This window comes from Methyloligella sp. GL2 (assembly GCF_013341275.1).
Classification (GTDB): Bacteria; Pseudomonadota; Alphaproteobacteria; order Rhizobiales; family Methyloligellaceae; genus Methyloligella.
Window position 1 is genome coordinate 283,008 of record NZ_CP054476.1, and the last position, 55,771, is coordinate 338,778.

Annotated in this window: 54 protein-coding genes and 1 tRNA gene (1 of these 55 running past the window's edge); 28 read left to right on the top strand and 27 right to left on the bottom strand. The window is 64.5% G+C overall.

The genetic code is table 11. The features are described 5' to 3' along the window. The 5 genes in view from arsH to HT051_RS01340 are tightly spaced (at most 32 nt apart) and all read right to left on the bottom strand, a layout consistent with a single transcriptional unit that may run on beyond the window. Window positions 1–731, bottom strand: the 5' portion of a protein-coding gene (gene arsH, locus HT051_RS01320; RefSeq protein ID WP_174540362.1) for an arsenical resistance protein ArsH. Its footprint begins 13 nt before the window's first position; 731 of the gene's 744 nt are visible here — the first part of the coding sequence; the start codon lies at window positions 729–731; the stop codon falls past the left edge of the window. Next, window positions 706–1,143, bottom strand: a complete 438-nt coding sequence (arsC, locus tag HT051_RS01325) for an arsenate reductase (glutaredoxin) (protein ID WP_174540363.1) — start codon at window positions 1,141–1,143, stop codon at window positions 706–708. The genes arsH and arsC overlap by 26 nt, the downstream gene beginning before the upstream one ends. Continuing rightward, entirely contained in the window at window positions 1,140–2,216 is a 1,077-nt protein-coding gene (arsB, locus tag HT051_RS01330; protein WP_174540364.1) for an ACR3 family arsenite efflux transporter, read from the bottom strand. The genes arsC and arsB overlap by 4 nt, the downstream gene beginning before the upstream one ends. Window positions 2,217–2,248: 32 nt before the next feature. After that, on the bottom strand, window positions 2,249–2,776 hold the full coding sequence (locus tag HT051_RS01335) for an arsenate reductase ArsC (RefSeq protein WP_174540365.1): 528 nt from the start codon (window positions 2,774–2,776) through the stop codon (window positions 2,249–2,251). A gap of 24 nt (window positions 2,777–2,800) precedes the next feature. After that, window positions 2,801–3,139, bottom strand: coding sequence for a helix-turn-helix transcriptional regulator (locus HT051_RS01340; protein ID WP_174540366.1), 339 nt, complete (start codon window positions 3,137–3,139; stop codon window positions 2,801–2,803). Window positions 3,140–3,353: 214 nt separating this feature from the next. On the opposite strand from HT051_RS01340, the gene HT051_RS01345 reads away from it, so the two are divergent. Next, window positions 3,354–3,884 (top strand): Lrp/AsnC family transcriptional regulator, encoded by a 531-nt coding sequence (locus HT051_RS01345; protein WP_174540367.1) that lies wholly within the window; start codon window positions 3,354–3,356, stop codon window positions 3,882–3,884. A 236-nt stretch (window positions 3,885–4,120) separates the two neighbouring features. Then, window positions 4,121–5,536 (top strand): glutamine synthetase family protein, encoded by a 1,416-nt coding sequence (locus HT051_RS01350; RefSeq protein ID WP_174540368.1) that lies wholly within the window; start codon window positions 4,121–4,123, stop codon window positions 5,534–5,536. An 8-nt stretch (window positions 5,537–5,544) separates the two neighbouring features. Here HT051_RS01350 and HT051_RS01355 read toward each other — a convergent pair whose 3' ends face one another. Genes HT051_RS01355 through HT051_RS01365 form a run of 3 tightly spaced genes read right to left on the bottom strand, consistent with a single transcriptional unit; the run spans window position 5,545 to window position 8,779 of the window. Further along, complete coding sequence (locus HT051_RS01355; protein ID WP_174540369.1) at window positions 5,545–6,756, bottom strand: hypothetical protein; 1,212 nt, start codon at window positions 6,754–6,756, stop codon at window positions 5,545–5,547. 55 nt (window positions 6,757–6,811) lie between these two features. Then, a complete protein-coding gene (locus HT051_RS01360) occupies window positions 6,812–7,714 on the bottom strand; it encodes a LysR substrate-binding domain-containing protein (protein WP_174542807.1) in 903 nt (300 codons plus the stop codon). Between the two features lie 9 nt (window positions 7,715–7,723). Next, window positions 7,724–8,779 carry a YeiH family protein gene (locus tag HT051_RS01365; protein WP_174540370.1) on the bottom strand — a complete coding sequence of 352 codons (1,056 nt, stop codon included), beginning with the start codon at window positions 8,777–8,779 and terminating at the stop codon, window positions 7,724–7,726. Between the two features lie 195 nt (window positions 8,780–8,974). Here HT051_RS01365 and HT051_RS01370 point away from each other — a divergent pair, with 195 nt between their 5' ends. Continuing rightward, entirely contained in the window at window positions 8,975–9,598 is a 624-nt protein-coding gene (locus HT051_RS01370) for a cyclopropane-fatty-acyl-phospholipid synthase family protein (protein ID WP_174540371.1), read from the top strand. A gap of 80 nt (window positions 9,599–9,678) precedes the next feature. Continuing rightward, on the top strand, window positions 9,679–10,728 hold the full coding sequence (locus HT051_RS01375; RefSeq protein ID WP_246810134.1) for an aromatic acid exporter family protein: 1,050 nt from the start codon (window positions 9,679–9,681) through the stop codon (window positions 10,726–10,728). 3 nt (window positions 10,729–10,731) lie between these two features. On the opposite strand, the gene HT051_RS01380 is transcribed toward HT051_RS01375, so the two are convergent. From HT051_RS01380 to HT051_RS01420, 9 genes are all read right to left on the bottom strand, one after another. Next, a complete protein-coding gene (locus tag HT051_RS01380) occupies window positions 10,732–11,622 on the bottom strand; it encodes a phytanoyl-CoA dioxygenase family protein (protein ID WP_174540372.1) in 891 nt (296 codons plus the stop codon). A 177-nt stretch (window positions 11,623–11,799) separates the two neighbouring features. Then, entirely contained in the window at window positions 11,800–12,489 is a 690-nt protein-coding gene (locus HT051_RS01385) for a helix-turn-helix domain-containing protein (RefSeq protein WP_174540373.1), read from the bottom strand. Between the two features lie 191 nt (window positions 12,490–12,680). Then, the gene (locus HT051_RS01390; RefSeq protein ID WP_174542809.1) at window positions 12,681–14,105 is read right to left on the bottom strand and encodes a gamma-aminobutyraldehyde dehydrogenase; all 1,425 of its coding nucleotides are present in this window, start codon (window positions 14,103–14,105) and stop codon (window positions 12,681–12,683) included. A gap of 44 nt (window positions 14,106–14,149) precedes the next feature. Next, window positions 14,150–14,965 carry an ABC transporter permease gene (locus HT051_RS01395; RefSeq protein ID WP_174540374.1) on the bottom strand — a complete coding sequence of 272 codons (816 nt, stop codon included), beginning with the start codon at window positions 14,963–14,965 and terminating at the stop codon, window positions 14,150–14,152. Beyond that, complete coding sequence (locus HT051_RS01400; protein ID WP_174540375.1) at window positions 14,955–15,905, bottom strand: ABC transporter permease; 951 nt, start codon at window positions 15,903–15,905, stop codon at window positions 14,955–14,957. Before HT051_RS01400 ends, HT051_RS01395 begins: the two co-directional genes overlap by 11 nt. Next, on the bottom strand, window positions 15,902–16,915 hold the full coding sequence (locus HT051_RS01405; RefSeq protein ID WP_174540376.1) for an ABC transporter ATP-binding protein: 1,014 nt from the start codon (window positions 16,913–16,915) through the stop codon (window positions 15,902–15,904). Before HT051_RS01405 ends, HT051_RS01400 begins: the two co-directional genes overlap by 4 nt. Window positions 16,916–17,057: 142 nt before the next feature. Beyond that, window positions 17,058–18,230, bottom strand: a complete 1,173-nt coding sequence (locus HT051_RS01410) for an ABC transporter substrate-binding protein (protein ID WP_174540377.1) — start codon at window positions 18,228–18,230, stop codon at window positions 17,058–17,060. Between the two features lie 468 nt (window positions 18,231–18,698). Beyond that, entirely contained in the window at window positions 18,699–19,607 is a 909-nt protein-coding gene (locus HT051_RS01415; RefSeq protein ID WP_174540378.1) for a LysR family transcriptional regulator, read from the bottom strand. A 69-nt stretch (window positions 19,608–19,676) separates the two neighbouring features. Then, window positions 19,677–20,633, bottom strand: a complete 957-nt coding sequence (locus HT051_RS01420; RefSeq protein WP_246810135.1) for a LysR family transcriptional regulator — start codon at window positions 20,631–20,633, stop codon at window positions 19,677–19,679. Between the two features lie 117 nt (window positions 20,634–20,750). On the opposite strand from HT051_RS01420, the gene HT051_RS01425 reads away from it, so the two are divergent. From HT051_RS01425 to eutC, 5 genes are all read left to right on the top strand, one after another. Next, complete coding sequence (locus HT051_RS01425) at window positions 20,751–21,461, top strand: SDR family NAD(P)-dependent oxidoreductase (protein WP_174540379.1); 711 nt, start codon at window positions 20,751–20,753, stop codon at window positions 21,459–21,461. A 13-nt stretch (window positions 21,462–21,474) separates the two neighbouring features. Then, complete coding sequence (locus HT051_RS01430; RefSeq protein WP_333502644.1) at window positions 21,475–22,245, top strand: creatininase; 771 nt, start codon at window positions 21,475–21,477, stop codon at window positions 22,243–22,245. Between the two features lie 12 nt (window positions 22,246–22,257). Further along, window positions 22,258–23,532, top strand: coding sequence for an aromatic ring-hydroxylating dioxygenase subunit alpha (locus HT051_RS01435; RefSeq protein ID WP_174540381.1), 1,275 nt, complete (start codon window positions 22,258–22,260; stop codon window positions 23,530–23,532). Window positions 23,533–23,720: 188 nt separating this feature from the next. After that, window positions 23,721–25,055: an ethanolamine ammonia-lyase subunit EutB gene (locus HT051_RS01440; protein WP_305798174.1), complete on the top strand. Its 1,335-nt coding sequence runs from the start codon at window positions 23,721–23,723 to the stop codon at window positions 25,053–25,055. After that, entirely contained in the window at window positions 25,055–25,858 is an 804-nt protein-coding gene (eutC, locus tag HT051_RS01445) for an ethanolamine ammonia-lyase subunit EutC (protein ID WP_246810136.1), read from the top strand. Before HT051_RS01440 ends, eutC begins: the two co-directional genes overlap by 1 nt. Window positions 25,859–26,195: 337 nt before the next feature. Here the strand turns inward: eutC and HT051_RS01450 are convergent, their stop codons facing one another. Next, a complete protein-coding gene (locus HT051_RS01450; RefSeq protein ID WP_174540383.1) occupies window positions 26,196–26,612 on the bottom strand; it encodes a GNAT family N-acetyltransferase in 417 nt (138 codons plus the stop codon). Between the two features lie 236 nt (window positions 26,613–26,848). Here HT051_RS01450 and HT051_RS01455 point away from each other — a divergent pair, with 236 nt between their 5' ends. The 3 genes from HT051_RS01455 to HT051_RS01465 are packed head-to-tail and all read left to right on the top strand — an operon-like array spanning window position 26,849 to window position 29,321. Continuing rightward, window positions 26,849–28,123 carry a molybdopterin-dependent oxidoreductase gene (locus HT051_RS01455; protein ID WP_246810137.1) on the top strand — a complete coding sequence of 425 codons (1,275 nt, stop codon included), beginning with the start codon at window positions 26,849–26,851 and terminating at the stop codon, window positions 28,121–28,123. 11 nt (window positions 28,124–28,134) lie between these two features. Continuing rightward, window positions 28,135–28,515 (top strand): cytochrome c, encoded by a 381-nt coding sequence (locus HT051_RS01460; RefSeq protein WP_174540384.1) that lies wholly within the window; start codon window positions 28,135–28,137, stop codon window positions 28,513–28,515. A gap of 56 nt (window positions 28,516–28,571) precedes the next feature. After that, on the top strand, window positions 28,572–29,321 hold the full coding sequence (locus HT051_RS01465) for a class I SAM-dependent methyltransferase (RefSeq protein ID WP_174540385.1): 750 nt from the start codon (window positions 28,572–28,574) through the stop codon (window positions 29,319–29,321). Between the two features lie 4 nt (window positions 29,322–29,325). Here HT051_RS01465 and dinB read toward each other — a convergent pair whose 3' ends face one another. Beyond that, window positions 29,326–30,444, bottom strand: coding sequence for a DNA polymerase IV (dinB, locus tag HT051_RS01470; protein ID WP_208454408.1), 1,119 nt, complete (start codon window positions 30,442–30,444; stop codon window positions 29,326–29,328). A 64-nt stretch (window positions 30,445–30,508) separates the two neighbouring features. Next, window positions 30,509–31,219, bottom strand: a complete 711-nt coding sequence (locus HT051_RS01475) for a type 1 glutamine amidotransferase domain-containing protein (RefSeq protein WP_174540386.1) — start codon at window positions 31,217–31,219, stop codon at window positions 30,509–30,511. Between the two features lie 157 nt (window positions 31,220–31,376). Here HT051_RS01475 and HT051_RS01480 point away from each other — a divergent pair, with 157 nt between their 5' ends. Both HT051_RS01480 and HT051_RS01485 read left to right on the top strand, forming a co-directional pair. Continuing rightward, complete coding sequence (locus tag HT051_RS01480) at window positions 31,377–32,633, top strand: DUF763 domain-containing protein (protein ID WP_174540387.1); 1,257 nt, start codon at window positions 31,377–31,379, stop codon at window positions 32,631–32,633. A gap of 157 nt (window positions 32,634–32,790) precedes the next feature. Beyond that, window positions 32,791–33,936 carry an alkene reductase gene (locus HT051_RS01485; protein WP_174540388.1) on the top strand — a complete coding sequence of 382 codons (1,146 nt, stop codon included), beginning with the start codon at window positions 32,791–32,793 and terminating at the stop codon, window positions 33,934–33,936. A gap of 71 nt (window positions 33,937–34,007) precedes the next feature. On the opposite strand, the gene HT051_RS01490 is transcribed toward HT051_RS01485, so the two are convergent. Together HT051_RS01490 and HT051_RS01495 are read right to left on the bottom strand one after the other, a co-directional pair. Beyond that, on the bottom strand, window positions 34,008–34,970 hold the full coding sequence (locus tag HT051_RS01490) for a DMT family transporter (protein WP_246810138.1): 963 nt from the start codon (window positions 34,968–34,970) through the stop codon (window positions 34,008–34,010). 118 nt (window positions 34,971–35,088) lie between these two features. Then, complete coding sequence (locus tag HT051_RS01495) at window positions 35,089–35,538, bottom strand: MarR family winged helix-turn-helix transcriptional regulator (RefSeq protein WP_174540389.1); 450 nt, start codon at window positions 35,536–35,538, stop codon at window positions 35,089–35,091. Window positions 35,539–35,668: 130 nt separating this feature from the next. On the opposite strand from HT051_RS01495, the gene HT051_RS01500 reads away from it, so the two are divergent. Together HT051_RS01500 and HT051_RS01505 are read left to right on the top strand one after the other, a co-directional pair. Next, window positions 35,669–36,088: an organic hydroperoxide resistance protein gene (locus HT051_RS01500; RefSeq protein WP_174540390.1), complete on the top strand. Its 420-nt coding sequence runs from the start codon at window positions 35,669–35,671 to the stop codon at window positions 36,086–36,088. 27 nt (window positions 36,089–36,115) lie between these two features. Continuing rightward, on the top strand, window positions 36,116–36,676 hold the full coding sequence (locus HT051_RS01505) for a DUF308 domain-containing protein (protein WP_174540391.1): 561 nt from the start codon (window positions 36,116–36,118) through the stop codon (window positions 36,674–36,676). On the opposite strand, the gene HT051_RS01510 is transcribed toward HT051_RS01505, so the two are convergent. After that, the gene (locus HT051_RS01510) at window positions 36,677–37,738 is read right to left on the bottom strand and encodes an LLM class flavin-dependent oxidoreductase (protein WP_174540392.1); all 1,062 of its coding nucleotides are present in this window, start codon (window positions 37,736–37,738) and stop codon (window positions 36,677–36,679) included. Window positions 37,739–37,905: 167 nt separating this feature from the next. Between HT051_RS01510 and HT051_RS01515 the strand changes: the two genes are divergently transcribed. Next, window positions 37,906–38,910, top strand: a complete 1,005-nt coding sequence (locus tag HT051_RS01515) for an NAD(P)-dependent alcohol dehydrogenase (protein ID WP_174540393.1) — start codon at window positions 37,906–37,908, stop codon at window positions 38,908–38,910. 292 nt (window positions 38,911–39,202) lie between these two features. Further along, window positions 39,203–39,853: a class I SAM-dependent methyltransferase gene (locus HT051_RS01520; protein ID WP_174540394.1), complete on the top strand. Its 651-nt coding sequence runs from the start codon at window positions 39,203–39,205 to the stop codon at window positions 39,851–39,853. Window positions 39,854–40,080: 227 nt separating this feature from the next. Here the strand turns inward: HT051_RS01520 and HT051_RS01525 are convergent, their stop codons facing one another. Together HT051_RS01525 and HT051_RS01530 are read right to left on the bottom strand one after the other, a co-directional pair. Beyond that, window positions 40,081–41,301, bottom strand: a complete 1,221-nt coding sequence (locus tag HT051_RS01525; protein WP_174540395.1) for an AIPR family protein — start codon at window positions 41,299–41,301, stop codon at window positions 40,081–40,083. Window positions 41,302–41,711: 410 nt separating this feature from the next. Further along, window positions 41,712–42,548 carry an oxidoreductase gene (locus HT051_RS01530; RefSeq protein ID WP_174540396.1) on the bottom strand — a complete coding sequence of 279 codons (837 nt, stop codon included), beginning with the start codon at window positions 42,546–42,548 and terminating at the stop codon, window positions 41,712–41,714. A 115-nt stretch (window positions 42,549–42,663) separates the two neighbouring features. Between HT051_RS01530 and HT051_RS01535 the strand changes: the two genes are divergently transcribed. Next, a complete protein-coding gene (locus tag HT051_RS01535; protein ID WP_174540397.1) occupies window positions 42,664–43,335 on the top strand; it encodes a TetR/AcrR family transcriptional regulator in 672 nt (223 codons plus the stop codon). A gap of 90 nt (window positions 43,336–43,425) precedes the next feature. Here HT051_RS01535 and HT051_RS01540 read toward each other — a convergent pair. After that, a tRNA-Gly gene (locus HT051_RS01540) sits at window positions 43,426–43,500 on the bottom strand. A 255-nt stretch (window positions 43,501–43,755) separates the two neighbouring features. Here HT051_RS01540 and trxA point away from each other — a divergent pair. The 3 genes from trxA to HT051_RS01555 are packed head-to-tail and all read left to right on the top strand — an operon-like array spanning window position 43,756 to window position 45,635. Continuing rightward, a complete protein-coding gene (gene trxA / locus HT051_RS01545; protein WP_371740619.1) occupies window positions 43,756–44,670 on the top strand; it encodes a thioredoxin in 915 nt (304 codons plus the stop codon). Window positions 44,671–44,709: 39 nt separating this feature from the next. Beyond that, window positions 44,710–45,384, top strand: coding sequence for an LON peptidase substrate-binding domain-containing protein (locus tag HT051_RS01550; RefSeq protein ID WP_174540399.1), 675 nt, complete (start codon window positions 44,710–44,712; stop codon window positions 45,382–45,384). Window positions 45,385–45,431: 47 nt separating this feature from the next. Next, window positions 45,432–45,635 carry a Trm112 family protein gene (locus tag HT051_RS01555; RefSeq protein ID WP_174540400.1) on the top strand — a complete coding sequence of 68 codons (204 nt, stop codon included), beginning with the start codon at window positions 45,432–45,434 and terminating at the stop codon, window positions 45,633–45,635. A 316-nt stretch (window positions 45,636–45,951) separates the two neighbouring features. On the opposite strand, the gene HT051_RS01560 is transcribed toward HT051_RS01555, so the two are convergent. Continuing rightward, window positions 45,952–47,208 (bottom strand): FAD-dependent monooxygenase, encoded by a 1,257-nt coding sequence (locus tag HT051_RS01560; protein ID WP_246810139.1) that lies wholly within the window; start codon window positions 47,206–47,208, stop codon window positions 45,952–45,954. Window positions 47,209–47,375: 167 nt separating this feature from the next. On the opposite strand from HT051_RS01560, the gene tesB reads away from it, so the two are divergent. From tesB to HT051_RS01590, 6 genes are all read left to right on the top strand, one after another. Beyond that, window positions 47,376–48,254, top strand: coding sequence for an acyl-CoA thioesterase II (gene tesB / locus HT051_RS01565; protein ID WP_174540402.1), 879 nt, complete (start codon window positions 47,376–47,378; stop codon window positions 48,252–48,254). Window positions 48,255–48,494: 240 nt separating this feature from the next. After that, window positions 48,495–48,833, top strand: coding sequence for a P-II family nitrogen regulator (locus tag HT051_RS01570; protein ID WP_174540403.1), 339 nt, complete (start codon window positions 48,495–48,497; stop codon window positions 48,831–48,833). Between the two features lie 17 nt (window positions 48,834–48,850). After that, window positions 48,851–50,179, top strand: a complete 1,329-nt coding sequence (locus tag HT051_RS01575) for an ammonium transporter (RefSeq protein WP_174540404.1) — start codon at window positions 48,851–48,853, stop codon at window positions 50,177–50,179. A gap of 214 nt (window positions 50,180–50,393) precedes the next feature. After that, window positions 50,394–51,599, top strand: a complete 1,206-nt coding sequence (locus HT051_RS01580; RefSeq protein WP_174540405.1) for an aminotransferase class I/II-fold pyridoxal phosphate-dependent enzyme — start codon at window positions 50,394–50,396, stop codon at window positions 51,597–51,599. Window positions 51,600–51,677: 78 nt separating this feature from the next. Next, on the top strand, window positions 51,678–54,224 hold the full coding sequence (locus HT051_RS01585; protein ID WP_208454355.1) for a DNA translocase FtsK: 2,547 nt from the start codon (window positions 51,678–51,680) through the stop codon (window positions 54,222–54,224). 208 nt (window positions 54,225–54,432) lie between these two features. After that, window positions 54,433–55,278, top strand: a complete 846-nt coding sequence (locus tag HT051_RS01590; RefSeq protein WP_174540407.1) for an outer membrane lipoprotein carrier protein LolA — start codon at window positions 54,433–54,435, stop codon at window positions 55,276–55,278. The last annotated feature ends 493 nt before the right edge of the window (window positions 55,279–55,771 follow it).

Below are 55,771 nucleotides of genomic sequence, written 5' to 3' on the forward strand. Positions count from 1 at the left end.
GCGCCGCGGATGGTGTTGAGATTGGTGCGCGCCTCGAGCGCTGCTGCGCTCTCTTTGCGCTCGCTATAGCGGTCGGTGAGATAATCGGCGCAATCGCGGGTCAGCAGGGTGAACTTGACCAGCTCTTCCATCACGTCGACCACGCGATCGTAGAAGGGGGACGGCTTCATGCGGCCTTCCTCGTCAAACTCCTGATAGGCCTTGGCGACGGAGGACTGGTTGGGGATGGTGATCATCCGCATCCAGCGGCCGAGCACGCGCATCTGGTTCACCGCGTTGAAGCTCTGGGAGCCGCCGGAGACCTGCATCACCGCCAAAGTGCGCCCCTGGGTCGGGCGGATCGAGCCGACGGAGAGCGGGACCCAGTCGATCTGGGCTTTCAGCACCGCGCTCATGGCGCCGTGACGCTCCGGGCTGACCCAGACCTGGCCCTCGGACCATTCCGATAAAGAGCGCAGCTCGGCGACCTTGGGGTGATCGGCCTCGGTGGCATCGGGCAGCGGCAGCCCGTCGGGATGGAAGACCTGCGTCTCGGCGCCGAAATGCTGCAGCAGCCGCTCGGCCTCCTGGGCGAGGAAGCGGCTATAGGAGCGTGTCCGCAAAGAGCCGTAGAGCAGCAGGATGCGCGGGGCGTGGGTGGAGCGGGCGCCGGCCAGCGCATCCGCGTCCGGCATGCGCACCGACTCAGGGGCGAGATTGGGCAGATCAGACAAGGCGTTTTCCGGCCGCATCGACAACCGCCTCGCCATCTTCCTTGGCGAAGGCGCCCTTCTGGCCGCCGGGAAGGATATCCAGCACGGTCTCGGACGGGCGGCAAAGCTTGGCGCCGAGCGGGGTGACCACGAAAGGCCGGTTGATCAGGATCGGATGCTCCATCATGGCATCGAGCAGCTGATCGTCGGTCAGCGAAGGATCGCCGAGGCCCAGCTCGTCATAGGGCGTGCCCTTCTGGCGGATCGCCTCGCGCACGGTGAGCCCGGCCTTCTCGATCATGGCGGCAAGCGTGTCCCGGCTCGGCGGCGTCTTCAGATATTCGATCACCTCCGGCTCGATGCCGGCATTGCGGATCAGCCCCAGCACGTTGCGCGAGGTGCCGCATTTCGGGTTGTGATAGATGGTGACCTTGGGTGCTTCGCCGCTCATACAGGCTCCTCCGCTTGGGTGACGGCACGCCGCCGCGCCGCTCCCCGCTCATACCAAGCCTTCGACCGGTTGACGATAGCGACCACGCTCAGCATCACCGGCACTTCGATCAGGACGCCGACCACGGTGGCCAGCGCCGCCCCGGACTGGAAACCGAACAGGCTGATGGCGGCGGCCACGGCCAGCTCGAAAAAGTTGGAGGCGCCGATCAGCGCCGATGGCCCGGCGACGCAATGCTGCTCGCCCGCGGCGCGGTTGAGCAGATAAGCGAGGCCGGAGTTGAAATAGACCTGGATCAGGATCGGCACCGCCAGCATGGCAATGATCAGCGGCTGGGCGATGATCTGCTCGCCCTGAAAGGCGAAAAGCAGGATCAGCGTGGCCAGCAGCGCCAGAAGCGAGATCGGCTGGATCCGGGCGAGAAGCTTCTGCAACGCCGGCTCGCCCCCACCTGGACCGCCTTGGGCAAGTATGCGGTGGCGGATCAGCTGCGCGGCGATCACCGGCACCACGATATAGAGCGTGACGGAAAGCAGCAGCGTCTCCCAGGGCACGGTGATGGCCGAGAGCCCGAGCAGAAGCCCGACGATGGGGGCGAAGGCGAACACCATGATGGTGTCGTTGAGCGCCACCTGGCTGAGGGTGAAATGCGGCTCGCCGCGGGTGAGATTGGACCAGACGAACACCATGGCGGTGCAGGGCGCGGCGGCGAGGATGATCAGCCCGGCGATATAGCTGTCGATCTGATCGGCGGGCAAATAATCGCGAAACACATAGCCGATGAAGAACCAGGCCAGCGCCGCCATGGAGAAGGGCTTTACCGCCCAGTTGACGAACAGCGTCACGCCGATGCCGCGCCAATGCTCGCGCACTTGTGCCAGCGCGCCGAAATCGATCTTCAGCAGCATCGGGATGATCATCAGCCAGATGAGGATCGCGACCGGGAGATTGACGCGCGCGATCTCGGCGGCGCCGATGGCGTGAAACACATCCGGGAAAAGATGGCCGAGGGCGATCCCGGCCAGGATGCAAAGCGCCACCCAGAGGGTGAGCCAGCGTTCGAAGAGGGTCATCTCAGGACTCGTTCGGGTCGGTGCGGCGGCGCTCAGGCGGCGCTGCCGCGTTTCTCGGTGCTGCCTTCGGTCTTGCCGATCTCACGCAGCTTGGTGCCCAAGGCGACGGTATCGAGCTTGCCGATCGGTAAGGCGGTGAAGATGGAGATGCGGTTGCGCAGATAGCGCAGCGCGGTGACGAAGGCGGCTTCCTTCTCCCAGTCCTCGCCTTCGAAGGCGGCGGGATCCTCGATGCCCCAATGGGCGGTCATCGGCTGGCCCGGCCAGAGCGGGCAGACCTCGCCGGCGGCGTTGTCGCAAACGGTGAAGACGAAATCCATCACCGGCGCGCCGGGCTCGCCGAACTCCTCCCAGGGCTTCGGGTGCAGCCCCTCGGTCGGGTAGTTGAAGCTCTGCAGCACCTTGATGGCGAAGGGGTTCACCTCCGGCTTGGGATGCGAGCCGGCGGAAAAGGCACGGAAGCGGCCCATCCCTTCACGGCGCAGAATACTCTCGGCCATGATCGAGCGGGCGGAATTGCCGGTGCAGAGAAACAGCACGTTGTAGACAGGTTCCGTCATCGCAAATGTCCTCCCAAGACTTTTCTATGACGCGCAGCAAGAGGTGAGATCGGCGATGATCGGCGCGCAGATCTCCGCCCGCCCCTTGCAGCAATCCTTCAGCAGATAGGAGACCAGCGCGCGCAGGGCGCCGAGCTTGGCCCGGTAGATGATCTGCCGGCTGTGGCGCTCCGCTTCGATCAGGCCGGCCCGGGACAACACGCCCAAATGGCTGGACATGGTGTTGTGGGGCACGTCCAGCTGGCGGGCGATCTCGCCGGCGGGCAGCCCTTCCGGCTCGTGGGCGACGAGAAGCCGGAAAACCTCCAGCCGCGTGGCCTGTGCTAGAGCGCCAAGTGCGTCGATAGCCTGTTCCGATTCCATATGTCGACTATTGTGGACATATGGACGAGAGTCAAGCGGCCTTTTCGGCAAAGGCTTGGGCTTCATGCGCGGCGGTGCTGTTTTGGCGGTGGGTGTGGGTGGACATCCGAAGCGCGGCGACAAGCCGGCAAGTCTTGCTACACTCCGCTTCGAAGCGCTGCCTATCCGCCGCCTTGCTTGTGGCCCGGCGCGGTCCAGGAGAAACTCGTTCCCGATGTCCAACGACGCAAACTTGCCCGCCGAGACCGAAGCTGAGCGTTCCGCACTTTCGGCGCGGTCCTCGCCGTACGACGCGCTGAACCAGAAGATCGTGCAGCTGTTGCAGGTCGACGGGCGGATGAGCTTCCGCGAGATCGCCGAGCGGCTGGACGTCTCCGAAGGCACGGTACGCAACCGCGTCACCTGGATGAAAGAGGCCGGGGTGATGACCATCGCCGCGGTGGTCGATCCGACGGTGGTGCAGTACAAGGCCGATGCCATGCTCGGCATCAAGGTCGCCCCCGGCGCCACGCCGGCCGAGGTCGCCGAGCGGCTGGGCCGGCATAGCGAGGTGGTCTATGTGCTTTGGGTCAGCGGCCGCTACGATCTTCTGGTCGAGCTGGTGCTGAGTGCCGAGGAGCAGCTGACGCCGTTCCTCACCGAGCATTGCTACGCCCGTCCGGATATCGCCTCGGTCGAGGTGATGACCGGCCTCAAGATGTATAAGAACCAGTTCCTGCTGAAGCGCTTCTTCGACGCGCCCTAAGCGTCGTCCCCAGATATCCCACCGGTTTTCAGCAGATTTTCCATAGGGTTACCCAACGTATTGGCGCGCGTGGCGCGTTTACGCCTTCGCAGGGCAGACCGTCCTATTTCTGCGCATCTCCTGTTTTTTCTGCCTCTATATTACGTTTTACGTATTTTTATATTGTGTATCTGCGTATTCCGCATTTCACTAGCGGAAGCCAAACGCAATCCGCACTCAGTTGGGGGAGATGCATCATGACCGCCTATGCCGAGACATTTGCCGAGGCCCTGCCGTCGGAGGCCCGTGTCGCCGAGGTGCGGCGCGAGCTGGAAGCCGCCGGGGTGCAATACATTTTCTCCTGCTGGATCGATCTGTTCGGCCAACCCAAGACCAAGCCGGTGCCGATCTGCGATTTCGAAGATCTCTGCATGGGCAAGGGGCCGCAATTCGCCACCCATTCGATCTCCTTCGTGCCGGAGCTGACCCCGGCCGATCCGGATCAGGTGATGGTGCCCGATCTCGACGCGATTTATGTCTGCCCGTGGGATCCTTCCGTCGCCATCATCTTCGCCGACCTCTTCTGGGAGGGCGCACCCTATAATGTCTGCTCGCGCCAGGCGCTGAAGCGGGCGATGTTTGAGGCGAAGCAAAAGGGCTATCTCGGCTTTGCCGGGGTGGAGCCGGAATTCATCGTCATGCGTTATGACGAGGACGGCCAACCGGTCAAAGCGATCGACACCGATCCGCAGCACGGGCTTCGCCCGCGGCGCCAGGCGTTCGGCTACGACGTGGAGCATTCGCTCGATTCTATGGCCTTCTTCAAGCCGGTGATCGAGATGCTGAACGGGCTCGGCTGGGAGCTGCACGACGTGGTCGCCGAGGGGGCCTATTCCCAATTCGAGCTGGATTTCGGCTTCACCGATCTTCTCGGCATGGCGGACCGGCTGGTGTTCCTGCGCATCCTGTTAAAGGAGGTGGCGAAGGATCTCGGCATGTTCGTCACCTTCATGCCGAAGCCGACGCAAGGCGATTGGCGCTCCGGCGCGCATATCAATTTCTCGCTGCAGGCTGCCGACAATCCCGGCGTGAACCTGTTCGGCTCCAAGCAAGAGGGCTGGAGCAAACCGGCGCTCTCCGCCGTCGCCGGGCTGATGGCTCACGGCGAAGCGCTGACCGCAATCACCTGCTCGACGGTCAATTCCTATAACGGGCTGGTGCCGCGGGTCGGCGGGTTCGAAGGCGGCACCGTCACCTGGGCGCCGACCAACATCACCTACGGCCATAACAACCGCTCGGCGCAGTTCCGCCTGCCGCAGAACCGCTACTGCATCGAGAACCGCGCCGCCGATATGTGCATGAACCCCTATCTGGCTTTCGCCATGACGCTTGGCGCCGCGCTGGAAGGGGTGACGGGGGAGATGGATCCGGGGCCTGCGACGGACCGCGATCTCTATGCCATGACGCAAGAAGAGTTCGATGCGCTTGGCATCAAGCGGCTGCCGCGCAATCTGATGATGGCGACGGAGGCGCTACGTGCCGATCCGTTAGCCGAAGCCGTACTCGGGCCGGTGATGCTGAACTCCTATCTGGCCTACAAAACGGATGAGTGGGAGCGCTATCACCAAGCGGTCACCGATTGGGAGGTGAACGAGTATCTGCGGCTCTACTAAGCCGCGCCTTACACGCCTGCGGGGATGGCGAAGATGATCACCACCAGAGCCAGAGCTACGGCGAAGCCGAACAGGGCCACAAGCCAATAGTCCTTGCGCCGCCAGGCCGACAGCGCCGCCTGCAAGGATTGCAGCGCGTAATAGGCGACGAACACTTTCGAGGCGTAGGTGATGATCTGATAGATATCGGCGACCCAGGTGATGGCGATGGCGGCGATCGCGGTGATCAGATTGCCGAGCTCGACCTTGACCCGGTGTCCAGTGCTCTCCGACATTAGCCCGCCCGCGCCATTCATATCGGCGACGGCGGCGGAGAATTGCGAGGCGAGCGCCACGATGATGATCATCGGCGCCACCGCCGCACCGAGCGGGGCCAGCATATCGATGATCGCCGTCTCGCCACCTTCCGCCGGCAGGCGCCCGGTGAAATAGGGCGTCACCAGCAGGATGAAGAGGCCATAGATGGCGGTGGAGATCCATTGCGCCCAGCGCATGGTCTTGACCCGAGTCTTGGGATCGTAGCCGCCCGAGAGATAGCGGGAGGTTTCGAAGCCCTGCACCAGGATCACCAGCCCGAGCAGCATCTCCACCTCTTTGAAGCCGCGCGGGTGGGGGGTGAGATGCCAGCCGAAATCGCCGGCGGAAAGCGCGATCACGGTCGCGGCAATCAGCGCGGCGAACAGCCCGCCGATCACCGAAAGCTTCAGCCCGACGGCGCCGAGCTCCAGCCGCTCCAGCGCGTCGAGCCCTCCGCGCAGGCCGATCAGCCCGATGCCGCCGATGACGATGGTGGCGGCGATCTTGATCCAGACCGGGTTGGTGAGGTCGTCGATGCGCAGCGCAAAAGCGGCGAAGAGATTGAGGTAGTAGGTGACGGAAACGAAATAGGCGAGCAGCAGGGCAAGCTCGGAAGCCCGCTCCAGCACCTGCACCGAGGCGCGCGGCTTGTCGGCAAGCTCCGGCTCGACATGGAGGATGTTGTGGCGGATGGCGGCGCCGAACAGATAGCCCGCACCGCACAGGCCGAGCATGGCGACCCAGGCCAGCTCGCCGGCGGCATGGCCGAGAATCGGGCCGGCAACCAGAAACCCGGAACCGATGATAGAGGCCAGCGGGGTGACCGTGGCCTGCCAATTCTGCGATTTCAGAAGCTTCGGATTGAAGAAGATGCCGGTGCACAGCAGGGCGACGAGCACGAGGCAGATATTGGTCGCCGTCATTGAACTCCCCGAAGACTGCGGCTTGGCGCTTTTGAATCAGCTCGCAATTACCGCGTCAACTGCACGGAAGCGGCCGCGCGGCTGCGATCAGCGCATCGAACGCCGCCTCGGCCTTGGTGGTGCTGCGCTCCTTATGGCCAAGCCGATAGAAGCAGCGCTTGGGAAGCGGGAAGGCGAGAGGCACCAGAGACCCGGATTCAAGATTTGCGGCGACGACAAGTTCCGACAGGATTGCCGCAGCCTTGCCCGACTCGATGGCGGCGCGCACGGCCTCGTTGGACGGAAGCTCCAGCACGATATCCAGATCGGCGAGATCCACGCCCTGCTCGGCCAACGCCGCTTCGGTCAGCACGCGGGTGCCGGAGCCGGGCTCGCGGAACACCCAGGGCAGCGCTTTCAGCTGCGCCGCGGTGAGCGGTGCGCCGCCGAGCTGTTCGGCCAGCGCCTTGCTGGCGGCAAGAACGAGCTGATCCTTGCCGACGCATTCGGCGGACAGTGTGGGGTGATCGATCTCCGCTTCGATGAAACCGATATCGGCACTGCGGTCCTGCACCGCGGCGACGACGCTCGCGGTGTTGCCGATGCTCAGGCTCAAACTGATGCCGGGATTTTCTGCACGGTAGCGCTGCATCAGCGGCGGCAGCCAATAGCTGGCGACGGTCTGGCTGGCGGCAAGCTTCAGGCTGCCCCGCTTCAGCCCGGCGAGATCGGCGAGCACCTGCTCGGCCGCCGCGGCCCGGGCCAGCACGCCGCGGGCCTCGACCAGGAATAAGCGCCCCGCCTCGGTGAGCGCGATATTGCGCCCCACGCGATCGAACAGCTTCACCGCATGGCGCGCCTCCAGCGCCGCCACCGCCGCACTCACCGCCGACTGGGTGAGATGCAACTCGGCAGCGGCGCGGGTGACGTGCTCATGCTCGGCGACGGCAACGAAGATGCGGAGCTGCTCCAGGGTCATACGCATGTTCTACATCATCAGCTTCACCAGCAGCAGGCTAAAGCTGGCGATGAAGAGAAACGCACCGGCACCGACAAGCAGCGGACGCAGCCCCTTGGCGCGCAACTTGGCGATATCGGTCTCCAGCCCCATGGCGGCAAGCGCCATGGAGAGCAGCACCGTGGTGGCCGGCACGAGGACGGATTTCGCCTCAGTGGGAATCGGAACCGCGCTGTTGATGGCGATCACGGCGACGAAGCCGAGCACGAACCAAGGCAGCGGCAGCCGCTTTCCTTTGCCGCCCGTCCCGTTGCTGCGATGGCGGGAGGCGACGATGCCGAGGCTGATCACCATGGGCGCCAGCAGCATGACGCGGGAGAGTTTGGCGATGGTGCCGAAATCGCCCGATTGCTGGCCGTCCTGATAGGCGGCGGCGACGACCTGCGCGACCTCGTGGATCGAACTGCCGGCCCAGAGGCCGAATTCGTGGGGCGACAGATGCAACAGACCCGGCAGCAGCGGATAGGTCACCATGGCGATGGAGCCGAACACGGTGACGCAAGCCACGGCATAGGCGACATCCTCGTCCGGCGCCTCGGTAACGGTGTCGGTGGCGATCACCGCCGAAGCGCCGCAGATCGAGGTGCCGGCGGCGATGAGCTGGGTGAGCTTTTCTTCCACCTTCAGCCGGCGTCCGAGCCACAGGGTGAAGGCGAAGGTGGCAAGAAGCGTGAGGACGATCACTAGAAGCCCGCGCCCGCCGACCGCGACGACCTGCGCGGCGGTGAGCTGGAAGCCGAGCAGGATGACGCCGAGGCGGAGCACGCGGCGGAGCGAGAAGGCGACCCCGGGCTTGGCCCAGGCGGGCGTGCCGACGAGGTTATGGGCGGCGATGCCGATGAGGATCGCCAGGATCATCGGGCTCAGCGCCGAGATGCCGGGTATCGCGTGCAGGGCAAAGGCAGCAGCAGCGATGCCGCCTGTGAGCAGCAGGCCGGGGAGGAGACCGGTGAGAGACGGCGCAGCGGCGGTTTCCGCCGTCTGCGTTTCGCGCGTCTCTACAGCTTCGAGTTGGGTCGATGGCATGTCCGGCTCCTTGTCTTGAGCCGAACATGGCGTCACGCTTTCATTCGATCCAACGCATTATATTTTACGCAATGTTCGATTTTTACGAACGATTGTCGCGCGCCATGCGGCGAATGCGCAGCGTGGCATGGACCTCCCGCGGCGCATCCCCATATTGGCTTTCGACAATGCGAGGCGCGAGAGAAGGGAGTTTCGATGGACAATCCATTGCACGCCGCCAAGGATTTCTGGAACGAGCGCTATGCGGCGCCGGGGTATCGCTTCGGCACCGAGCCGGCGCTGTTTCTGCAAGAGCAGGCGAGCTATCTGACGCAAGGCGCCAAGGCGCTGGCGGTCGCCGATGGCGAGGGGCGGAATTCCGTCTTCCTCGCCGAGAAGGGGCTTTCGGTGACGGCGATGGACGCGTCCGATATCGGCGTGGAGAAGGCCAAGGCGCTGGCCAAGGAGCGCGATGTTACGATCGATTTCCGCCTCGCCAATCTCTTCGACTGGCAATGGGAGCCGGAAACTTACGACGTGGTCGCGGCGATCTTCTTCCAATTCGTGCCGCCGCATCGCCGCCCCGCGGTCTTCGCCGGGATCAAGCAGACCCTGAAGCCCGGCGGGATCTTGCTGCTGCACGGCTATACGCCGAAGCAGATCGAATACGGCACGGGCGGCCCGCCGGACCCGGAGAACATGTACACCGAAGAGATGCTGCGGGAGGCCTTCGGCGATATGGAGATCCTGCGGCTTAGCGCCTATGAGCGGGAGATCGAGGAGGGCACCGGGCATAAGGGCATGTCGGCGCTGATCGATCTGGTGGCGCGAAAACGCTAAAGCGGGAAACCTGCCGGCGCCACCTGCCGCCCGGCGGGTGAATCAGCCTATGATCGCCCCTTGAAGGGAGGCGTTCGGCAATGGCTGACAAGACGGCGTTCAAGCGCGACGATCTCAGGGCGATGCTCCACCTGCGCTGGCGGGAAGGGTTTCGCGACGCCACCGCCACGGCGGCGGCCGCGGGGCTGGCCTTCTTCCTGGCGCAAGAGATCTTCGGCCATCCGCGGCCGGTTTTCGCGGCGATTGCCGCCATCATCTGCCTGGCGCCGGGGCTTCCCAATCACGTGCGCCAAGCGGCGGGGCTGATGGCCGGCGTCGCCATCGGCATCGTGGTCGGTGAGATCGCCCTGACAATTCCCGATATCGTACCCCTGGCGCGCATGCTGGGTGCGGCGTTCTTCTCGATCCTGATCGCCTCTTTGTTCGGCGTGCCGCCGGTGGTGCCAATCCAGGCCGGGGTCTCGGCGGTGCTGGTGCTCGCGATCGGCTCCGATACGGCCGGCTTCGTGCGGCTGGCCGATGTCGCCATCGGCGCGTCGGTCGGGCTTCTATTCAGCCAGGTGCTGATGACGCCGGATCCTCTGGTCGGCATCAACACGGCAGCGCAGAAGCTGCTGCGCGATCTGGCCGGCGGTCTTCGCGGCTGTGCCGAAGCGCTGCGGACAGACGACGAGGAGGATGCGAAGGCGGCGCTGCACGAACTGTCGGTGGCCCATGCCGATCTCGTGATGCTCGGCACCGGCATTCAGGCGGCGCGCTCCGATGCCCGCTGGTCGGTGCGCGGGCGGCTTGCCGCGGTCACGGTGCAGGAGCTCGCCGCCCGCTATTCGCGCCATGCGATCCGGCTCTACGCCTCTTCGCTGCTGTTCGCCGAGGCACTGGCCAATGCTTTGCGCAAAGGCGCCGGACCGCCGCCGGAGGCGCTGCGGGAGCGTGTGCTGCAAATCGCCGAACGCTGCGAAGCACTGGCGGAACGCGGCTCGTTCGGCCCGCAAGAGTCTATGCAAGGTCTGCCGCCGCTGACCGGCATCACGCCGGAGGATCCGCTCTGGCGCCCTGCGCTGGCGCGCCTCGCCCTGATGGAGGAGGCGCTGGCCGCGTTCGGCCGCGATCCCCGGGATTCGGTTTAGAGACTACGCGGCGCTTGCCGCCGCCTCTCTGACGAAGGGGCCGCGCGCCACATACTCATCGAGGCCCGGCGTGCGATAGCCGCTGCGATGCCAGGTGATGGGGAAGTGGCTCTCTTCCACCTCGTTGGAGCCGAAGCGCATATAGCGGCCATACATCGGGCCGTTGCCAACGCCGAAATTCTCGGGTGCGAATTTCACATCCGACGAGACCATGTGAATGGCGATGCTCCGCCGCGGCACATCCATGGCGTTGATACGCGAGCCGTGCCACAGCCAGCCATCGTGGAAGGCGCCGCCGCCGGGCGGCACCTCGATCGGCACCAGCTCCATTTCGTAGCCTTGCGACTCGGCCCATTCGCGGGCTTCTTTCAGATCGTCCTCGGGGCCGTGGAATTTCAGGATCGGCTGCGCTTCGCCCCATTTATGGGAGCCGCGGATATACATCAGCGTGCCGCCTTCGGCTGTCGTCTTGTCCAGCGCGATCCAGCAGCTGGCCATGCCGGGCTTGTCGAACCAGGTGGCGTACATGCTGTCCTGGTGGAAACCGATGGGGCGGCCTTCCGGCGGCTTCCACAGCAGGTTGTCGACCATCAGCCGGGCGCCGTCCCAGCCGCCGAGGCGGGCGCAGGCCTCGCCGATGCCGGCATCCATGACGTTGCGCGCGACGGTGAGATCGGCGCGCCAGCCATTGCAGATCTGCTTGGTGTAGGGTTTGCCGCCTTCAGGCAGGTTGACCTCGTCGGGCCGGACTCCGGTTTCGAACTCGCCCTTCTCGAACAGCGGCTCGTAGCGGGAGAGGACGTCTGCCGCCGCCTGCTCGCCAATAATGTCGTCGACGATGAGGAAGCCGTCGCGGCGGTATTGTTCGATCTGATCGTCGGTCAGGCTGAGCATGCGGTCTCTCCTCGGTTTGAGATCCTTAGGCGCGCGGTTCGGGCGGCAAATCTTGCTTTGCATATAGCGCAACATTTTTATTTGATATGCAATACGCCTTGCCTGTCAACCGATCCCGCGCATCCCGCGTTGCACAGCTGCGCGGGGCGCGGGGAGCGCAAGGCGCGCGCCGGCCGCTTAGCTGTCGTAGATGATAGTGCAGAGAAGCGCGATGTCGTCGCTATGCAGCTTCTCCGGCCCGTGCTCGATCTCGGCGGCGAAGGTGAAGGCGTCGCCAGCTTCGAGCCGGTAGATCTCATCGCCATAGCGGTAATCCATGGCGCCGCGCAGCATGTAGATGATCTCGGTGCCCGGATGGCGGAAGCGGGGATAGACATCCGACTCCCGGTCCATGGTGATGTAGAAGCTCTCGTAAGGCCTGCCCGGCCCGCGATTATACGAGATCAGCTTATAGACATGGCCATGGGCGCTGCCGCTGCGGGTCACCTCGGTCTGCTGCTCCGGATGCAGCAGCAAAGCCCGACCGCGGGGCGCGGAGACCTCGGCAAACAGATCGCCGAGAGTCAGCCCGACCGCCTGGGAGAGGCGCTCCAGGCTCTCATAGCTCGCTGCGACATTGCCGGTCTCGATGCGGCTGAGATTGGCGGTGGAAAGCCCCGCCCCGGCGGCAAGCTGGGTCAGCGTGAGGCCATGGGCCTTGCGATGGCGGCGGATCACGTCGCCGATGCGCCGGTTGATCGGCGATTCGGCGGAAAGCTCCTCGGGACGCGAGGGCGCGCCGGGCTCGATCAGCGGCCGCTTCTTGGCCACCGCCGGCTTGGTTCCCGCAGGTTTCGACTTCGCCGCTTTCGATTTGGTCTTTGCCACGAAGCCTCTCCGGAAACCGTTGCATGCCCCGGCGGCAAAGCAGCCGGGATTTGCGCGCAAGATTGGCCGAAGCGGCGATGGGAGACAAGCCGGACGGCTTTGCGCGTGCGTACGGGACTTCCGGGCAAGCCCCAAAAAGAAAACGCCGGCACGAAGGCCGGCGCTTCTCAGATTCGTACCCGAAGCTCCGATCAGTGCGCGATCATCACGTGGCGGACGACGGTGTAGTCCTCCAGCGCGTAGAGCGACATGTCCTTGCCGTAGCCGGATTGCTTCATGCCACCATGAGGCATCTCATTGGTCAGCATGAAGTGGGTGTTGATCCAGGTGCAGCCATATTGCAGCCGCGCCGCGGTCTCCATGGCCTTGCCGACATCCTTGGTCCAAACGGAAGAGGCGAGGCCGTAATCGGAATCGTTGGCCCAAGCGACGGCCTCGTCGACCTCGGAGAAGCGAGTGACGGAGATGACCGGGCCGAACACTTCGCGGCGGACGATCTCGTCGGATTGCAGGGCACCGGCGACCACGGTCGGCTGATAGAAAAAGCCGCCGCCCTCGCCCGGCTTGCCGCCGGCGGTGATCTCGATATGGCTCTGCTCGCCGGCCCGCTCCACGAAGCTTGCCACGCGCTCGCGCTGGCGGGCGGAGATCAGCGGCCCCATCTCGTTGGAGGCATCGTCCTCGGCGCCGAAGACGATGCTGCCGGCGGCGCTGGAGAGATCGGCCACCAGCTTGTCGTAGATTTTCGGCGCGGCATAGACGCGGCAGGCGGCGGTGCAGTCCTGGCCGGCATTGTAATAGCCGAAGATCTTCAGCCCCTCGACCACGGCGTCGAGATCGGCATCGTCGAAGACCACGACCGGCGCCTTGCCGCCGAGCTCCAGATGGGTGCGCTTGACCGATTTCGCCGCTGCCTGCAGCACCTTCTTACCCGTGGCGATATCGCCGGTGAGCGAGACCATGTTGATCTTGGGGTGATTGATCAGGGCGTTGCCGACACTCTCGCCGCGGCCGAGGATCACGTTGACGACGCCTTCGGGCAGAACGTCGGCCATGATCTTGGCCATCTTCAGGGCGGTGAGCGGGGTCTGCTCGGAGGGCTTGAACACCACGGTGTTGCCGCCGCCGATGGCCGGGGCCAGCTTCCAGGCCATCATCATCAGCGGATAGTTCCACGGCGCGATGGAGCCGACGATACCGATGGGATCGCGGCGGATCATCGAGGTGTGGCCTTCGATATATTCGCCGGCCGCATTGCCCGGCATGCAGCGCACCGCGCCGGCGAAGAAGCGGAAGCAATCGACAATGGCCGGGAGCTCGTCCTCCTTCACCATGCCGATGGGCTTGCCACAGTTCAGCGCCTCCAGCGCGGCGAAGCCGTCCGCCTCGGCCTCGAGCTTGTCGGCGATCTTGAGAAGATAGGCGGAGCGCTCGGCCGGCGTGGTGCGCGACCAGCTCTGGAAGGCGGTGTCGGCGGCGGCGACCGCCTTCTCGATCTGGCTGTCGGAGGCTTCCGGCAGATGCAGGATCACCTTGCCGGTCTTGGGGTCAACGATGTCTTCGGGGGTCTCGGTGCCGGCCTCGAAGCTGCCGCCGATCAGCATGTCGGTGTCGATTTTTTCTGGGTTCACGATATCCATTTTGGCTCTCCTTACGCTTGTCACTTCTCGGCGGCGGCCGGGCTGTCGCCGCCGCGGGTCAGGTAGTAGGCGCCGAGGATCGGCAGGAAGGTCACCAGCACCACCACCATGGCGACGACATTGGTGACCGGGCGCTCGCGCGGGCGCACCAGTTCTTCCAGCATCCAGATGGGCAGGGTCTGCTGCTGCCCGGCGGTGAAGGTGGTGACGATGACCTCGTCGAAAGACAGCGCGAAGGCGAGCATGCCGCCGGCAAGCAGCGCGGTGCCGATATTGGGCATGATCACGTGGCGCAGAGTCTGGAAGCCGTCGGCGCCGAGATCCATCGAGGCTTCGATCAGATTGCCGGCGGTGCGGCGGAAGCGGGCGACGGCATTGTTGTAGACGACGACGATGCAGAAGGTCGCGTGGCCAAGCACGATGGTCCAGAACGAAAACGGGATGTCGGCCAGGCTGAAAGCGGAGCGAAGCGCGATACCGGTGATGATGCCGGGCAGCGCGATGGGCAAGATCACCAGCAGCGAAATGGTCTCGCGGCCGAAGAAGCGAGTGCGGGAGACGGCGGCGGCGCAAAGCGTGCCGAGGAGCATGGCGAGCAGGGTCGCCACCGTGGCGACCTGGACGGAAAGCCACAGAGCCTGCCAGACATCGACGCGATTCCACGTGACCTCGAGCCAGCGCAAGGTGAAGCCGGGCGGCGGCCACTGATACGACTTCTCCTCGGTGGTGAAGGCGTAGACGAAAATCAGCAGGATCGGCACATGCATGAAGAGCAGGCCGGCGGCGGCGGCGAGCTTCAGCCCCAGGGGTGCGCGGGCGTTCGGATCAGAGCGCATCGAAAGCCCCCATGCGTTTCGCCATCCAGAGGTAGAACCCCATGATGACCATGGGGACGACGGTGAAGGCGGCGGCGAGCGGGATGTTGCCGGCGGTGCCCTGCTGCATATAGACGGCCTGGCCGATGAACAGGCGCGATGAGCCGACGATCTGCGGGATGATGTAGTCGCCCAGGGTCAGCGAGAAGGTGAAGATCGAGCCGGCGATGGCGCCGGGCAGGGCCAGCGGAAAGATCACCGACCAGAAGGTCTGGCGCGGGGCGGCGCCGAGATCGGCGGAGGCCTCGAGCAGATTGTTCGGCAGCCGCTCCAACGACGCCTGCAGCGGCAGGATCATGTAAGGCAGCCAGACATAGACGAAGACTAGGAAGGTGCCGGTATAGCTGACCGAGAGAGAGTTGCCGCCGATCACCGGCAAAGAGAGATAGGCGTCGAGCAGCCAGTAGAGATGCAGCTTGGCGAGCACCCAGTTGAAGATGCCTTCCTTGGCGAGGATCAGCTTCCAGGCATAGATCTTGACCAGATAGCTGGACCACAGCGGCAGCATCACGCCGAGATAGAACAGCGCCTTCCATTTCCCGCGGGCATAGCGGGCGGCGTAATAGGCGATGGGGAAGGCGATCAGCGCGGAGAACAGCGTCACGCAGGCGGCCATCAGCACGGTGCGGACGATGATGTCGAGATTGGCCGGGGTGGTGAGAAGCTCGCGATAGGTGCGCAGCGTCGGGGTGTAGTCGATCATCCCGGTGTAATGATCGATGGCGAAGAAGCTCTGGGCGAGCAGCGCGAAGAGCGAGCCGAGATAGATGATGCCGAGCCAGAGCAGCGGCGGGGTCAGCAGCAGAAGCAGCAGAAATTTCGGGTGCCGCCAAAACGCATCCGAGGCAGCGCCGGACGGGCCGCCGCGCGGCGGCAGGATGGCAGCGGCGGCGCTGCTCATGCGGCGCCCTCCGGCCCGTCGACCGGCTCGTCCTCCATGAGATGGAGGTCCGACTCGCCCCAGGCGAGGCGTGCGGTCTTGCCCGGTTCGGGCAACTTGGCGTCGGCGGCAAGCAGGGCGGTGATTTGGAAGCCGTCGAAGTCGAACACGGCGCGGCGCTGGGCGCCGAGGAAGCTCGACGAGACGAGGGTGGCGCTATGGCCGCCGCGGGACACAAGACGCACCGCCTCGGGGCGGAGGCTGGCCCAGGCGCGGGTGCCGGTGAGCCTCTCCACCAGGTCCGGCGGCAGCACGTTGGAGGAGCCGACGAAATCGGCGACGAAGCGGGAGCGGGGCGCGCGGTAGATCTCCTCCGGCGTTCCCACCTGCATGATCTTGCCCTCGTTGAACACGGCGATGCGGTCGGCCATGGAGAGCGCTTCGCCCTGATCGTGGGTGACAAAGACGAAGGTGATGGCGAGCCGCTTCTGCAGGCTCTTCAGCTCCTCCTGCATCTGCTCGCGGAGTTTCAGATCGAGGGCACCCAGAGGCTCGTCGAGCAGCAGCACTTTCGGCTCGTTGACAAGCGCGCGGGCGAGGGCGACGCGCTGGCGCTGACCGCCGGAAAGCTTGGCCGGGCTGCGGTCGCCATAGCCGGGAAGCTGCACCAGCTCCAGCAGCTCCTCGGCGCGGGCGAGGCGTTGCTTCTTGGCGACGCCCTTCATCTTCAGCCCGTAGGCGACGTTCTCCAGTACCGAAAGATGCGGGAACAGGGCGTAGTCCTGGAACACGGTGTTGACGTTGCGCCGGTAGGGCGGGATGGCATCGGCCCGTTCGCCGAAGATCTCGATATGGCCTGCAGTCGGCCGCTCGAAGCCGGCGATCAGGCGCAAGGAGGTGGTCTTGCCGGAGCCGGAGGGGCCGAGCAGAGCGAAGAACTCGCCCGGCGCGATCTCCAGGTTCAGCCCATCCACGGCGCGGATGGCGCCGAAATGGCGGCAAACATTCTTGAAGCGAACAGCGGAGGTCATGGTCTGGGTGCGTTTGGACTGAGCAGGATCTTGCGGGGCGCGCTTGGTCCCGTCCGGTTCGAAGCGCGGGGGCCGGGCGCGTTTGCGGCTTGCCGCAGCAGCGCCCGACCCCTTTGCCTGCTCCCTGTCCAGTTCGGCGAGATCAGCGGCCACCGATCACGCCGATATAGTCCGAGACCCAGCGGTAATAGGGGATGCACTCATCCTGGCTGTCGCAATCGGCAACCGGCGTCCGCCAGAACTTGATCTTGTCGAAATCCTCGAAACCGTTGGTCTTGCAGCCCTCGTCGCCGAGAAGCTCGTTGCCCTTACAGGCGGCGGGGACGACCGGCACGGAGCCGAACCAGGCGGCGAGATCGCCCTGCACTTTCGGCTTCAAGGAGTGCTCCATCCACATATAGGCGCAGTTCGGATGCTCGGCATCGGCATGCATCATGGTGGAGTCGGCCCAGCCCGTGGCGCCTTCCTCGGGGATGGTGGAGGCGATCGGCGCATCCTCGCTGGCCAGCAGGTTCACCTGGAAGGGCCAGGAGCTGGAGGCGACCACGCCTTCGTTCTTGAAGTCGTCGATCTGGATAAAGGCATCGTGCCAGTAGCGGCTGACCAGCTTGCGCTGCCCGCGCAGCAGGTCGAGGGCGGCCTTGTATTGCTCCTCGTTCAGCTCGTAGGGGTCCTTGATGCCGAGCTCGGGCTTGTGGGCCATCAGATAGTTGGCGGCGTCGGCGATGTAGATCGGGCCGTCATAGGCCTGGACCCGGCCTTCATTGGTCTTGCCGTCGGGAAGGTCCTGCTTCTCGAAGACGACGTTCCAGCTCTTCGGCGCTTCCTTGAAGACATCGGTGTTGTACATCAGGACGTTGGGGCCCCACTGATAGGGGACGCCGTAATGCACACCGTCGACAGTGTGCCAGGGGGCATCCTTCAGACGGTCGTCGATTGTCTTCCAGCTCGGGATCAGATCGACATTGATGGGCTGGACGCGCTTACCCGCCACCAGGCGGAGGGAGGCGTCGCCCGAGGCGGTGACCAGGTCGAAGCCGCCCTGGTTCATCAACGCGACCATCTCGTCGGAGGTGTTGGCGGTCTTGACGTTGACCTTACAGCCGGTCTCTTCCTCGAAGTCGGTCACCCAGTCGTAATTCTCGTCGGTCTCGCCCCGCTCGATATAGCCGGGCCAGGCGACGATGCTGACTTCACCCTCACCGTCGCCGAGCTTCTGGAGCATTTCGGCGGCGGCAGCGGCGGAGATGGTGGTTTGGCTGACAAAGGCCGATACGGCCAAGATGGCAGTAAAAGTCTTGAATGAACGCTTCATACGCTACGTCTCCCCAGTCCTGGCGCGCCGTAATCTCCAGCGCGGTCTCGTCCTAGCGTTGAGGTTACGCTCCGATTTCGCGTTCGCAAATTCAATTCTCAGAACGGTGATATCGGATTTTCCGATAGCTCGGTTGTGCAACCCGAACCTCACGGCCAGAGCGCGCGAGCATGGCCAACTTCCTCCCCCTAGAAGGGGGAGGGGTGGGGCGGGGGTCCGCCATCCCAATCGATCCCGAAAAGCCGAAGCCGACCCCCCTCTCGCTCCCCCCTTTTAGGGGGGAGGATTCCGCCGTGCCCGGGAAGCGGGGCTGTGTCGGACCAGACCGGCACAGCCTACGCCCTCTCCCCTCGAGGGGAGAGGGTTGGGGTGAGGGGGTATTGAACCAGCCGTATTTTTCACCCCCTCACCCGGATGCTTCGCATCCGACCTCTCCCCACTGGGGGGAGGTGAACATCCATCGCGCCGCTAGCGCTGGCCGAGAGTGCGCTGGGCCTGAGCGACGCCGATGAAGTCGCGGGCGGCGCGGGGGAGCGGCGAGCCCTTGCGCCAGACGATGCCGACCTGAACCACGGGCAGGCGCCCGGAGACATCGCGGCTCTCGATGCGGTCGCCTTCCAGCGACCAGGGGCGATAGACGAGATCGGGCAGCAGGGCGACGCCGGCACCGGTGGCGACCAGGCTGCGCACCGCCTCCACCGAACGGGTGCGGAAGGCGACCTTGGGCTTGGTGCCAAGCGCGCTTAACAGCTTGTCCGTCGCCTCCTCGATCTCCTCCATGTTCAGCATGATCAGCGGCTCGGCGGTCACCTCGGCCAGCTGCACGCTTTCGGCGGTGGCCAGCGGGTGGCCGAGGGGAAGCCAGAGCCGGTAGGGCGAGACCTCCAAAATCTCCGCCTGCAAAGCAAGCCGGTCGCGAAGCGCGGAGATCACGGTGACCGCCACATCGAGCTCGCCGCCGATCAGCAGATGCTCCAGATATTCGCCGCTATCTTCGATGGCGCTCACCTCGACGGCGGGAAAGGCGCGCTGGTAGCGGGCGAGGATATCGGAGAGCACATAGCCGGCGACCAGGGAGGTGACGCCGAGATGCAGACTGCCGCCTTGGGTCTGCTGATCCTCGGAGAAGGCGTGCCGTGCATCGGAGACCTGGCCCAGGATGGTGGTCGAATGGCGCAGGAATTGATGGCCCTTATGAGTGATGGTCAGGCCGCGGGAATGGCGCTCGAACAGGCTGACGCCGAGATCGCGCTCCAGATCCTTGATTGCCTCGGTGATGGCGCTCTGCGAGATGGAGAGCGACTGGGCCGCCTTGGAAATGCTGCCCTTGTCGGCGACGGCGACGAAATATTGAAGCTGGCGGAGCGTGAAGGCCACGAGCGTCCTATCTGAAATCGGCGGCTGCGATCCTAGAGCAGATTTTCGCGTTTTGCGCGTTCGGCTGCATCAGATCGGCGTGCCGCGGGCGGCGAGACGGCGGCGGATCTCGGCGAGGAATATCTGGGTCGGCAAGGTCTGCTGGGCCTCCGGCTTGGTGACCAGATAGAGCAGGTAGTTGGGCAGCATGGCATCGGGCAGGAGCGGCCAGAGCTGGCCTTGCTTCACCCCTTCTTCGGCGATGGTGGTGGGCAGGAAGCCGATGCCGCAGCCGGCGGCGATCATGCGGCGCGCCTCGGCGAGGTTCTCCGCTTCGCCCGCCGGGGCAAGCCCGAGCTGATAGCGGTTGCGGAAATGGCCGACATCCTCCGGCTCGTCGGAGCCGGTGAGGATCACGCGCTCTTTGCTCAAGACTTCCGGATTTTTGACCTTGGCGCCCCAGAGCGGGTGATGGCGGCTGCAATAGAGCTGCTGAAACTCGCGCATCAGGGGCTCGTAGAAGAGATCGGCACGGGGCGCTGCGTCAAAGGCGATGCAGACTTCGGCGGCGTCCTTGACCAGGGCCTGCAGCACGATGCGCCGCGGCGCGATATCGAGGCGCAGGCGAATGCCGGGATGGCGCCGCGCCAGGGAACCGATGGTCTCGTCCAGCTCGCGGGAGGCGACGCCGGAGACGGCGCGGATGGTCAGCAGCCCCTCCACCTCGCCGGATGCGCCGGCGACCGATTGGGGCAGTACCTGGATCTGGCGGAAGAGCTGATCGACGAAGCCGGCGACGATGCGCCCTGCCGGGGTGAGCTCGACGCCTTTCGACGACCTTATGCAGAGCTCGGTCTCCAGATGATCCTCAAGCCGCTTCAAGGCCAGGCTCACGGAAGGCTGCTGCAAATTGAGGCGGCGGGCCGCCGCGCCGATGCCGCCGGCGCGGGCGATCTCGCGGAAGATCTTGAACAGGTTGAGGTCGATGCGCCGAAACAGGGCCGGATCGATCGGCATCGGTTTGGAGCTGTGCGGAGTATCGGACATGCCGCGCGCAGTTTGGACCGGGTCATAAATCTGATCAATGACTCACATTGCCGGTTTGCGGCTTCGCAAGCCCCGACGGATACCCGACGCTTTGGCCCAGAAACCACGGAGGACGATGTGGAAACGGGCCTTAAGGGAAAGCGCGCGCTGGTGACCGGGGCGGCAAGCGGCATTGGCAAAGCCATCGCCAAAGCTTTGGTCGCCGAAGGCGTCGAGGTGGTGGGGCTGGATATCGAGGATGTCTCGCGCTGCGGCTTCGAGGTGATCGGCACCGATATCGCGTCCGTGACCGCTGTGGACCGGGGGATCGAGCAGGCCATCGCCCGGCTCGGCGGGCTCGACATTCTGGTCAATTGCGCCGGGATCGAGATCCCCTCCTCGCTGCGGGATATCGAGATCGCCGATATGGACCGGATGATCGCGGTGAATTTGCGCGGGCCGATCCTGGTGACGCGCGCGGCGCTGCGGCATCTCTCCGACGGCGCCCGGATCGTGAATATCGCTTCTGAGCTCGCCTATCTCGGCCGGGCCGGCTCCTCGGTCTATGCGGCGACCAAGGGCGCGATGCTTTCGCTCAGCCGCTCCTGGGCGCGGGAATTCTCCCCCAACATTCTGGTCAACGCGGTGGCGCCGGGCCCGATCGATACGCCGCTGCTGGATTTCGACAATGCGCCGGCTGAGGTGCAGGCGCTGGACGTCTCCAACCCTCTGGGGCGGATCGGCCGGCCGGAAGAGGTCGCGTCCATAGTGGTGTTCTTGGCCAGCGAGCGCTGCGGCTACGTCACCGGGCAATGCTTCAGCGTCGATGGCGGCGCGGCGATGCATTAGGGGAGCGCAGCCTGTGACCCCCGTCTTTATGGCCGAGCTGAGTTGGCCCGAATTCGAAAACAAGATGGAGGCGGGCGCGCCGGTATTCCTGCCGCTCGGCGCCACCGAGCAGCATGGTCCGCACCTGCCGCTTAGCGTCGATATCGTGCTGCCGACGGCGGTTGCCGAGGCCGTGGCGCGCCAGGCCGGCGGCATCGTCGCCCCGGCGATTCCCTATGGCTACAAATCGCAAGCCCGTTCCGGCGGCGGGCAGTCCTTTCCCGGCACGACGAGCCTTGCCGCCCATACGCTGTCGCTGGTGGTCCGGGACGTGCTCTACGATCTGGGCAGCCATGGCGCCCGCCGCTTCGTGGTGGTGAACGGCCATTGCGAGAATGCCTGGCCGGCGATCGAGGGGATCGACCTCGCCATGCGGGAGCTGCGCCGCGACGGCATCGCCGACGCCAAGACGATGCGGCTGGAATATTGGGATTTCGTGCAGCCGGAGACGCTGGCGAAGATCTTTCCGGACGGGTTTCCGGGCATCGAGCTCGAGCATGCGAGCCTGCTCGAGACCTCGCTGATGCTGCTGCTCCGGCCCGATCTCGTTTCCCCAGAGAAGATGCCCGATGACGGGCCGGCGGAATTTCCGCCCTACGACCTGACCCCGATGCCGGACGGCGGGGTGCCGGAATCGGGCGTGCTCGCCGTGGCGCAGGGCGCCTCGGCCGAGATTGGCGGATGGCTGATGGACGATCACGTGACGCTGATCGCACAAGCCGTGAGACGAGAATTTGGGATTTGATGGAGGGCGATCGTGAGCAACCTGAATGACGCGCCGAGAAGCGACGAAAAGCTGAACTCGCTTGTTGCCGACATTATCGAGACGGCGGCGCTTCCCCTGAAGCGGGCCTCGACCCTGCCGGCGGCGGCCTATACGGACGAGGACTACTTTCAGCTGGAGAAGGAGAAGATCCTGGCCGCCGGCTGGATGTGCATCGCCCATGTCTCGCAGCTGAAGGAGCCGGGCGACTACGTCGCCGTCGATCTTCTGGACGAGCCGATGATGGCGGTGCGGGACCGCGAGGGCGAGATTCGCGTGCTGTCTCGGGTCTGCGCCCACCGCTCCATCGACATTCTGCCCGAGGAAATGGACATCCCGCGCGAGGGGCAGAAGAGCGTCTTCGTCTGCCCCTATCACAGCTGGGCCTACAATCTCGACGGAAGCTTGCGCGGCTGCCCGCAGATGCAGAATGCTGAAGGCTTCGACAAATCCGACTGGCGTCTGGCGACCTTCCGCAGCGAGATCTGGAACGGCTTCGTGTTCGTCAACCTCGACGGCAAGGCCGAGCCGCTCTGCGAGCAATACGCCGATTTCGGCACCGCCATCGCGCCCTGGAATGCACACGAGATGGAAGTCGTCATCGAGCTGGAATGGGAGTGCAACTTCAATTGGAAGGTGATGATCGAGAACTGGATGGAGTCCTATCATCACATCGGCGCCCACAGCCAAACCCTGAACGTCTCCATGCCGGGCCAGTTCACCTGGTCCAGCGCCGAGCAGCCGCATTTCATCCATGCGCATCTGCCCTTCACCGACAAGGTGCGGGCCGAGGTGCAGGATCTGGCGAAAGGCGGCGAGAAAGCCTCCAGCTCTTTCACCCCGGTGGAAGGCTTGAGCGAGCAGCAGCTCACCGAGTGGAGCCTGTTCGTCGGGTTTCCCTGCTTCATGTTTCTGGCCGGTAACGACCGCACCTTCTGGTATCGCCTACTGCCGATCTCGGCGGAGCGCTGCAAGCTGATGACCACGACGCTGGTCTCCAAGAAGGCTCTGGAGGCGCCGGATTTCGCCGAGACGGTGAAGAGCGAGACGGAGATGCTGCGCGAATTCCACACCGAGGACATGCTGATGAATGTGGCCGTGCAGCGGGGGCTTCACTCCTCGAAAGTGGTGCGCGGGCGCTTAAGCCATTTGGAGGAGCCGATCTGGCTGATCCAGCGCCATGTGGCGGCACGGCTGCAGGACGGCTTTCCGCAAAGAGCCGATCGCGCGCCCTATTACGGCCCGTTCGCGGCGACGGCAGCGGAGTAGCGCGCTGCATTTGCCCGTCTGGTGCGGAGGCCGTGTCGTGTGAAGGCAAATGTTGGCCCGGCGGCGATTTGCGGCTTGAGCTTCTTGTGATTCGTGGTTTGCTAGCGGGATGCATGCTTCGGCGCTCGCGCTCGTTACTCCACCAAAGGGAAGCTGAAATGGGCACGCAAGAACCACTGAAAAGCTTGATGGCGAAAGCCTCGCCTGCACGCTCCGGCGACTTCCTCGCTGAGGTCGCCGCTTTGAGCCAGGAAGAGCGGGTGAAAGCGCAGCGCCGCCTCGCCGACACCACCCTGGCGGAGATTCTCAACGAGCCGCTGATCGATCCGGACGAGGACGAGGTCTCGGCGCTGATCTACGAGCAGCACGATGCGGAAGGCTTCGCCCCCATCGCCAACTGGTCGGTGGGCGAATTTCGCGAGTGGCTATTGTCGGAGGCCGCAACGCCGGAAGCCATCGCCGATCTGAAATGGGCACTCACCCCAGAGATGGTCGCCGCCGTCTCCAAGATCATGCGCAATCAGGATCTGATCGCGGTGGCCAAGAAGCGCCCGGTGGTGACGGCGTTCCGCACCACGGTGGGGCTTCCCGGTCATATCTCGGTGCGCATCCAGCCGAACCATCCGACCGACGATCCGAAGGGCGTCGCCGCCTCCATCGTCGACGGGCTGCAATTCGGCTGCGGCGATGCGGTGATCGGCATCAACCCGGCGACCGACAGCCCGGCCGCGATGCGCCGGCTGCTGGAGCTGATCGAGGAGCTGCGGCTTCGTCTCGGCTGCCCGGTGCAGTCCTGCGTGCTGGCCCACGTCACCACCGCCATCGACTGCATGTCGCGCGGCGCGCCGGTCGATCTGGTATTCCAGTCCATCGCTGGCTCGGAGAAGGCGAACAGCTCGTTCGGCATCTCGCTTTCCATGCTGCGCGAAGCGCATGACGCGGCGCGCGGGCTGAAGCGCGGCACGGTCGGCTCCAACGTGATGTATTTCGAGACCGGCCAGGGCGCGGCGCTCTCGGCGGACGCCCATCACGGCATCGATCAGCAGACCATGGAGGTGCGCGCCTATGCCGTAGCGCGGGAATTCGACCCGCTGCTGGTGAACACCGTGGTTGGCTTCATCGGCCCGGAATATCTCTATGACGGCAAGGAGATCATCCGCGCCGGGCTGGAGGACCATTTCTGCGGCAAGCTGCTCGGCGTGCCGATGGGCTGCGACGTCTGCTACACCAATCACGCCGAGGCCGATCAGGACGACATGGACAACCTGCTGACCCTGCTCGGCGTGGCGGGCGTCAACTTCATCATGGGCGTCCCCGGCTCGGACGACATCATGCTGAACTACCAGTCCACCTCCTATCACGATGCCGCCTATATCCGGCAGGTGCTGAACCTGCGCGCGGCGCCCGAGTTCGAGGCTTGGATGGTCGAGGCCGGGCTGTTCGATTCGGACGGCGTGCTGCTGCCGGCAAGCCATGAGCGGGCGGCGCGGCTGCTCGGCCAGGCCAAGCTGGAGGCGGCGTAGTGGCGGACGAGCCGGTCTCGAGCGGCAAGAAACCGGCTGCGCCTGCGGGCCATCCGCTGGCGCCGCTGAAGCGCTTCACCGAGGCCCGCATCGGGCTCGGCCGTTTCGGTGCCGGGCTTCCCACCGCCGCACATCTGGATTTCTCCGAGGCTCATGCGCGGGCGCGCGATGCGGTGCATGCCAGCTGCGATGCCGATGCCATCGAGGCGACGCTGAAAGCCGCCGGCCGCGAGGTAATCCGGGTGAAGAGCCAGGCGGCAGACCGGGCGACGTATCTGCGCCGCCCCGATCTCGGCCGCAAGCTCGATGCCGAGTCAGCGCAAGCGTTGCGCGATATCGGCAATGACGGCGGCGTCGCCATCATCATCTCCGAAGGGCTCTCGGCCTATGCGGTGAATACTTATGGCGCGGAGACGGCGCTTGCGGTGGCGGAGGCCTTAGAGCCGCAAGGCATTGCGCCCATCGTGCTGGCGGAACAGGGCCGCGTGGCGCTGTCCGATCCGATCGGCGAAGCGCTCAATGTGCGGCTCGCCATCATCCTGATCGGCGAACGGCCGGGGCTTTCGGCCGCCGATAGTCTCGGCGCCTATCTCACCTTCGATCCCAAGTCTGGCCGCTCCGACGCGGACCGCAACTGCATCTCCAATATCCGCAAAGGCGGCATCTCGCCGAAGGACGCCGCCGCCAAGATCGCCTGGCTGGCGACCCGCGCTTTCGAGCTCGGCCTGACGGGCACGAAGCTGAAAGACGATGCGGAAGACTTGCTGGAAGGCAGTGCGCCTGAGGCTTTGCCGGAGAGCTAGGGGCTCACCTCCGTCATGCCCGGCCTTGTGCCGGGTATCCGCGTCAGAGATCCATCATCTTATCGAAGTGTTCGTGGATCGCCGGGACAAGCCCGGTGATGACGACAGAGCGTGTGGCGGACGCGGTGCGGCACGGCGCACTCCCTCCCCCTAGAAGGGGGAGGGTCGGGGTGGGGGGCGGTCACCCGACTGATTCCGAAACGCCGAAAACAGACCCCCCTCTAACTCCCCCCTTTCAGGGGGGAGGACCAGCCCGTGCTTGCCCCCTCACCCGGATGCTCCGCATCCGACCTCTCCCCGCTGGGAAGAGGTGAAGGCCGTGCCCACCGCGGGGTCGCTACCCCTCGCGCGGCAGCGAGAAGCAGCGGGGCTCGTGGTCCATGCCGATTTTCGGGTAATAGGTCTCCGCCTCCGGCGCGGCGATCAGGAACAGGCGGCAGCCGGGCCCGGCGGCCTTGTGGGTCTCGGCGATCAGGCACTTGCCGATACCTTGATGCTGATAGGCGACGTCGACGCCGAGATCGGAGAGATAGCAGCAGAACGCGAAGTCGGTGATAGCGCGGGAGACGCCGACGAGCTTTCCGCCGTCGCGCGCGGTGACGACGATGTCGGCGTTGCGCAGCATCTTATCGAGCCGAGCAAGATCCTCGGCGGGGCGGGCATTGCCCAAAGTCGAGCTGTTCAGGATGGCCTGGAAGTCTTCGGCGGAAAGCTCGGGCTCTTGGGAATAGGTGATCGGCACGTCAGCACTCATGAAAATTCTCGGGACACCCATCATGCCGTAGAGCCCGCGCGCGCTCCAGGCCGGGATGGCAGAGGATTACGGGCCGGTCGAAGCAGCCGGCTCATTGTTCGTTCCGTCCCGGATGCAAAGCCTCTCCCGACGACCGATAGAAAAAAGATCGATCAATTTCTTCGATTCGTTGCGTTGGACGGGTACTCTCAACCTGACAGAGAATTCCGAAGATGGCCGACATCTGGAGGAATGCCATGTCTGAGCGTGCCATGTCCGAACGCGCAACGCCTCGCTTTCCAAGCCGGCGGAGCCTCCTGAAGGGGCTGGGGATCGGCGCCTTGGCGCTTTCGTCCGCAGCCAGCTTTGCCCGACGTTCCTTGGCCGAGACTTTGGCCGAGGAGACGACGCGCCTGCCGCTTCCCGGCGGGCCGGATACGCGAAAGCTGACGACGAGCTTCCCCGAGAAGGGGGAGATGATCCTGCAGCGGACCCGGCCGCCTTTGCTCGAGACGCCGTTCGAGGTGTTCGACAAGGGCATCTTCACGCCGAACGACCGGTTCTATGTGCGCTGGCACTGGGCGGTGATCCCGACGGATGTCGATGCGGCGGCGTTTCGGCTGAAGCTGCATGGCGCGGTGAACACGCCGCTGGAGCTGTCGCTGCCGGAGATCTTGGAGCTGCCGCGGATCGAGATGGCGGCGGTCAATCAATGCTCGGGCAATTCGCGCGGGTTTTTCCAGCCGCGGGTGCCGGGCGGCGAATGGGGCAATGGCGCCATGGGCAATGCGCTTTGGACCGGGGTGCGGCTGAAGGATTTGCTCGACAAGGCAGGGGTCAAGCCGGGCGCGGTCCAGGTCCGCTTCACCGGGCTCGACAATGTGCTCGTTCCCGACGCGCCGCGCTTCGTCAAATCGCTGGATATCGACCATGCGCGCGACGGCGAGGTAATGATTGCCTATGCGATGAACGGTACGCAGCTTCCGCTGCTGAACGGCTTCCCGCTGCGGGTGGTCGTGCCCGGCTGGTACTCGACCTATTGGATCAAGTCGCTCGAAGAGATCGAGGTGCTGGACAAGCCGGACGACAATTTCTGGATGGCCAAAGCCTACAAGATCCCGGATACGCCCGGCGCCAACATGAAGCCGGGCGAGACCGGCGTGCCCATGGTGCCGATCAGCAAGATGGTGCCGCGCTCCTTCCTGACCAATCTGACCGATGGGGCGGAGGTGGCGGCCGGCAAACCGCAGCCCCTCCGCGGCATCGCTTTTGGCGGCGATTGCGGCGTCGCGAGGATCGATATCTCCACCGATGGCGGCAAGAGCTGGCAGCCGGCAAAGCTCGGCGCGGATCACGGGCGCTACAGCTTCCGGGGTTGGCAGGCGGAGATCGCCCTCCCCAAACCGGGCAGCTATTCGGTGATGGTCCGCTGCACCAATACGGACGGGCTGGCCCAGCCGATGACGCCGAATTGGAACGGCGGCGGCTATATGCGCAATGTCGTCGAAGAGACAGCACTGACGTTCGCTTGAGGAGGCCGACGATGATCAAGACACCGCGCGCGACACTCGGCCTTATCCTCCTCGCCCTGACTTTGACGCTCTCCTTACTGGTTTCCTTGCCGCTTGCCGTGCAGGCGGCGGACAATCCGCCCGCTCTGCCCACGGACTTCGCCCTCCATTCGGAGAGCATCACCCTGCCATCGAATTTCGATCCCTTCCCGGAAGGGCCGGGCGCGGAGGCGATGAACCGCAACTGCCTCACCTGTCATTCGGCGAGCATGGTGCTGTATCAGCCAAAGCTCAGCGAGGCGCAGTGGGAAGGCATTGTCGATAAGATGGTCGACATCTTCAAGGCGCCGCTCATCCCGGACGATCGGGACGCGATCCTCGACTATCTGACCAGCTTCCAGAAGGCCGAGTAGACCGCCGGCCATCGCTCGCATTCAAAACCGCATCCATCTGCAGTATGTGATGCGGCATGACCGAAGCTTTCAACGATCACTTCTCGGCGCGGTCGGCGGATTATGCGGCCTACCGGCCGGGCTATCCGGCCGCGCTCGGCGACTATCTCGCATCGCTCCCTGAGACCCGCGAGACGGCGCTGGATCTTGGCTGCGGCTCCGGCCAGTTGAGTCTGCTGCTCACCGAGCATTTCGATCATGTGCATGGGCGCGATGCCAGCGCCGAGCAGATCGCCCATGCGGTGCCTCATCCCAAGGTCGATTACGCCCAAGCGCGGGCCGAGGCGACCGGCCTTGCGGACGCATCCGTCGATCTCCTCACCGTGGCGCAAGCGGCGCATTGGTTCGATCTCGCTCCCTTCTATGAAGAGGTGCGCCGGGTGGTGAAGCCGGGCGGGGCGCTGGCGCTGATCAGCTATGGGGTGATCGAGGGGCCGGGCCCGGTGGGCGATGTTCTGAAGGATCTCTATGCGAACGTGCTCGCCGGTTACTGGCCGCCGGGGCGCGAGTATGTGGAAGCGGGCTACGCCACAATGCCGTTTCCCTTCACGGAGACGGAGAGCCCGACGCTTTACATGGAAGCCGACTGGCCGCTGGAGGGGCTTGCCGGCTATATCGCCACGCTTTCCTCGGCAATGCGGGCCGAGAAGGCGCTTGGCCCGGAGCCTTTCGCGCGCTTCCGGGCGGCGCTTGCGAAAGTCTGGGGCGATCCGGCCGAACCGAAGCCCTTCCGCTGGCCTCTGGCGATCCGCGCGGCGCGGCTTTGAAGCGTCACGCCTCAGCCAACAGATCGAGCTGGCCGTCCGGGTGTTCGGCCTCCTGCTCCGGAAAGCCTGAGACGGTGACGCCGAGCAGGCGAATGCCCTTCTCGCCCAAAGGCGCACGGCGGACCAGCAGGCAGCTCAAGCGATAAAGCTCTTCGCGCGAGGCGACCGGCTGGGCGGCGGACTGGGCGCGGGTCACCTGCTGGAAGTCGGCATATTTCACTTTCACGGTGACGGTGCGGCCATAGATGTTCGTCTTCTCGCACCAGCCCCAAACCTCATCGGCAAGCTTCGCCAGCGCCTCGTCGATGGCAGGAAGCGCGGTGAGGTCTTCTAGGTAGGTGCGCTCGCAGCCGGAGGATTTGCGGATGCGGTCGGCATTGACGCGGCGATCGTCCTCGCCTCGCGCGATGGTCGAATACCAGCGCCCGGCCTTGCCGAAATGCTGCACCAGCTGCGCCACCGGAACATGGGCCAAATCGGCGCCGGTCACGATGCCGAGCCGGTTCATCTTGGCGGCGGTGACCGGGCCGATGCCGTGGAACTTGCCGACGGGAAGATTGGCGACGAAGGCGGCGCCCATGCCCGGCTTGATCACGAATTGTCCGTTGGGCTTGTTCTGATCGGAGGCGAGCTTGGCGAGAAACTTGTTGTAGGAGATGCCGGCGGAGGCGGTAAGTCCGGTCGCTTTGAGGATCTCCGCGCGGATCGCCTTCGCCGTCCCGGTGGCGGTGGGCAGGCCTTGCAGATTCTCGGTGACGTCGAGATAGGCCTCGTCCAGGGAGAGCGGCTCGATCAGCGGCGTATAGCGGGCAAAGATGGCGCGGATCTCTTGCGAGATAGCGCGATAGACCTCGAAGCGGGGCTTGACGAAGATCAGCTCGGGGCATTTGCGGAGCGCCGTTGTGGACGGCATGGCCGAGCGGACGCCGAAGACCCGCGCCTCGTAGCTGGCCGCAGCGACCACACCGCGGGCGGCGCCCCGCCCCACCGCCACAGGGCGGCCTTTCAGCTCCGGATTATCCCGCTGTTCGACCGAGGCATAGAAAGCATCCATGTCGACATGGATGATCTTGCGCGAGGCAGTGGCCGGCGCGCCGGAAAGTGACATGCCAGAGGAAGACATGCCGGAGGAGGACATGGAATCGGCCATGACCCTTCCCGCTATAGCATGAGTCCGGCGCGCACGGTTATTGCGAGACGGGTTCCGGAGTCAGCTCTTTCAGCATCAGCTCTGCGGCCGGACCGGCGGAGGCCGGGTTCTGGCCGGTTATCAGGCGGCCGTCGGAAATGGCGAAGGGTTCGAAATCGCCGACCTTCTCGTATTTGCCGCCGAGCTGCTTCAGCCTGTCCTCGAGCAGGAACGGCACCTTGTTCTGCAGCTCCACGGCGACTTCCTCCGAATTGGTGAAGCCGGTGACGCGGCGGCCTTTCACCAGCGGCTCGCCGTTCTCGTCCTTGGCATTCACCAGCCCGGCGGGGCCGTGGCAGACGGCGCCGACCACCTTGCCCTCGCCCCAGGCCTCGGTCAGCAGATCGGCCAGGGCCGTGCTGCCCGGCAGATCCCACATGGTGCCGTGGCCGCCGGGGAGAAACACCGCATCGTATTTGGAGACGTCGATCTCGGAGACCGGCTTGGTCTCGGCCAGGGCGGCGCTCGCCGTCTCGTCGGCGAGGAAGCGGTCGACGCTCGCCTCGTTCTCTCCCTTCGGCTTCACCGAACGCGGATCGATCGGCGCCTTGCCGCCTTCGATGGAAGCCAGGGTGACGTCGGCACCGGCATCAACGAAGGCGTAGTAGGGCGTTGCCAGCTCCTCGAACCACAGACCGGTGGGCTCGCCGCCGGCGCCCATGGTGGCGCTGGAGGTGACGATCAGCAGGATGTGGAGCGGGTTGGCCATGGGTCTCTCCTCGGAGAAAATTTCAGCTTGGCCGCTGATCTAGAAAGCGGGAGGCGCATCGGCAAGGCCGATTCGGCGCGGGAATCTCGCGAACCTAGCGGGAACGACTCGCGAATGTTACCGTGTTCCGGCTTCGTTCACTTAAGGATTCGTAAACATGGCGCGACGCGCCGGCAGTGCCGATTTGCCTTTGCATGGCGGCCGCGTGCCCGCCTGGCTGGGGCAGCGCATGACCCGGCTCGGGGCGCTGATCGCGCAGACGATCGTGCTTGAATACGGGCGCGACGAGTTCCTGCGGCGGCTCTCCCATCCGTTCTGGTTTCAGAGCTTCGGCGCAGTGATGGGGATGGACTGGCATTCCTCCGGAATCACCACCAGCGTGATCGGCGCGCTGAAGCGCGGGCTGAACCCGATCTCGGGAGAGCTCGGCCTGCATGTCTGCGGCGGGAGAGGAAAACACTCGCGCGCCACGCCGGGCGAGCTCGACGCCATCGGCATGAAGGTCGGGATCGACGGGGCGGCGCTGGGCCAGGCGAGCCGGCTGGTGGCCAAGGTGGACAGCGCGGCGGTGCAGGACGGGTTCGACCTCTATCTGCACGGCTTCATCGTCACCGACGACGGCAAATGGGTGGTGGTGCAGCAGGGGATGAACGGCGATAAGCGCCAGGCGCGCCGCTATCACTGGCTGTCGGAGGATCTGAAGAGCTTCGTCGAGGCGCCGCACAGCGCCATCGACGGCGAGACCCAAGGCGAGATCGTCAATCTCACCGATATCCGCGCGGCGGCCTCAAAGGAAGGCCAGCTCTCGCTGCTCGCCGATCTGGGGCCGGACAAGATCGTCGCCGAGGCGGCGGCGCTGCGGAAATCCACCGAGACGGCGCCGGCGCAAGAGTTGCTGCCGCATCTGATCATGCCGTCCCATCACGAGGTGAGCGCGAAGGATGTGGTGCTGCGCCGGCTGCATGGCGCGCTGGCCGCCGCAGCCGAGCAGGGGCCGAAGGATTTCGCCGATCTTCTGATAGTGCCGGGGGTCGGGGCGCGCACAGTGTTCTCATTGGCGCAAGTCGCCGAGGTGGTGCACGGCGCGCCCTGCCGGTTCTCCGATCCGGCGCGGCATTCCCTCGCCCATGGCGGCAAGGACCGGCATCCCTATCCGGTGCCGACGCGGGTCTACGATAAGACACTGCAGGTGCTGAAAGCGGCGGTGGAGAAAGCCAAGCTCGGCAATGACGACCGGCTGGCGGCGCTGAAGCGGCTGGATGCGCAGTCACGCGCCTTGGAGCGCAAAGTGGGCGGACCGAGCTTCGATGATTTCGTTGCCGGCGAGTGCGCCCGCTCGCACGATTATGGCGGTCGAAGCGTGTTCGGCTGGGAGAAGCCGCCCGCGGAACAGACGCGCAAGCGGCAAGCTTAAGCCTGCGTCATCTCCGCTCGTGGCGGGCGGCATCTCTTGACGCATTCGCCACGCAGCCTATCTCGCAAAAAGCACATCTTATTTTCGCCCGGCCGTCCCCCGGTCGGCGTGTTGCCGCAAATTCGATAGCCCCACCCGCAATAGGAACTGCTCTCCCATGTCGACCAAAACCGAATTCGCGCCGCTCTTCGAACCGCTGAAGATGGGCGATCTCACCCTGCCCAACCGCATCGTCATGGCGCCGCTGACCCGGGCGCGCTCGACCTATCCCGGTCATACCCAGACGCCGCTTCATGCGCTGTATTATGCGCAGCGGGCCGGCGCTGGGCTGATCGTCTCCGAGGCGACCCAGATCAGCCAGCAGGGCCAGGGCTATGCCTGGACGCCCGGCATCTTCAGCGATGAGCAAGTGGAGAGCTGGAAGCTGGTGACCGATGCGGTCCACAATGCCGGCGGGCGCATCTTCTGCCAGATGTGGCATGTGGGCGCGATCTCCCACAATGTGTTCCAGCCCGATGGCGGACAGCCGGTCTCGTCCAGCGCGTTTCAGCCGGAAGGCCAGGCTTTCGTCGGCGACTATCTCGAAGACGGGCCGATGGTGCCGCTTCCCGAGGCACGCGCCCTGAAGCTGGAAGAGATCCCGCGGCTGATCGAGGATTACCGCCACGCTGCGCGCTACGCCAAGCGGGCCGGTTTCGACGGGGTGGAGCTGCATGCGGCCAATGGCTATCTGATCGACCAGTTCATCCGCTCTTCGGTCAATAAGCGCACCGATGCTTATGGCGGCGCGCTGGAGAACCGCTTGCGGCTTCTGACCGAGATTGTCGATGCGCTTTGCGAGGTGCTGCCCGCGAACCGCATCGGGGTGCGCCTGTCCCCGATGGGCGGTCCGGGCGGAAGCTATGACGAGGATCCGGAAACGACCTACACGGCGGCGGCGAAGGCGATCTCCGGCAAGGGGCTGGCCTATCTGCACGTGGTCCGGCCGAACGGCCATACCAGCGCCGGTGCCGACATCCAGGAAGGCAACGCCATCTCCAAAGCCATGCGCGAGGCCTTCGGCGGGGTGTTCATCGCCAATGGCGAGTTCCAGCCCGACGAAGCGGCGCGCTGGATCGAAGATGATCTCGCCGATGCGGTGGCGTTCGGGCGGCTATTCATCTCCAATCCCGATCTGCCGGAGCGCATCGCCCAAGGCGGCCCGTTCACCGAGCCGGATATGGCGACCTTCTATGGCGGCGGCGCGGAAGGCTATGTCGATTATCCGACATTGGCGAAGACCACGACCGCACTTTCAGACTGACCGTTTCGGCAGCCGAGCCGGGCGCGCGGCCAAAGCCTTGTGTCCGGGCTCTGCGTCCGGTTCGTTGAGCCTTACGGCTCGCCTTCGCTCAAGGCCTGGTCCATCGCCTCGCGGGATTTCTCCGGCCCCTCGCGGTTGACCAGCCACAGCGCGGTGCCGATCAGCAGGCCGCCCAAGCCTTCCATCCAGGTGAGATGGGCATCGAGGATCAGGGCGGAGAGGATCACGGTGAAGAACGGCGCCAGAAACAGATAGCTGCTCGCCTTGGTGGCCCCGCCTTTGGAGAGGGCCACGAACCACAGGCCGAAGGAGCCGGTTGAGGCCGGGATCGCCAGCCACAGGAACCAGCCCCATTGCGCCGGGCTGGTGTCTTCGGGCCAATGCTGACCGAGCCCATAGGCAATGAGCAGCAGGATCAAGGCGCCGAACAGCATCTGCCAGAAGCTGAGGGTCCAGGGGGTCACCGGAAGATGCGCCCGCTTGGTCAGCACCGTGGCGAAGGACCAGCAAATGGCCGCGGCAAGCGCGATGAGCTCGCCGAGAAGCACGTCGCCGTCGAACAGCCCCGTACCGCCGGCATCCATGGCAAAGGCGACGCCGATGACGCCGAGGATGAGACCGGCGACGCGTTTGCCGTGCAGCGCCTCGCCGAGGAAGATGCGGCTGAGCAGCGCCACCCAGATCGGATTGGTGAACAGCAGGATGGCCGCGGTGGAGGCGGAGATCGACACCATGGCCAGGAACAGAAGACCCAACACGCCGGCAGTCTGAAGCAGGCCGATCAGCATGATCAGTCCTGCCTCCCGCCAGCCGAGCGCCGCTGGTTTCAAACTGGCACCGAAGCTCCCCGGCTGAAACGCGATGATCGGCAAGGTGGCGAGCGCCGCCACCACGAAACGCCAACCCACCAGCACCATGGGTGGGAAGCCGTCCTGCAGCAGGATCTTGCCGGCGATGAAGCTCGACCCCATCAGGAAGGTGGCGGCAACGAGCGTTACGGCAAAGGCGAGCTGGCGGTTACTGGTAGCAGACAAAGGGCCGCTCACTCCGCCAGCATGTCACGCACCATCGGCGCGACTTTGCCGCCGAACGGCTCGATGCAGCGCATCAGCTTCTCCTGGCGGATCATACTGGCGTACTTAGGCAAAGCGCTTAAGCCCGATCTGCGACGAAGGTGGTCACGGAGTCGCGCAAGGCCTTGAGCTGGCTGTTGAGCTCGATCAGCTTTTCGACCGGCATGCCGGCGGCGGCCAGAAGGGTTTCGCCGAGGCAATGGGTGCGCTGCCGCATCGCGGTCCCAGCCTGTGTCAGTGCGACGAAAACCTGGCGCTCGTCTTTCGGGTTTCTTTGCCGTTTGACCAGGCCGGCCTGTTCCAGCCGTTTGACCAGCGGTGTGATGGTGCTCGACTCCAAACCCAGACGTTCGGCGATGGCGCCGACTGTCGCCTCGCCATTCTCCCACAGCACGTGAAGCACCAGGAACTGCGGATAAGTCAGTCCGAGCTCGTCCAGCAGCGGCTTGTAGGCGCGGCTGATCGCGATATTCGCTCCATAGAGCGAGAAGCAAAGAAGCTGGTCCAGCGTCGGAGTTCGGTTGCCCATTCTCTTTCGTCGATCGTTGTGGTCTCACGGATTCGTTATCGCGATAATTTATATCTGGACACAGCAATTCTCAAGCCCTAACTATCGTTATTGCAATAATCAATATCGCGATATGTATAAGGAGCTTGATATGAAAACCCTCTATCTCGCAACGGCAAGGGCGGAAGGCGGCCGGACGGGCGCGGTGGCTTCCAGCGACGGCAATCTCACCCTTTCGCTCGATACCCCGAAAGAACTCGGCGGTTCCGGCGGGACCGGGACCAACCCGGAGCAGCTTTTCGCGGCGGGCTATGCGGCGTGTTTCCTGAGCGCGGTGAAGTTCGTCGCTTCCTCGCGCAAGCTTCAGATCGGCGAGCCCGGCGTCACCGCACAGGTCGGCATCGGCAAGCGCGAGGACGGCGAGGGCTTTGCGCTGAACATCGCGCTGCGCGTCGAAATTCCGGGTCTCTCCCGCGACGAGGCGCAGGAGCTAATCGAGCAAGCCGACCTCGTCTGCCCCTATTCCGAACTGGCCCGCAACGGCGCGCCGGTCGATCTCGCATTGGCCTAACCGGACGGACGTAAAGGAGCATCCAAGATGACAGAGAAAACGATGGCGTCGAACGGCTGGCTGAAGCGCTATTACTACACCCGCGCAGGCGTTGCCGCCCTATGGGTCGCCGCCGTCTTCACGATCGGCATGGAGAACCCGCTGATCGCCGCCGTGCTGCTGGTGGGGTATCCCGCCTGGGACGCGCTGGCGAATCTTGCCGACGCCAAGAATAGCGGCGGCTTGGCGCGCAATCCGGTGCAGCTCTTCAACTTCTTCGTCAGCATCGCCACCGCAATTGCCGTGGCGCTGGCGCTCGGGCGGAGCATGAATGCGGTGTTCGCCGTCTTCGGCGTCTGGGCCGGGATCGCCGGCATTCTGCAGCTGGTGATCGGCCTGCGGCGCTGGAAATATTTCGGCGCGCAATGGGCCATGATCCTGAGCGGCGCGCAGTCGGCTCTGGCGGGCGGCTTCTTCGTCCAGCAGGCCTACGGCGCAGCGATACCCGATATCGGCGGCATCGCGCCCTATGCGGCCTTCGGCGCCTTCTATTTCGGGGTGTCGGCGGTCCTGCTCACGCTTTCGACACGCCGCAACGAGCCGGCCTGATCACTCAGCCTCCGTGCGCGCGAGCGGCGCCGCCGCCAGCATCTCCTTGACCAGGGGCACCACCTTGCCACCATAGAGCTCGATGCAGCGCATCAGCTTGTCATGAGACAGCGTGCCGGCACTGTATTTCAGATCGAAGCGGGTAATGCCGAGACCGCGAACGGTGGCAGCGATCTTCGTTGCCACCGTCTCCGGCGAGCCGACATAGAGCGCGCCGCTATCGGCCTCAGCCTCGAAGCGGTCCCGCTCCAAAGGCGGCCAACCGCGATCCCGGCCGATGCGGTCGAGCATCGCCTTGTAGTCCGGCCAGAGCTCATCGCGGGCCTGCGTGTCGGTCTCGGCGACATAGCCGGGCGAGTGCACGCCGATAGCTTTCGGCGTCTCGCCCCGTTCGGCATAGGCGCGGGCAGCCAGCTCCACCAGCGGTTTGAAGCGCAACGGATCGCCGCCGATGATGGCAAGGATGATCGGCAGATCGTAGCGCGCGGCACGGACGATGGATTCGGGACTGCCGCCGACGCCGATCCAGGTCTTCAGCGGCGGGGTCTCGATTTCCGGGAAGACGCGCTGGTTCGAAAGCGGCGGGCGTAGCGCGCCTTGCCAGGTGACCGGACCGCCGCGGAGCAGCGCGGCGAAGAGATCGAGCTTCTCTTCGAACAGCTCCTGATATTGCGACAGGTCGAAGCCGAAGAGCGGGAAGGATTCGGTGAAGGAGCCGCGGCCGAGGATGACTTCCGCGCGCCCGCTTGAGACCGCATTCAGGGTCGAGAAGCGCTGGAAGACGCGGATCGGATCGTCGGAGGAGAGCACGGTGACCGAGGAGCCGAGGCGGATGCGTTCGGTTTTTCCGGCAATGGCGGCCAGCACCATCTCCGGCGAGGAAATGGCGAAATCTTCGCGGTGATGCTCGCCGACACCGAAGAAGTCGAGGCCGAGCTTGTCGGCCAGAACCGCCTCCTCCACAACATTGCGGATCACTTCCCCTTGAGGAAGCAGCGTGCCGTCCGCATCCCTGGTGACGTCGCCGAACGTGTCGAGGCCGAGTTCGATTGGGTTCGCCATGATGCGGCAGAGTTAAGCTCTGCCCGGTCCTGCCGCAACAGCATCCGCAGTGCCCGCGACAACCGGTCAGTGGTGCAATCGGACCGAGACGGGCACTCATCGCGAGGCTGGGCGTTACAGACAGAGACCCCACGCGATCGCGGGCGGGGCCGAAACAAGGAGGCAGTATGAAGGCCATCATTATCGAGAAACCCGGAGGCTTGGACAAGCTGACCCTCGTCGACCGCGACGATCCCGGCGCGCCGGGCAAGGGGGAGATCCGGGTACGGCTTCACGCCAGCTCGCTGAACTTTCACGATTACGCAGTGGCCAAGGGCATGATCCCGACTGCTAATGGCCGCATCCCCATGGCGGACGGCGCCGGCATCGTGGAGGAGGTCGGCGAGGGCGTCACGGAATTTGCCGCCGGCGACAAGGTGGTCTCCTGCTTCTTTCCCGATTGGCTGACCGGCGGGCCGACGATCTCCGATTTCAGCAAGACGCCGGGCGATGGCACTGACGGTTATGCCCGCGAAGCCGTGGTCACGCCGTGGAGCTGGTTCACCCATGCGCCGAAAGGCTGGAGCCATGAAGAGGCGGCCACCATCACCACGGCGGGGCTGACCGCCTGGCGCGCGCTGGTCGTGGACGGCGGGCTGAAGGCCGGCGACACGGTGCTGCTGCTGGGCACGGGCGGCGTCTCGATCTATGCGCTGCAGATCGCCAAGGCGATGGGCGCGCGTGTCGCCATCACCTCCTCTTCGGACGCGAAGCTGGAGCGGGCGAAAGAGCTCGGCGCCGATTACACCATCAACTACCGCGAGGACGAGACTTGGGGCCGCACCGCCGCGCAATGGGCGGGCGAGGGCATCGACCATGTCGTCGAGGTCGGCGGCCCCGGCACGCTGGCGCAATCGATCCGTGCCTGCCGCACCGGCGGACATATCGCGCTGATCGGCATTCTCACCGGACGCGGCGGCGAGGTGCCGACCATCAACCTGATGGCCAAGCAGGCACGGCTGCAGGGCTTGATCGTGGGCAGCCGGGAGAACCAGATCGACTTCGTCAAGGCGCTGGAAGCGACCGGCATCCGCCCGGTGATCGATAAGAGCTTCCCGCTCGCCGAGATCGCCGAGGCCTTCCGCTTCGAGGAGGCGGGCAAGCATTTCGGCAAGATCTGCCTCAAGATTTGAGGCGGTCCGCCGCGAAAAGCGCAATCGAACCGTCACATAGGCCGGTTAGGCCTGTTCCGATGGGCGGCGCGGCACGGCGTGGCGCACAGCCTTGCTTGAAGGGGGATTCCCGCATGGGAAACCTGATATATGCGAGCGCGGGAGGGCCGAAAATGACGCATGAGGTCATCGCCCGCTTTCAACGCGGCGCGTTCTGGGCCATCTTACGCGGGGCGCCGCTTTTTAACCTTCGCAGCATCCAGGCGTTACCCGTCCTGTCGCATGACGGTGCGGGTCCGGCGGGGGATATGGGATGAGAAAAACAGACAAGCAATCCGATTTCAGCCATTTCTTCCGGTCCTGGCTGTCCGATCCGCTACGCGTTGCGGCGGTGGCCCCGTCCGGCGACGCGCTGGCGCGGGTGATGACGAAAGAGATCCTGTCGCTGGACGGGCCGATCCTCGAGCTCGGGCCCGGCACCGGCGTGTTCACCCGAGCCCTCCTGGCGCAAGGCGTGCCGGAGAGCGAGCTGACCCTGATCGAGGCGGGGGACGAATTCGTCACCATGCTGGAAGGGCGGTTTCCGCAAGCCCGCATCCTGCGCATGGACGCCGCCCATATCGGGCGCCAGCCTCTGTTCGAGGAGGCCTCGGTCGCCGCGGTGGTGAGCGGATTGCCGCTGCTTTCCATGCCGCCGCGCAAGGTGTTTCCGATCCTGCTCGGTGCGTTCGGCTATTTGCGCGAAGGCGGCGCCTTCTATCAGTTCACCTACGGGCCGCGCTGTCCGATTCCGAAGCCGATGCTGGAGCGGCTGGGGCTTCGCGCCTCGAAGGTCGGCCGGGCGATGCTCAACCTGCCGCCGGCCACGGTCTACCGCATTGCGCGGCAAGGCGAATGGCTGGAGCCTACGCGGGCACCAGCGCGCTTGTGCGCCGCGCCCCTCGCCAATCAAGCGGCCGAGTAGGGTTTTTGTCCAAAGCTAGGGCAGACGGCAACAATGTTGGACGCTTTCAGCTGTTGTGAGGGACAATTCCCCCAAGATGCGCTTTAGACTGCAGGATTTGTCTACCAATTCGACGGTGCGCGGTGCCGGTGGCCGTGTGAGCGATGAACGGGACGTGCCGTTGTCGCGCCCTGAAAAGCGAAAGCCCGACTAGTAGTCGGGCTTTCGTCGTCTCGTGTGTGGTTGTTCTATGCGACCGCGCTCTGCTTACGTAGAACATGGAGTTCCAGGCTCTGGTGCATCAAGTTCCAGAACCCGCGGTTCTTTCCAAGGACATCGGGTTTGTGGCCAAAGTCCTGAATTGCCTGCCGTACCGTGCGAAGTATTATTGGTTTGGTTTCATGCCAGAATTCGACGATGCCGTCTTCGCCGACCGACCAGTAGGCATCATCCGTCTCTGAGTCACACCGTACAAGGTTTCGGAAAGCCGCAAATATCGGATACGCGGCGCCCTTAGTAAGACGGAATCGGTTTGGCGACAGTTCCGCAAACGGGAATTCAAACTCCGCGCGCTTGGCCTCTTCGACAATAGAAAGGCCCCCAGCCCTGCCGCCAAACTCCTCGTTCCAAGCATCACGGAAATCGTGCCGAATATAGTCCATGAGCACTAAGCCTCCCTTCAGAAGAGGACGAAGCCGGTGATAGGTCGAGGGCGCCTCGTACCTGCTATCACGCCACTGATCAAAATCAGCTGCAAATTTCTTGGCTGGCCCTGACCATTTCTCGTAGGCTGCTACTGGATTCTGACCGCCGCCATTTGGGAAGTCGAAGATGTTGAGAGCTTCCATAGTAGCGATGAGGTCCCTTACATCGGCATGGGCAACATCACTTTCCCGCCAGGCAATCAGCTCCTTGAAGCCCGCGTTATCCATCTCCTGTTGGAGCCACTCGTACTTGCCGTCGAGAAAAGCAAGGGAGTGCTCCTTGACGGCAATGCCGGTGTTCAACCCCATTGATATCTCGGCGATCCACGTGGGAGGAATCCCGGTAAAGATCCTCACTTCAACGAACTGATTATCTGGTATGAGTGTCTTTTCACGGGTGTCGCAGATAATGTCGTACGTGTGACCGCCATCCACGATGCCCTGTCCGTCGCCGACGACGATTTCATATTCGTTGTCATTCAAGCGGCGCACTCCATCGGCAATAATCGTAATCCCCTTGTTCAGAAGATCGAAGGTACCAGGGATACCAATGTTGCCGGTTAGGGTGTCGCGAACGTCCCGATAAACCCGCTTGTTCAGATCGCGGCCTTCAAAGTCGCGGGCATTCGCCTCCTTTGATAGCCCCGCAGGCAGGTCGGAACAGCGCACCAAGAAGATGTGCTTCTCGCTTCCGACTTCGGTCTGAGTTGCATTGGAAAAACGGCGTGCTTGCGCCACACGCATCGTGTGCGTTGTCTTTGACATCGTCTAACTCCTTATTGTGCCGCTGAGCGGCCAATTTATGCCGTAGGCACGATCACCTCGACGTTTTCCGTTATACGCGACTCTTCTGTCTTCACAACCGCTATTTTCTTGAAGGCAAATTTTGGGACGGGATTTCTGCGGCTCACTGACGCGACGGAGGGTCGATCCACTCGGTCCAAACTAAAGAGTGCCTTCTATGGCGGCTTTCGTTTCGGTAGGTTCCGACTTGATCGGCACTGTTGTCTTAGACGTCGCTATGATCCCCTGTCGCCACGAGTAGCGGACGACTGCCCAAAATCTAGATCCACTCGGGCGTGCCCTAAGGCTTGTCCGCATGAAGGCGGTCTCTGTGGTTTTCGGGAAAGCGCTCTTCGAGACCTGGAGTAGGCGTCGAACGGGCAAGCCCGATCTTAATCGAAATCGGTGGAGCGCGAGACGTCCTCCCACGCGGCAATCTCCTGCTGCATGGCGTCGATCTTCTCGCCGACAAGCTTCAGCGCGTCGGCACCGAGAAACAGCCGCGTCGGCGGGTTGTCCGACTCCACCAGCTGCAGCAGCACCTCCGCGGCCTTGGCCGGATCGCCGGGCTGCTTGCCGCTCTTCTCCTTCCGCGCGGCGCGGATCGGATCTATCACCGCATCGTAGGCGGCAATGCTGCGCCCGGTGCGAACCATGGACCGGCCCGCCCAATCGGTGCGGAACTGGCCGGGCGCCAGCGCAATCACATGAACGCCGACGGATTTCACCTCCTTGCCGAGCACCTCGGAAATTCCCTCAAGGGCGAACTTGCTGCCGCAATATGCGGTGATGCCCGGCATGGTGATGAAGCCGCCCATGGAGGTGACGTTGACGATGGTGCCGGAGCGCCTTGTCCGCATTCCAGGCAGAACCGCTTTCATCATCGCCACGGCGCCGAACACATTGGCATCGAATTGCCGGCGCATCTCTTCGAGCGTCGTTTCCTCGAAAATCCCTTCATGGCCATAGCCGGCATTGTTGACCAGCACGTCGATGGGCCCGAATGCCGCCTCGGCCTTGGCAACCGCGCCCGGAATGGCGTCGAAATCGGTGACGTCGAGCAGAATTCCGAGAGCGCGGCCGGTCGGATCGGCGGAGAAGGCCGAGGCGGCGTCTGCGTTTCGCAGGGTCCCGGCAACCTTGTGACCGGCGGCCAACGCGGCTTCCGCAAACGCCTTTCCGAGGCCCGAGCTGACACCGGTGATGAAGAAAACCTTGGACTCGCTCATCTGTCGCTCCTTTCGCCGGGCAGCGCGCAATAGCCCGTGCCGACCGTTTAATATCGTGATCGACTATCTATATCGTGATATAAGTTTTTCAAGATGAGAATTTCAGGGTGCGACCATGGACGCAGAGCTGACGACATCCCAGCCACTGAGAGAACGGAATAGGCAGCTTGCGCGGGATGCGGTGCTGGACGCGGCGACGCGGCTGCTGCAGGCGGGCCCGGGCGCCGACTTCTCGATGCGGGCTCTCGCCGCCGAGGCGGGGGTGAGCTTCGCCACGCCGTTCAATCATTTCGGCAGCAAGACCGCGATCATGCAGGCGCTGTCGGCGCGGGTGATCGAGCGGATGTCGGCGCGGTTCGACGAGGCGAATCCAAAGGGCGACGCCATCGACCGCGTCCTGGCCATGGGCCGGATCAGCGTCGGCCTGCTGTTGGAGAAGCCGGATGTCTCCAAGGCGGTTGTCGCCTCGCTCGGCGTCGCCACCCCGGTCCCGAGTGCCGTCCGGCCGAAATCGGAAGGGCTGTGGGTGCAGGCGCTCGGCGATTGCTCCGGTTTGGATCCGGCCATGCGGGATTTGGGGCGCGCGCTGCTTCCCCAGCAGCTCGCCTTCAGCTTTCGCGGTTGCCTGTCGTTCTGGACTGCCGGGGAGGTCAGCGATGCGCTCTTGCCGCAAGCGTTCCGGGCGGGGGCCTTGACGGTGCTGCTCGGCTTTGCCGATCCGGGGCGCCGCGCCTCAATGCTTGCGGAGATCGAGCCGTTGCCGGTGTCCCTGCCGACGGCGCCCTAGCGGCGCTATGGCAGGCCATGCCCGCGCCTGGCACGCGGTTCACCGATTCGATTGTTGGGAGTTCGTCTGCGCGGCGCGCTGTTCGAAACTTGGAGCGGGCGATGGGATTCGAACCCACGACCCCAACCTTGGCAAGGTTGTGCTCTACCCCTGAGCTACGCCCGCATCCGATCTGCAGCGCCGGTATCGGCCGGCTGCAGCGTTTCGAGAAGCGCGTTTTAGTGGATCGCTCCGGTTATGTCTATAGGAGCTGAACGGCTGAAACGCTCGATCGCCGCTTTTCTTGTTTCGCCCTACTCTCGCCCTGCCCGGTTGCCAAAAGACCTCAGGGGACGCATTTTCGGGAAGACATTTCTCAAACAAAGCCGGTCCTGAAGGCATTTCGGGACCTAAGGCGTACTGGCAGGTAATTCGATGAGTATGGAAGGCCCCATTCTTTCCGGCGGCGGCGCAGCCAATGGCGGCGGCGACATCATCAAGAACACGACCACGGCGGAGTTCATGCGCGACGTCGTGGAGGCGTCGCAGAGCGTGCCGGTGCTGGTGGATTTCTGGGCGCCGTGGTGTGGCCCGTGCCGCCAGCTCACGCCGATGCTGGAAAATGCGGTGCGCGCGGCCAAGGGCGCGGTGAAGCTGGTGAAGCTCAATATCGACGAGCATCCGGAGATCCCCGGCCAGATGGGCGTGCAGTCGATCCCGGCGGTGTTCGCCTTCAAGGGCGGCCAGCCGGTGGACGGGTTCATGGGCGCGGTGCCGGAATCCCAGATCAACGCGTTCATTGCCCGGCTGACTGCGGATGGCGATGCCGCCGGCGGAGCGGGCGATCTGGAAGCGGCCGAAGCGGCGCTTGCGGCAGGCGATGCCAATGCCGCGGCGCAGATTTTCGGCCAGGCGCTGCAGGAAGACCGCGAGAATGTGAAAGCGGCGGCGGGGCTGGCCAAATGCTATCTTATGACCGGCGATCTCGCCCGCGCCGAGCAGACGCTGGGGCTGGTGCCGCCGGACAAAGCCAATGACGAGGCAGTGGCGAGCGCCCGGGCCGAGCTGGAGCTCGCCAAGAAGGCCGAGGATGCCGGCGATATCACCGCGCTGCAGGAAGCGGTCGCCGCGGACCCGAACGATCTGCAGGCGCGTTTCGATCTCGCCGTGGCGCTGGGTGCCAAGGGCGAGCGCGCGGGGGCGGCGGACGCGCTGCTCTTCATCGTCGGCAAGGACCGCGCCTGGAAGGACGACGAGGCGCGCAAGCAATTGCTGCAATTCTTCGAGGCCTGGGGGCCGAAGGATCCGGCGACGCTGCAAGGGCGGCAAAAGCTCTCGTCGCTGCTATTTTCGTGATCGTGCCAGACGGGGAGCGACAGATCGGTGGCAGAAGGCATGAGTGAGCATTACCGTTCGCCGAGCGATCTTCCCGAGATCTTGCCGGTCTTCCCGTTGAGCGGCGCGATTCTGCTGCCGCGCGCTTCACTGACCCTGAATGTGTTCGAGCCGCGCTATCTGGCGCTGGTCGATTTCGCGCTTCGCCATGGGCGGCTGCTCTCCATCGTGCAGCCGGCGCCGGAGGCGGGCGATGAAGAATCCCCGCAAGGCAACGATTTTCCGCTCAGACAGGTGGCCTGCGCCGGCAGGATCACCGCCTTCAACGAGCTGGAGGACGAGCGGCTGCTGATCACCATCACCGGGATCGCCCGTTTCACCCTGGAGGAAATCAGCTCCGATTACTGCTTCCGCCTGGCGCGCCCGGATTTCGGCAAGTACCACCACGATTTCGAGCGGGGCTATGGCGAGGACGAGGTCGACCGGCCGCAGCTGATTTCCACGCTGCGCAGCTATCTCGACGCTAACAATCTCAAGGCCGATTGGGACCGGATCAACGGCGCCAGCAACGAGCGGCTGGTGAATACGCTGTCGATCCTGAGCCCGTACGGGCCGGAGGAGAAGCAGGCGCTGCTGGAGGCGCCGGATCTGAAAGCCCGCGCCGAGGCGCTGATCGCGCTGGCGGAGATCGATCTGGCCACCCGCGACGACGATACCGGCACCTCGCTGCAATAGAGCCTTCCGGATAAGCCTCAAGCATTCGCCCCGAGGAGTTGCCCCCAATGCCCGATGCGCCGAAACGGCCAGAGCCCGCCCCCGACCCGAAGCTGCTGGAGATCCTGGTCTGTCCGCTGACCAAGACGACGCTGGACTATGACGCGGCGCGGCAGGAGCTGATCAGCCGGGCGGCGCGCCTGGCCTATCCGATCCGCGACGGCATCCCGATCATGCTGCCCGACGAGGCCCGCAAGCTCGACGCCGATTGAGGGATGATCTCCCTCCCCTTGGGGGAGAGGTGAGGCGTCTGCCGCTGCATCACATCCAATCGTCATCACCGGGCTCGTCCCGGTGATCCATGAACACCGCGTTCGGACAACTGGCACCAGTGGTCATGGATGCCCGGCACAAGGCCGGGCATGACGACGGAGAGGTGGCGAGCAGGTATCTCAGTCGCGGTGGGCACGGCTTTCTCCCTCCCCCAGAAAGGGGGAGGGCCGGGGTGGGGGTCAAGCGGCGTTCGCTTTAATGCCGAAAAAGACCCCCCTCTAACTCCCCCCTTTTAGGGGGGAGGATTCGGCCGTGCTAGGGCCGCTTCCCCTTCAGAAGCTGGGGCACGGCGCCGGTCTTGCCGGAGGCCTCGCGCACCAGCATGCGTTTTACCGGTGCGAGCCGGTCGAGCACGCTCAACCCCATATCGCGCATGGTGCGCATGGTGGCGTTCTCGTTGGAGAACAGGCGGTTCACCAGATCCATGGCCAGGGCGGAGACGGCGCTGTCGAAGCGGCGCCAGCGCTCGTAACGCTGCAGCAGGACCTGATCGCCCGGCTCCAGGCCGAGCCGCGCGCCTTCCACCAAAATCTCGGTGAGGGCGGCAACGTCGCGCAAGCCGATATTCAGCCCCTGGCCGGCCAGCGGATGCACGCCATGGGCGGCATCGCCCACAAGCGCAAAACGCGGCCCGATGAAGCTGCGGGCGACATGCAGGCTCAAGGGGAAGGATTGGCGCGGTCCGGCCAGGCTGAGCTGCCCCAGCTGAGCCCCGAAGCGGCGTTCCAGCTCTTTGAGGAAGCCGGCATCGTCCAGCGCCATGATGCGGTCCGCCTCGTCGGCCTCCTCGGTCCAGACGATCGAGGTGCGGTTCTCCGGCAAGGGCAGAAGCGCAAACGGCCCGGCGGGGAGGAAATGCTGCACCGCCTTGCCGCCATGGGGCACGCTGTGGCTGACGGTGGTGACGATGCCGGTTTGCGGATAGGTCCAACCGATGATCTTGATGCCGGCCGCCTCGCGCAAAGCGGAGCGGCGGCCATCGGCGGCGACCAGCAGCGCGGCGCGCAAATGTCGGCCACTCTCAAGCTGGATGTCGATGCCGTAGCTCTCCGCCTCGAAGCCGGAGACGGTGTCCGGGGCTATCAGCTCGATATTCGGCTCGGCGGCAGCGGCTTTCGCCAGGGCGGTGAGCAGCGGTCCGTTCTGCACCACATAGGCGCCGGGCTCGCCATCCTTCAGCTCGTTGTCGAAGCCGACAAAGAGCGGGCGCGGCCCGCTTTCCTGCAGCGGCGAATCGGTGATGTCGATGGCGGTGATGGGCTCGGCGTAAGGCGCAATGGCCGGCCAGATCTCCAGCACCTGCAACAGATTACGGCTGGCGGCGGACAGCGCCGAAGCGCGCGCGTCTCCCTTGCCGGCCTCTTCGAACGGCTTTCCGTCGATCACGGCGATGCGGAAGCCGTCGGGTGCCAGCTTGGCCAGGGCCAGGGCCAGGGTGAGGCCGACGAAACCGCCGCCGGCGATCGCCACATCGACACGGCCGGTGCTTGCCGGAGGCCGCGATCCATTCAATTTGCTACTCTCCATCACGCGATTTTGCATCGCTCGGCTGCAAGATCAGCGCGGCATCGGACCGCGCCGGATGGCGAATCGTTCGCGAGCCGCCTTACATAACCTGGATTTCGCATTTTTCGCTGCTTGCAGAGCTCGCCGAATCCGCCAACCGAAAGGTCTAGCCCATGAGCGCCGCGCTCGACACGCTTCTTTCCACTCTCGATCTGGAACCGCTGGAGCGCAATCTCTATCGGGGCCTCAGCCCGCAAGTCGGCTGGCAGCGGGTGTTCGGCGGGCAGGTGATCGGCCAGGCGCTGGTCGCGGCCTACCGGACCGTGGAGGAGCGCACTGTGCATTCGCTGCACGGCTATTTCCTGCGGCCGGGCGATCCGTCGGTGCCGATCATCTATGAGGTGGACCGGCTTCGCGACGGCAAGAGCTTCACCACGCGGCAGGTGATCGCCATCCAGCACGGGCAGCCGATCTTCTCCATGGCGGCCTCGTTCCATCTGGACGAGGCGGGGCTATCGCATCAGGTGGAGATGCCCGACGTGCCGCCGCCGGAAGAACTGCCGAGCGAAGCGGAGCTGAAGGCACAGCTTCTGGGGCGGATGCCGCCGGAAATGGCGGCCTATTGGCGGAGCGAGCGGCCGATCGAGATCCGTCCGGTGGATCTGTCCCGCTATGCCAAGCGGGAACGCCGGGCGCCGCAGCAGGCGGTCTGGCTCAAGGCCAATGGCGATCTGCATCCGCTGGAGCGGGCCGACGGGCTGCCGCTGCATCAATGCATCCTCGCCTATGCCTCGGATTTTACCCTGCTGGATACCGGGCTGCTCGCCCATGGGCGGTTCGTGTTCGATCGCGACATGATGCTGGCGAGCCTCGACCACGCGATCTGGTTTCACCGCGATTTTCGGGCCGATGACTGGCTGCTCTACGTGCAGGACAGCCCCAGCTCGTCGGGCGCGCGCGCCTTCTGCCGTGGCATGGTTTTCACCCGTGACGGGGTGCTGGCTGCCTCCACGGCACAAGAAGGACTCATTCGTGAGCGGCGTGCCCAATAAAACTGCGCATTTTCTGTGCAAAAGTACGACTTTGCCCTGTTCATAGGCAGTTTTGCAGGGTGATATCGTGGGGGGCAACCTATGACCGGCGTTAAAAATCTATTAATGCCAAGGGGTTGTCGAATTGGTCCCGAGTTGGCACGCGGCTTGACTCTGTTTTCGGGTTCACGCGGCCAAAACGACCGAGGTCGGTAACGACCAATAGTACCTGAGGGGCCGCAAGATGGAGGGGTTAGAGAGATGAAGTTGGTGATGGCGATAATCAAGCCATTCAAGCTCGATGAGGTGCGTCAAGCGCTTACCGAGCTTGGCCTTCAAGGCATGACCGTGACCGAAGTGAAGGGTTACGGCCGGCAGAAAGGCCATACGGAGATTTACCGGGGCGCTGAGTACGCCGTCAATTTCCTGCCTAAGATCAAGATCGAGGTCGCCGTACCGGCCGCTTCGGTCGACAAAGCCGTGGATGCCATCGTGGCCGCGGCGAAGACCGGGCAGATTGGCGACGGCAAGATCTTCGTTACGCCGGTCGATCAGACGGTTCGTATCCGGACCGGCGAAACCGACGAAGCAGCACTCTAAAGAAGGGGGAGGTAACTATGGTAACCCTGAAAAAGTATCTCTTGGGGGTGGGGGCGGCCGTCGCCGCGCTGGCACTCCTGCATGTCGAACCGGCTCTGGCGCAAGAGGCGGAAGCGGTGGTGGAAGAGGTTCCGACCATCGATACGGGCGATACCGCCTGGATGCTGGTCTCGACCGTCATCGTTCTGATGATGACGATCCCGGGCCTGGCTCTTTTCTACGGCGGCATGGTCCGCAAGAAGAACGTTCTTGCGACCATGATGCAGAGCTTCGCCACGTGCTGCATCGGCACCGTGGTGTGGATGGTCATCGGCTACTCCCTGGCCTTTAGCGACGGTGGTTCGCTGAATGCCTATGTGGGCGGTCTGGACAATCTGTTCCTCAAGAACATGGCGCTGGATTCGGTCTCCGGAACGATTCCTGAGTCGGTGTTCATGACCTTCCAGATGACCTTCGCGATCATCACGCCGGCGCTGATCACCGGTGCCTTTGCCGATCGCATGAAGTTCTCCGCCATGGTGCTGTTCATGATCCTCTGGCAGATCGTCGTCTATGCGCCGATCACCCACTGGGTCTGGGGCGGCGGCTTCCTCGGCGATGCGGGCGTGCTCGACTTCGCCGGCGGTACGGTGGTTCACATCAATGCCGGTATCGCGGGTCTGGTCTGCTGTATCTTCCTCGGCAAGCGCTTCGGCTACGGCGAGGAGAACATGGCTCCGTACAACCTGGTCTATGCCGTGATCGGCGCCTCCCTGCTGTGGGTGGGCTGGTTCGGCTTCAACGCCGGTTCCGAGCTGGCGGCTGACGCCAATGCCGGCATGGCCATGGTCGTGACCCAGATCTGCACCGCCACGGCGGCGCTGGCCTGGATGTTCGCTGAATGGATCGTCCACAAGAAGCCGAGCGTTCTCGGCATCATCTCCGGTGCGGTCGCCGGTCTCGTTGCCATCACTCCGGCTTCGGGCTTCGTCGATCCGGTCGGTGCTCTGTGGATCGGTGCTATCGCCGGTGTCGGCTGCTTCTTCTCCGCAACCACGATGAAGAAAGCACTCGGCTACGACGACTCTCTGGATGCCTTCGGTGTCCACGGTGTCGGCGGTATCATCGGCGCCATCCTGACCGGTGTGTTCGCTGCCGAGGCAATCGGCGGTACGCCGGGCGCTCTGGAGGGCAACCCGGGTCAGATCTGGACCCAGATCGAAGGTATCGTCGCCACCGTCGTGTGGTCGGCTGTCGCCACCTTCGTGATCCTGATCATCTGCAACATCCTGTTCGGATGCCGGGTGTCGCAGGCCGTCGAAGTCGAGGGCCTGGATATCAACCTGCACGGGGAGGTCGTGCAGTAGAGCTTTTGCGCGCACGCAAAAGAGGGACAAACAAACAAACAATTTTGGTAGAGCCAGGTCTCCTCCTCCCTTGACTGAGCTCTCACCTGGGCCCCGGCGAAAGCCGGGGCCCGTTTTATTTGGGGGGACGGGCATCGCGAGGCCCGGTGGCGCATTGGCCTCCGAATGGCGATCCGGCTTGCCGGGTTTTGCCGCTTCCCGTAACTAGCGGGCCATGTCCACCGATTCCGATCTCACAGCACTCGATACGCTCGTCGCCTCGCCCTTCGCCCGGCTGAAGGCGCTGCTCGGCGATACGCCGCCCGGCAAGCCGCCGATCACCTTCGCCCTCGGCGAGCCGCAAGCCCCCCTTCCGGACTTCGTGCCGGAGGTGCTGAACCAGAGCATGGCGGATTTCACCCGTTACCCGCCGATTGCCGGCACGCCCGGTTTGCGAGGGGCAATCGCCGCCTGGCTGCAGCGCCGCTATCCGAGCCTTGCCGGCGCGGTCGATGCGGAGAAAAATCTGGCCGTGCTGAACGGATCGCGGGAAGGCCTATTCTCGGCGATCTTCCCGGCGCGGGCACGTAAAGCAGTCGCCGATCCCGCCGTGCTGGTTCCCAACCCGTTTTATCAGGCCTATGCCGCAGCGGCCGCGGCCGCAGGCGCCGAGCCGGTGTTCTTGGATTGCACCGCGGAAACCGGCTTCCTGCCCGATCTCGATACGCTGGATGAGGCGCTGCTTAACCGCACCATCGCCTTCTATCTTTGCTCGCCGTCCAACCCGCAAGGCGCCGTGGCCGACGCCGCCTATTGGCAGAAGGCAGTCCGCCTCGCCCGACGCCACGACTTCATGCTGTTCGCCGACGAGTGCTACTCGGAGATCTATACGGGCGAGCCGCCGGCCGGCGCGCTGGAGGCGGCTTTCGCGCTAGATGGCACGTTCGATCACGTGATCAGCTTCAATTCGCTGTCGAAGCGATCGGGGCTTCCGGGCGTCCGTTCGGGCTTCGCGGCGGGTGATTCGCGCTTTTGCGCCGCGTTTTCGCGATTTCGCAACGTTGCGGCGCCGCAAACCCCGCTTCCCTTGCAGGCGGTGGCGGAAAAGGCTTGGTCGGACGAGGCTCACGTCACCGTCGGACGGCGAATTATCGAGCAAAATCTGGATCTTGCGGACGATCTGCTGGCCGGGCGCTACGGCTATCAGCGCCCCCAGGGCGGCTTCTTCTTGTGGCTCGATATGGCACAATTCGGGGGTGGAGAGGCCGCCGCGAAAACCCTTTGGAAAGAGTGTGGTGTCAGAGTGCTGCCGGGCGGGTATCTCGCCCACGGGGACAATCAAGGACGACCCCCCGGCAGCTCCTATGTACGGCTGGCACTCGTGCATGAGGCTCCGGTGACCGAGGAAGGTCTGAAGCGGATCGTCGGCACATTGGGTTAGTACATGGCAGTTCGAGGCCGAAAGGCGGAACGACGGCTATTGCCGGGCGCGGTGCAATCGGGCTTGCGGCAAATCTTGATGAGCGGATACGGGCTGGGGGTTCTGATCCTGGCCTGCGCGGCGTGGGCCAGCCTTGCCACCTGGTCGGTGACCGATCCCAGCCTCAACAACGCGACCCGGTCGGCGCCGCATAACGTGCTCGGCCATTGGGGCGCGGTGGTTGCCGATCTCACCATCCAGTCCATCGGTCTCGCCTCGATCCTGCTGTTTCTGCCGCTGGCCGCCTGGGGCTGGCATCTGTTCTTCGGCACCGTGCCGGGACGCCGGCGGGCGCGGCTTTTGGCCTGGCCGTTCGCCGTGCTGCTTTTGTCCGGCGCGCTCTCGGCGCTGCCGCAGCCGAAAAGCTGGCCGCTGCCCAACGGGCTCGGCGGCATTCTCGGCGATTTCCTGCTCGCCACCGTGGCGGTACTCGGACCGTTCCTGCCTGGCGCTGCGATCTCCTTCTTCGCCGGGCTGACCTTCATGATCATCGGCACCTGGCTGCTGCTGTTCGCCTGCGGCACCTCCTTCTCCAAGCTGCTGGCAATCTGGGGACCGGCGGCGAGCCGCACCGGCACCTGGGCCGGCAACTCCATCGAGGCCGCCGTTGGCGCCGCGCGCAACACCACGGCGCGGGCGCGGGCCGCCTGGCAGAAGGAGCCGGAGTGGGAAGAGGAGCCGGAATACGAAGAGGAAGATCCCTATTACGAGGCCTATGCCGAAGAAGAAGAGGAGCCGGAGCAAAAGGAAGCCGATCCTCTGGCCGCGAAGGCCCCCGGCCGCCTGCTCGGCGGGCTGCTGCGCCCGCCCACGCCGACAGCCGTGGATCCGGACGAGCGCATCGAGCCGACCTTCGGCGAGGCCCCGCCCATGCCGACGCGGGACGACGATTACCGCGATTACGACGACGATGAAGACGAGGACGATGACGACTTCCAGCCTCAGCCGCGCGCCGCAGACGACGATGAAGACCAGGATGAGGATGCGCCGAGCTACAAGGTGACGCGCCGCAAGGAGCAGCCGAAATCCCGCGTCGCCAAGCGCTTCCCCTCGATGGAAACGCCGCACGAGCTGCCCTCCTTACGTCTGCTGCAGGCCCGGCCCCGCTCGGCGCGCGCCAACACGCTGACCGACGAGGAGCTGCAGGAGAACGCCGCGGTGCTGGAAGGCGTGCTCTCCGATTTCGGCGTGAAAGGCGAGATCGTCAATGTGCGCCCCGGTCCGGTGGTGACTTTGTACGAGCTGGAGCCGGCGCCGGGGACCAAATCCTCCCGGGTGATCGGCCTTGCCGACGATATCGCCCGCTCGATGAGCGCCATCGCCGCCCGCGTCGCTGTGGTGCCGGGACGGAACGCCATCGGTATCGAGCTTCCCAATGAGAGCCGCGAGATGGTGATGCTGCGGGAGCTGTTCGAATCGCCCGACTACCAGGAGACCGATGCCAAGCTGGCGCTGGGTCTGGGTAAGAATATCGGCGGCGGCTCGGTGGTGGTCGACCTCGCCCGCATGCCGCATCTGTTGATCGCCGGTACCACCGGCTCGGGTAAATCGGTCGGCATCAACACCATGATCTTGTCGCTGCTCTACCGGCTGTCGCCCGAGCAGTGCAAATTCATCATGATCGACCCGAAGATGCTGGAGCTTTCCGTCTATGACGGCATCCCGCACCTCCTCGCCCCCGTGGTGACCGATCCGAAGAAGGCGGTGGTCGCGCTGAAATGGACGGTGAAGGAGATGGAGGAGCGCTATAAGCGCATGTCCAAGCTCGGGGTGCGCGACATCAAGGGTTACAACAAGCGAATCCTGCAGGCCGAGGCCAAGGGCGAGGTGCTGACCCGCACGGTGCAGACCGGCTTCGACCGCGAGACCGGCCAGGCGATCTACGAGCAGGAGGAGATGGATTACGATCCGATGCCCTATATCGTCGTGATCGTCGACGAGATGGCCGACCTGATGATGGTCGCCGGCAAGGATATCGAGGCGGCGGTGCAGCGCCTGGCGCAGATGGCGCGTGCGGCCGGCATCCATCTGATCACCGCCACGCAGCGGCCGAGCGTGGACGTCATCACCGGCACCATCAAGGCCAACTTCCCGACCCGGATCAGCTTCCAGGTCACCTCGAAGATCGACAGCCGCACCATTCTCGGCGAGCAGGGCGCGGAGCAGCTGCTCGGCGCGGGCGACATGCTGTATATGGCCGGCGGCGGGCGCATCATGCGCGTGCACGGGCCCTTCGTCTCCGACGACGAGGTGGAGAAGGTAGTGCGCCATCTGAAGAAGCAGGGCGTTCCGGCCTATCTCGATGCGGTCACGGACGAGAGCGAAGGCGAGGACGGCGACGGGGACGACGATAGCGACGAAAAGAGCTCCGGCGGCTCCGGCAACGAGCTCTACGACAAGGCGGTCGACGTGGTGCTGCGGGACAAGAAGGTCTCCACCTCCTATATCCAGCGGCGTCTGGGCATCGGCTATAACCGCGCCGCCAGCCTGATCGAGCGCATGGAGCAGGAAGGGCTGATCAGCCCGGCCAACAGCTCCGGCAAACGCGAGATCCTGGTCGATAACGGGGTGGACGCGCCGTATTAGGCGCGCCGCCCCGCGGCCACCCCGGACATTTGCGCGCAGGCCGGTCCCCGAAAGTCTTTTCTCCCTGCCCCGAAGTTGACGATTTTTGGCGGAATCATCTATTCCATATTGGGATAGAGCACGAGACGGGGTCCCCAGGGGGTCGTTTATGAGCCGAAGAGATCGCAGGCAGGCATTTGGCTTGCCGCACTGGCTTTGCATTGCCGCAATGGCGACGGCGCTCGGCTCCTCGTCTGCTTTGGCACAAGACGGCGGCGCCACCACCGTCGTTCCGAAATCCACGCCCTCCAACGCTGTCGGCGTGACCGGCGCCACCCCTTCTGGGGGCAGTGCCGATGCGTTGCGTCCGGCGCAGGATGTCGCCACCACGCCGGTGAAGGCCAATGAGATCCCGCCCCCGCCGCCGGTGGAGGCCGCAGGGTCGGCCGGCGAAATCGACGGCGGCACCATCGACGAAGGCGCCGGCTGGGAAGCGGCGGTGGAAGCCGCGCCTGGCCCAACCCCGCTGATCGGCCCAGAGCGCGACCAGGCGGTGGCCGAGATCAATGCCTATTTCAACAATATGGAAAGCCTTCAGGGCCATTTCCGCCAGATCGACGGCGCCGGCAAGGAAGATACCGGCCGGTTCTACGTGCAGCGGCCCGGCAAGCTGCGCTTCGACTACGCGCCGCCGAGCCCGCTTCGTATCGTTTCCGACGGGCGCTATCTGGCGATCGAAGATTCCAACCTGAAGACGATCGAAAAATATCCGCTGAAATCGACGCCGTTCCGGCTGCTGCTCGGCAAGACGGTAGATATCGCCCGCGATTCCGACGTGGTCGGCGCGGCGCGCGGCAATAACGAATTGTCGGTTCAGCTGCAGGACAAGGGCGATGGCAGCAGCGGCAGTATCCAGCTGGTCTTCGACACCAAGCCGGAAATGCAGCTCAGCCAATGGGTTATCACCGACGCGCAAGGGCTGACGACCACGGTTTATCTGGAAAATCTTGGGCCGGGACGGAAAGTTGCCTCCGATTTCTTCCGCTCCAAGCAGTCCTTCAACCCCTTCCAGTAACCTTGTTGGGGCGTTTTGGCGCCGAAGCGCTCGAAAGAGGCGGATTTTTCCCTAGAAAAATCAATGCCTTATGGCTTTTGCGCGCACACTTTAATGGTGCATTAAAGTTTTTCTAAGGTGCACGTTGAAAAACCCGGCGCGTATCCTTATTTCTGGCAGAGAAGCGGCCACATCGATATTTCGGTAGTGCCCCCCCGTCTAGCCGAAGATGTGGTTCGCTCGCACCGGCGTCCCTCCCGGTGCGTGCGCTGAGTAAAAGCGCTTCTGGCGCCCGGCCTTGCGCAGCGGCCGGGCGCTTTCCTTTTCTACCCCGATCTTCCAGCCGCAAACGGACCCGCGCCGCGTTCTACTCGGGTTGCTTGCCGGTTATTCCGATTAACGTGCGCAAGACTCCGATCGCAGGACCTGATATCTTAACGTGTGGGCGAAAGCCGGCGCCCGTAAAACCGGCGGCGTTTCCCGCGTAGCGAAGCCGCATTTGTTTCGCGGCACC

Excerpts from the sequence above, each read along its gene's own strand:
- arsC (WP_174540363.1), bottom strand. The coding sequence starts at position 1,143 with ATGAGCGGCGAAGCACCCAAGGTCACCATCTATCACAACCCGAAATGC.
- arsB (WP_174540364.1), bottom strand. The coding sequence starts at position 2,216 with ATGACCCTCTTCGAACGCTGGCTCACCCTCTGGGTGGCGCTTTGCATC.
- HT051_RS01335 (WP_174540365.1), bottom strand. The coding sequence starts at position 2,776 with ATGACGGAACCTGTCTACAACGTGCTGTTTCTCTGCACCGGCAATTCC.
- HT051_RS01340 (WP_174540366.1), bottom strand. The coding sequence starts at position 3,139 with ATGGAATCGGAACAGGCTATCGACGCACTTGGCGCTCTAGCACAGGCC.
- HT051_RS01345 (WP_174540367.1), top strand. The coding sequence starts at position 3,354 with ATGTCCAACGACGCAAACTTGCCCGCCGAGACCGAAGCTGAGCGTTCC.
- HT051_RS01350 (WP_174540368.1), top strand. The coding sequence starts at position 4,121 with ATGACCGCCTATGCCGAGACATTTGCCGAGGCCCTGCCGTCGGAGGCC.
- HT051_RS01355 (WP_174540369.1), bottom strand. The coding sequence starts at position 6,756 with ATGACGGCGACCAATATCTGCCTCGTGCTCGTCGCCCTGCTGTGCACC.
- HT051_RS01360 (WP_174542807.1), bottom strand. The coding sequence starts at position 7,714 with ATGACCCTGGAGCAGCTCCGCATCTTCGTTGCCGTCGCCGAGCATGAG.
- HT051_RS01365 (WP_174540370.1), bottom strand. The coding sequence starts at position 8,779 with ATGCCATCGACCCAACTCGAAGCTGTAGAGACGCGCGAAACGCAGACG.
- HT051_RS01370 (WP_174540371.1), top strand. The coding sequence starts at position 8,975 with ATGGACAATCCATTGCACGCCGCCAAGGATTTCTGGAACGAGCGCTAT.
- HT051_RS01375 (WP_246810134.1), top strand. The coding sequence starts at position 9,679 with ATGGCTGACAAGACGGCGTTCAAGCGCGACGATCTCAGGGCGATGCTC.
- HT051_RS01380 (WP_174540372.1), bottom strand. The coding sequence starts at position 11,622 with ATGCTCAGCCTGACCGACGATCAGATCGAACAATACCGCCGCGACGGC.
- HT051_RS01395 (WP_174540374.1), bottom strand. The coding sequence starts at position 14,965 with ATGCGCTCTGATCCGAACGCCCGCGCACCCCTGGGGCTGAAGCTCGCC.
- HT051_RS01400 (WP_174540375.1), bottom strand. The coding sequence starts at position 15,905 with ATGAGCAGCGCCGCCGCTGCCATCCTGCCGCCGCGCGGCGGCCCGTCC.
- HT051_RS01405 (WP_174540376.1), bottom strand. The coding sequence starts at position 16,915 with ATGACCTCCGCTGTTCGCTTCAAGAATGTTTGCCGCCATTTCGGCGCC.
- HT051_RS01410 (WP_174540377.1), bottom strand. The coding sequence starts at position 18,230 with ATGAAGCGTTCATTCAAGACTTTTACTGCCATCTTGGCCGTATCGGCC.
- HT051_RS01420 (WP_246810135.1), bottom strand. The coding sequence starts at position 20,633 with ATGTCCGATACTCCGCACAGCTCCAAACCGATGCCGATCGATCCGGCC.
- HT051_RS01440 (WP_305798174.1), top strand. The coding sequence starts at position 23,721 with ATGGCGAAAGCCTCGCCTGCACGCTCCGGCGACTTCCTCGCTGAGGTC.
- HT051_RS01450 (WP_174540383.1), bottom strand. The coding sequence starts at position 26,612 with ATGAGTGCTGACGTGCCGATCACCTATTCCCAAGAGCCCGAGCTTTCC.
- HT051_RS01455 (WP_246810137.1), top strand. The coding sequence starts at position 26,849 with ATGTCTGAGCGTGCCATGTCCGAACGCGCAACGCCTCGCTTTCCAAGC.
- HT051_RS01460 (WP_174540384.1), top strand. The coding sequence starts at position 28,135 with ATGATCAAGACACCGCGCGCGACACTCGGCCTTATCCTCCTCGCCCTG.
- HT051_RS01465 (WP_174540385.1), top strand. The coding sequence starts at position 28,572 with ATGACCGAAGCTTTCAACGATCACTTCTCGGCGCGGTCGGCGGATTAT.
- dinB (WP_208454408.1), bottom strand. The coding sequence starts at position 30,444 with ATGTCTTCCTCTGGCATGTCACTTTCCGGCGCGCCGGCCACTGCCTCG.
- HT051_RS01475 (WP_174540386.1), bottom strand. The coding sequence starts at position 31,219 with ATGGCCAACCCGCTCCACATCCTGCTGATCGTCACCTCCAGCGCCACC.
- HT051_RS01480 (WP_174540387.1), top strand. The coding sequence starts at position 31,377 with ATGGCGCGACGCGCCGGCAGTGCCGATTTGCCTTTGCATGGCGGCCGC.
- HT051_RS01485 (WP_174540388.1), top strand. The coding sequence starts at position 32,791 with ATGTCGACCAAAACCGAATTCGCGCCGCTCTTCGAACCGCTGAAGATG.
- HT051_RS01495 (WP_174540389.1), bottom strand. The coding sequence starts at position 35,538 with ATGGGCAACCGAACTCCGACGCTGGACCAGCTTCTTTGCTTCTCGCTC.
- HT051_RS01500 (WP_174540390.1), top strand. The coding sequence starts at position 35,669 with ATGAAAACCCTCTATCTCGCAACGGCAAGGGCGGAAGGCGGCCGGACG.
- HT051_RS01505 (WP_174540391.1), top strand. The coding sequence starts at position 36,116 with ATGACAGAGAAAACGATGGCGTCGAACGGCTGGCTGAAGCGCTATTAC.
- HT051_RS01510 (WP_174540392.1), bottom strand. The coding sequence starts at position 37,738 with ATGGCGAACCCAATCGAACTCGGCCTCGACACGTTCGGCGACGTCACC.
- HT051_RS01515 (WP_174540393.1), top strand. The coding sequence starts at position 37,906 with ATGAAGGCCATCATTATCGAGAAACCCGGAGGCTTGGACAAGCTGACC.
- HT051_RS01520 (WP_174540394.1), top strand. The coding sequence starts at position 39,203 with ATGAGAAAAACAGACAAGCAATCCGATTTCAGCCATTTCTTCCGGTCC.
- HT051_RS01525 (WP_174540395.1), bottom strand. The coding sequence starts at position 41,301 with ATGTCAAAGACAACGCACACGATGCGTGTGGCGCAAGCACGCCGTTTT.
- HT051_RS01530 (WP_174540396.1), bottom strand. The coding sequence starts at position 42,548 with ATGAGCGAGTCCAAGGTTTTCTTCATCACCGGTGTCAGCTCGGGCCTC.
- HT051_RS01535 (WP_174540397.1), top strand. The coding sequence starts at position 42,664 with ATGGACGCAGAGCTGACGACATCCCAGCCACTGAGAGAACGGAATAGG.
- trxA (WP_371740619.1), top strand. The coding sequence starts at position 43,756 with ATGGAAGGCCCCATTCTTTCCGGCGGCGGCGCAGCCAATGGCGGCGGC.
- HT051_RS01550 (WP_174540399.1), top strand. The coding sequence starts at position 44,710 with ATGAGTGAGCATTACCGTTCGCCGAGCGATCTTCCCGAGATCTTGCCG.
- HT051_RS01555 (WP_174540400.1), top strand. The coding sequence starts at position 45,432 with ATGCCCGATGCGCCGAAACGGCCAGAGCCCGCCCCCGACCCGAAGCTG.
- tesB (WP_174540402.1), top strand. The coding sequence starts at position 47,376 with ATGAGCGCCGCGCTCGACACGCTTCTTTCCACTCTCGATCTGGAACCG.
- HT051_RS01570 (WP_174540403.1), top strand. The coding sequence starts at position 48,495 with ATGAAGTTGGTGATGGCGATAATCAAGCCATTCAAGCTCGATGAGGTG.
- HT051_RS01575 (WP_174540404.1), top strand. The coding sequence starts at position 48,851 with ATGGTAACCCTGAAAAAGTATCTCTTGGGGGTGGGGGCGGCCGTCGCC.
- HT051_RS01580 (WP_174540405.1), top strand. The coding sequence starts at position 50,394 with ATGTCCACCGATTCCGATCTCACAGCACTCGATACGCTCGTCGCCTCG.
- HT051_RS01585 (WP_208454355.1), top strand. The coding sequence starts at position 51,678 with ATGAGCGGATACGGGCTGGGGGTTCTGATCCTGGCCTGCGCGGCGTGG.
- HT051_RS01590 (WP_174540407.1), top strand. The coding sequence starts at position 54,433 with ATGGCGACGGCGCTCGGCTCCTCGTCTGCTTTGGCACAAGACGGCGGC.